Genomic DNA, 57,671 nt, shown 5'->3' on the forward strand with positions numbered 1-57,671 from the left:
TGTTTGAAACCGACATTACCCTGCGTGTGATGAAAGAGTTTAAGAAGCACAACATCAACCCACCGAAGATTTCAGTGGCAGCACATTAGGCTTGATGCTTTTGACGTTAGTTTCTTATAGCAAATGACTAACCATAAATAAAAACACCTCCGAACTTATCTCAAGTGCGGAGGTGTTTTTTATGGGCTTTTTATCTTCAGCTCAGTTGTATTTAGGCTAAACCTTAAAGTATTTCAATTGCTCAGTAAGGTGCTCTGTGGTGTTCACCATTTTCTGACTGTCTTCTGCGAGCGATTGTGAGGCTTGGAGTACCTCATTTGCAGCGAGTTGAGATTTGGTTTGCGATAGATTAGTAGTGCGGAATTTTCGTGCTTGGGCTAAAACGTTCGTGTAATAGCCCAAGCGCGTTAGAAATATTATCAGATGATAATATCAGTGAATGAGTTCTTAGAACTTATAGGTTTGATACAAGCAATTGAGGTGTCGCTTTCTGTTGAAGATAGATACTAAAGCAACTTCCCTTACCTACCTCAGATTCAACTCGGATCTCGCCGCCAGTTTGGCTCAAGATACTCTGAGATACTGACAACCCTAAGCCCGTGCCATCTCGTTTGGTGGTATAGAAAGGCGAGAAGATACGTTTCAGTTGTTCTTCCTTAATACCGCAGCCTTCATCTTGAACATGAACGATAGCGCCATGAGACACACCATTTTCAACCCAGTCTTCACTCGAAATGGTTAACGTGCCCTGACCGTCCATTGCATGAATCGCGTTCATTTGTAGGTTAACCAGAATCTGTAGCAATTGGTTTCGATTGACCTCGACTGAGGTTTTAGCGTTCAGCTGCGATACGTACACAATGCCTTTCTTCTTCGCACCTGTTTTTACGAGCGTAATACTTTCATCCACTATTGGGTTGATATGTTGCCACGTAATTTCGTCTTGTACGCCGCCGTGACGGCTGTATTGAAGCAGGCTTCGTGTGATATTTCGAATTCGGTCAATCTGCTCCATGATCGCGTGGACTTCCTCATCTACACGGCTCACTTCATCGCCCAGTTCAAACTTCATCAGTTCAACGTTGCCAAGAATCACGGCGGTTGGGTTATTGATCTCATGAGCAATACCTGCCGTTAATTCACCTAACGCGGCCAGTTTTTCATTGACCACCAGCTTATCTCTGGCTTGATTGAGAAGCTTGATGTGCAGTTCAAGTTCTTCAGTTTTCTCTTTCAAACTCGCGGTACGAGAATGCACTTTGCACTCTAGTTCAGACGCCGCTTGTTGAATCTCTTGATTGCGCTCGTGCAGTAGATCCAACATCTTGTCGAATTGTTTAGCGAGCAGTGTCAGTTCGTGTTGATCATCCAAACCTAGCGTACCAATTCGCTTATCTTGCCCCATCTGGACTAGCTTGACGACCTTATGAATGCGTTCGATTGGGTTGAAAAGATCACGTGCGCCACGGTGAACGATCAAACCGGATGCCAACAGAAGCAACACAATGGTAATGCTAATTTCGCCAAGGTTGGTTAAGTACGTTTCTATCAGCGGCCAAATCAAATAACCGGTGTAAAGCATACCAATCACATTATTAAACTGGTCATGGATTGGTTGGTAAGCTGTGATGTACCAAGCATCGTAAACATACGCTCGATCTAGCCACTCTTTACCTTCATTCAAGACTTTCGAGTGAACCTCGTGAGAAACACTTGTACCAATGGCGCGCCCTACACTGTCTTCACTGCTCAAAGGCACGTTGGTGCTAACACGAAGATCATCAAGGAAAACCGTGACCGTTCCTATATGACGATTAAAACCTTCTCGTTGTGGATAGATAAGGTTACTGATTTGGTCAACAAGTTGAGTACTGTTATTCAGTAAGATCCCACCATCCAGAAAACCAATCACATGATCATGTTCATCTTTGATGGATACAACGGTTCGGCTTACCAATCCGCGAGTCTCGACCTCTTGCCCGTTGAGCATCGGAACTTCCGCTTTTTTAGCGAGGTCACGATCGAGATAATTGAGTTCATTACGGCTTAAGACACTGAAAAATGAAGGCTTGTGAGTTAAGTTTAGATATTCGAGTTTCTTTTCCATGCTCTCGACACTGCGCCAGCGCAGAAAATCGAGCTCATAGCGAGATTTGTTCTCAGACACCCAGCGCGTTAGCTCTTCATGTGAAAGATCACTCGCAAGTTTGGTTCGAAAGTTATAAGACTCGGCAAATGCACGAACGTTGTATGCCTGCTGATTTTGGATCAGGTGAATACTGTTATCGGCAACATCCAAACGCTCATCGACATCAATCAGAGCGCCCTGCCACGTGTAATGGATTGACCAATACAGTGTGATAGCCACAAGCGCGCACAAGGTCAGAATGATCGGGGCAGATGTCAGGAATAATAAGCGGTAGCGAACCATTGTTTTGAATCGGAACGCCCACTTTGACCACCAACGACGTCTAATCGGCATATTCAGAGCCTTCCGTGTTCCAATCTTTGTATTTACGCTCTAGCGTTTTACGTGCGACGCCAAGATCTCTTGCAGCTGCCGATTTATTGCCATCATGAAAACTAACCAGCTGTTCTATATGAGATTTTTCTACTTCTTTGAGTGTCCAAGTGTTTGGATAACCCTCGGCAGCGTCTGCATTATTCAAGTTTGGCATTTCCGCACCATGTGACACCGTCACTGAAATGCTAGCGGGAACAGGATCACCATTAATCTCGCGCCAATAGTGTGCTGGTGGCTTGTCTAAAAGAATGCATCGTTCGACTAAGTTTTTAAGCTCACGAATATTTCCCGGCCATTCGTATTCGTTCAACGCCAAGATATCTTCATGTGCCCAATTTGGAACTGGCATGCCAAGCTCGCTCGATAAAAGACGAGTAAAGTATGGAACAAGTTCAATCAGGTCTGACGGGCGCTCTCTCAATGGCACCACATCAATCTTAAGTACATTGAGTCGGTAGAACAGATCGCGGCGGAAGTGCCCTTTATCGACCTCTTCTTGAAGATTTCGGTTGGTCGCCGCCACCACTCGTACGTCAACGGAAATTTCCTTCTCGCTACCGACTGGACGAATGGTTCTTTGCTCTAACACGCGTAACAATGCAGCTTGCATTGGCAGTGGCATTTCACCAATTTCATCAAGGAACAAGGTGCCACCACTTGCGACTCGGAAAAGACCTTCACGGTTTTTCTTCGCACCAGTAAATGCGCCTGAGGTATGTCCAAACAGTTCACTTTCTAGAAGCTCTGGAGCAATCGCACCACAGTTGATTGGCACAAATGGACCTGTGCGTTTACTGGCTTCATGTACACCACGAGCAACCAGCTCTTTGCCGGTACCCGACTCACCTTCTATTAAGACGGACGCTCGAGACGGTGCAAATTGACTGATCAGCAATTTAAGTTGTTTGGTCTTGTCTGAATTGCCAATCAGTTCAGTCTTGATATGACGACTCACATCACGCTTCAACGCGTACTGCATTCTTTGGTCGAGTCTCTTATCCATACAACGCAGAACCGCTTGTATCATCTGTTCGAGGTTGAACGGCTTAAGAATAAAATCTGAAGCACCAAGCTTAAGCGCGGATATGGTCATCTCTAGATCGGCATAACCCGTCATGAAAATCACATCGGCGCGTTTGTCGTTGTCGTTAAACGCCTCTTCCCACTCAATGCCAGAGCGGCCTGGTAGGTTGATATCAAGGACAATCAGATCAAAATGTTCGCTCGAACGCAGCGTTTCAGCCTCTTCAACCGATCCTGCGCTCGACACCTTGCCAAAGAACTTACCCAGTGCTTTCTTTAAGATAGCCTGCATACCCAATTCATCATCGACCACCAAGACGGAAAACGCCTGATACTGAGTCAATGTGTTCGGGTTGAGATTGGATGCAGATGAACTAGGTAAAGACATAATGATTAGCCGGTGAGAAAAGTTGGGACAGAGTGTACCAATTAACCTTTTCTCCAACAGGGACAATGTGCGACATTTTGTCCTAGCTCATGTTTTGATTCATTTTAACGGGGTAAAAGACGCAGTTTTGTCCGAAATAACAGCAATTTAATGAGATCTGATGCATGATTTATTGGCATTAAGATTGCTTATAAGGTGTAGATTTCTAATTACAACAATTAGCGTCTTATGCACATGCCCTTTTTTGAGCCCTTTAAAACTGAAGGCATGTCATTCATTTATAACAGAATGGACATAATAATAATGAAAGCAATTCCCCTAACTATTGCAGCTCTATCTATCGTCAGTTACACGGCTAGCAGCGCGGAAGACACCACCCATATCAAATTGGCGACAACCACAAGTACCTACCACTCAGGTCTACTTGACTACTTATTACCTGAGTTCGAAAAAGATTCTGGTATCAAAGTTGATGTTCTAGCGGCGGGTACAGGTAAATCACTTCGCATGGGCGAAAATGGTGATGTTGATTTGGTAATGACTCACGCACCAAAAGCTGAAGCGAATTTCGTAGAAAAAGGCTACGGCGTTTTACCTCGTAAGCTGATGTACAACGACTTTGTGATTGTGGGCCCTCAAAGTGACCCAGCAAAAATTGAATCTCAAAAAGCTGTAGCTGATGTATTCAAAGCAATCGCAACCAACAACGCGACGTTTGTGTCTCGTGGTGACGATTCAGGCACGCACAAGAAAGAGATGGGCATTTGGGCACAGACCAAAATGGAACCAAACTTTGGTGGCTACCGCAGTGTTGGTCAAGGCATGGGCCCTACTCTGAACATGGCGTCTGAAATGCAAGGCTACACCATGACAGACCGTGGCACATGGTTGGCTTACCAAAACAAACTGGATCTTAAAATCCTTTTCCAAGGTGACAAGAACCTATTCAACCCTTACCAAGTAATCCTTGTTAACCCAGAGCGCTACCCAAGTATTAACTACCAAGCAGCGAAAGTATTCAGTGATTGGTTGGTGAACCCTAAAGGTCAGAAACTGATTAACGACTTTAAACTGCATGGCAAACAGCTGTTTGTAGCGAGCGCAGAGTAGTTTTTCGTCAGCGTAGATTCGTTTATAACAAGCTGAGAATGGTTTGTTGTAAGTACTAATTCCAATTAGCACTACGCTTAACTAACCAGTTAACTGAAGCATTTAAAGAAACAATAGCTGGCCAATATAGGCTCAATAATATTGTGTCAGCTATGATTAACATCAGTCATTACCGATAAAGACCTATTATCGATTCACACGAGATACTTCATGACCCTATGGCAAACAACGATTGATGCAATGAACCTACTAGTGAGTTTTGACCACGAATTGTGGAAAATCGTCGCGGTATCTTTCAGCGTATCTTTGTCCGCCATCTCATTAGTGATTATTCCTGCAATCATCATGGCTTTCTTATTGGCTTATACCGAGTTCCCCGGGAAGTGGGCATTATTATCGGTGATCAACACCCTGCAAGCTATCCCAACCGTGGTTATCGGTTTGTTGATGTACATGATGCTCTCTCGCTCTGGCCCGTTAGGTGATTGGGAATTACTGTTCACCCAAAAGGCGATGATTCTAGGTCAGATGCTGATCTGTTTCCCAATCCTAGTCGCGATGATGCACGGCGCTCTGCAGGCCAGTGACCGCCGAGCGGTTGAAACGGCGCGCACGCTTGGCGTATCAACGACTCGTGTGGCGTGTACGTTAATTTGGGAAACGCGCTTCCCTCTTTTAGCTGCAACTATCGCTGCCTTCTCTCGTATCGTCACTGAGGTTGGTTGTTCAATGATGGTCGGTGGCAACATTATGGGGATGACAAGAAACATCCCAACAGCTATCGCTATGGAAAGCCACAAAGGCGCATTCGCTCAAGGCGTCGCCCTCGGTATGGTGTTATTAGCATTGGCATTAGCCCTTAACTTTTTCCTTTCCAGTGTGAGAGGAAAAGGCTATTTAAGAACTTAGGAACGCTGTCATGAGTATAAAAATAACAACGCAGCAAATTTCAATGCGCTACAAAGAGCGTGTTTTGTTCCATATTCCCGAATTGTCGATCGGCCCCAACGATGCCATTTATCTCAAAGGAGATAATGGTGTGGGTAAAACGACCCTACTTAAAATATTGTCTGGATTGATTCAGCCCAGCTCTGGCCGCATTCAGTCTCCGACACAAAGCTGGCAGCAGATCTTATTCCCTAGGCTCAAGTTCAAAGACATTATCTACCTGCATCAAACCCCCTATCTTTTTGATGGTTCGGTGTACCAAAATGTCGCTTATGGCATTCGCTTTAACAAAGAGAGCCAAAAAGATAAGCGAGCTCAAATAATTAATGCATTGAGAATGGTAGGTTTAGAAACCTTGGCAGATGAACACATTTCTGTGTTGTCTGGTGGTGAGCGTCAACGCGTTGCAATGGCACGAGCTTGGATTCTTAAGCCGTCAATCTTGCTAATGGATGAACCAAGTGCCTCTTTAGACAAAGAATCTATTGAAAGATTGGTGATAATGGCCGAAGATCTTCTTCAAAGAGGCGCGAGTTTAGTCATCACTAGTCACCAAACTAACGCGTTAACCGACTTATGTAAGAAGCAATGGTGGATCAAAGACAATACTTTGACCGAATCGCCGCTTCTGCAAGTTATTCAGAAAGATAAAGCACAAGAGAATATTTATGCTGCTTCCAACGCAAACTAGTTGGGTTATTTTGGCTGGCGGACAGGCCAGCCGCATGGGCGGAAAAGATAAAGGACTTGTTGAGCTCAACGGTTCTCCGCTTATTCAATACGTTATAAACAAGCTGTCACAGCAAGATGTCAGCATCACTATCAATGCCAACCGTAACTTAGACAGTTACCAAGCATTTGCTCCGGTTGTTTCCGATTCCTTCCCTGACTATCCAGGTCCATTGGGCGGCATTCATGCTGGCCTTAAAAACGCGAGTACAGACTGGGTCGGCTTTGTCCCTTGCGACAGCCCACAAATCAGTGACGACCTTGTTGAGCGTTTTTGTTCTGCAGTTAAAGAAGACAGCGACATTCTTGTCGCGCATGATGGCGAATTTAAGCAACCTGTATTCACCCTATTCCACAAACGTGTTCTGCCAAAGCTAGAAGCGTTTTTGGAGCGTGGTGATCGTAAAATCATCTTGTTATACAAAGAATGTGTCACGGAATATGTCGATTTTAGCGATTCTCCTAACTGCTTTGTTAATCTGAACACGCCAGAAGAACTCACCCAATTCGGAACGCTTAAATAATGAAAGATTCAAAACAACGCCCTAACCTTCCTCTATTGGGCTTTGCTGCTTATAGCGGTACAGGCAAAACGACCGTACTTGAAGCTCTGCTTCCGCTGTTGACTGATGCGGGTTTAAAAGTGGGTGTTCTTAAACATGCTCACCACGATTTTGATGTCGATAAGCCGGGTAAAGACAGTTACCGCTTACGTAAAGCGGGCGCGAATCAAATGTTGATCGCTTCTCGTAACCGTCACGTGATGATGACAGAAACGCCAGAAGCCGAAGCTGATTTTGATTACCTGCTGACTCGATTTGATACCAACACCCTTGATCTGATTTTGGTTGAAGGCTGCAAGAACATTGCTTTCCCTAAAATTGAATTGCACAGAGATGAAGTCGGTAAACCTTGGTTATACCCGAACGATGACAACATTATTGCCATTGCTGCAGACAGCCAAGTGGAATCCGAACTGCCACAAATGGCGATCAGTGACTTAGAAGCGATTCGTGATTTCATTATTGGATATGCTCAGTCGTTTGACGGTTCCTCGAAAATAAGCGAAACCGCTTCTTGTTTGTCTTCAAAAGACAACACGCCCGCAGTGTGTTGTGATTCGTTCTCTCCTGCTGGTTTAACCGTTACTCAAGGCCAACAAAAGATTGTTGATAGCATTGACGCGCTTGATCTCACAGAGAGTATTGAACTATTGCAGGGCTACGGTCGTGTTTTGGCTGAAGATATAATCTCGCCAATCAATGTGCCTCAAAACACCAACTCAGCAATGGACGGCTACGCAATTCGTAGTGAAGATTTAGAGCTGGATAGTTACCAACTGGTTGCTGAAGTTATGGCTGGTCACAGCTACGAGCAAACTGTTCAACAAGGTGAAGCAGTTAAGATCATGACGGGTGCACCAATGCCTGAAGGCGTTGATGTTGTTGTGATGCGCGAGCAAGCCGTCCAAGATGGCGATAAGGTTAGCTTCCCAGGTGCGAAAATCTCAATTGGACAAAATGTCCGTATGGCTGGTGAAGATTTAGAAATCGGCCAACCTGTCTTTACACGTGGTACACGCATCGAAGCACCTGAAATGGGCATGATGGCGTCGTTAGGTTTTGGTGCCTGCCCTGTTCTGCGTAAAGTTAAAGTGGGTGTGTTCTCTACGGGTGACGAAGTTCAAGCACCGGGTAGCGAGCAGAAGCCGAACTCTATCTACGACTCGAACCGTTTTACTATTATCGGCATGCTTCAAAAGCTCGGCTGTGACATCGTTGATTACGGCATCATTGAAGATGATGAACAGAAGATGATGGATATTCTGCATTCAGCGTCGCTTGAAACCGATATGGTTCTGACTTCTGGTGGCGTGTCTGTCGGTGATGCGGATTACATCAAGCTTGCGTTAGATAAGCTGGGTGAAATCAACTTCTGGCGTATCAATATGCGTCCGGGGCGCCCTCTTGCTTACGGCAAAATTGAAAACAAACCTTTCTTCGGTTTACCGGGTAACCCTGTTGCCGTAATGGTGTCGTTTATCAACTTTGTAGAGCCAGCGATCCGTAAGCTACAAGGTCAAACCAACTGGACACCAGTTAAAGCGAACGCGGTAGCGACCGAACGGTTGCGTTCACGCCAAGGTCGTACCGAGTTCAGCCGTGGTGTGTTCTCGATGAATGAATCGGGTGTGCTTGAAGTGAAAACGACGGGTAAGCAAGGTTCAGGTATCCTGCGTTCAATGAGCGAAGCAAACTGTTTAATCGAAATCTCACCAGCGGTTGATACCGTGAAAGTTGGTGAAACGGTAACGATCATTCCATTGCAAGGGCGTGTTTGATTCAAAGCTCAAACACCTAAATTGACTTAGCTGCTTTTTAATTGACTTAGAAGCTTTTTAAATGATTTGGAAGATCTTCGCCAAAGCATAAACGAAGCCCCTATATAGATTTTTCAATGTTAAGGGGCTTTTGTTTTTTTCGTTTCGTGAAAAAACAACCTGTTCGTTTCCTAAAAGACAAATAGCTTAAATTACGCTAAACGTTTAGAACGATAATCTTAAGATTTCTTACCATTACCTTGAGCCACGTACGCTTTTTATGTAGAGTGCGCGCAAAGTAATAATTCTATTGGAGAGCACCATGGCTCGTACCATTCTGTACACTTACAAAGACGAAGACAAAGAGTTACTGTTTTCAAAACAAGAACACCGCACGATCCAAGAAGCTGTTGCTGCAGCGGAAGGCATCGACATCTCTGAGTATCTAAAAACTGAGCAACAGCTTGAGTTGATTTCTGATACTAAAGCGGTTCGCAACTACCAAGACAACTACTTCCGCAAGCTTGGCTTTACTAAGCTTACGTTGAAGCAAAAAGACAATCTTGGTGTTGGTAAAAAGAAGAAGTAAGCCCTCTTGGCTCTTTTCTTGATATGTCGTTTCTAGCTTTTCGTTTGTAGTTAACAGCTAACAGCTAAAGAAACGAAAGCACCGAACAATAAAAAATGCCGCAACCTCTTTCGAGATTGCGGCATTTTTATTTGTACTTTTTAACTATCTAACCTTAGCTAGCTTAACTTAAGTCACGATTACTTAATGTTAAGGAATGCAGCACCACGAACGCCGCCTGAATCACCATGCTTCGCTTTGATGATCTTTGGACATTTCGCTACAGACAGTAGGTATTTAGGGATACGCTTTGGCATCTCTTCGTAGATAAGTTCGAAGTTTGAAAGACCGCCACCCAATGCAACTACGTGTGGATCAAGACCGGTAAACAGGTTCGCGAAACAGATAGCCAATAGCTCCATGAAACGATCAACGTGCTCAGCCGCTTTTGCTTCACCTTCGTTGTACGCTTGAATGATCTCGATTGCTTTCTTCTTCTCGCCGAAGTAGTGCTCGTAAATCAATTCAAAGCCACGACCTGATAGGTAGCTGTCTAAACAACCTTTCTTGCCACAACCACAGCCTAGTAACGGTGCGTTGTCACCAAGGTGGAACCATGCATCAATAGGAAGACGCATATGGCCGAGCTCGCCAGCAACGTGGTTACGTCCTGAAAATACTTTGCCATCAAAAACCAAACCACCACCAAAACCAGTACCTAGAATTAGGCCAGCTACTGATGGTTCATCTTTCAATTCATCATCCCACGCTTCAGACAGCGCAAAACAGTTCGCATCGTTCTCGATTTTAACACTACGACCAATCAGCGCTTCTAAGTCTTTGCGTAATGGCTTACCTGTTGAAGCCGGTACGTTAACAACAAGCATAGTGCCGTCGTCCGCATCTTCCATGCCTGGAAGACCAAGGCCAATTTTGCCTTCGCAAGAGAATTCGCTATCGTATTTTTTTACCAAACCGGCAATCGTATCAAGTAGCAGTTGATAATCTTCAGTAGGCGTTGGTACGCGTTCGGTTGCTACTCGCTCAAGTTTTTCATTGAACGCACCAAACTCAATTTTTGTGCCGCCAACATCAAAGCCGTAATACATGAAATCTCTCCAATTTTTCCCTAAATTCGGGCAAATAAAATTTTTAAATTAAACAACTAGGAAGCATTATCCATAACACTCCCCCTACAAACCGTGATAGATAACAAACTTATCTCGTGTTCGAATCTGTTTGAACAACAAGTCAGCACAAAGCGGTTAAAGGTTAGAGTGACGTCTCACTTTTAGTATGCTCTATGAAAGCATTCAGGCTTGGTTTGGTTGGATCGGACTTATAACGCGTCTTACTCAACATGTAGCTTTCACGAAATGCTTCAAACCATAGCTGTAAAGTCTTAGCGCCCTGTTCTTCACCGGCTTGTTTCAAAACTAAGCTCGCTACTTCGGCCGTTGATAGATGTTGTTCGTTGTCTGACTTACGCATCATGTATTGAGAAACCGATTCCGGCTCAATCGACAACACCGGTAAATCTTGCAGATACTCTGAGCGACGGAAGATACGTCGTGCTTCGCGCCAACTGCCATCAATGAAAATCAGCAATAGTGTTTTGTTTGGGTCACGCATTTGTGGCAGATCTTGAACTACGCGCGTTTTGTCGTCGGTATAGTCTTCAGGGAATACGATCACAGGTTGGTATTTGTCATCTTTGAGGACATCCAACATCTCTTGATTTGGCTCAGTACGATGCCAAAGGTAGGCGTAACTGTCTTTAACCGTATCAACAATCAAACGGCCGGTATTACTTGGCTTTAAGATTTCGTTGTCTGACAAGATCAACATAGTCGCGACGTTCGTATCAACGTTAGGTTGATGCTCACAGATACAGCTGTCTTGTTTGATTTTGCAGAATTCACATCGCACGACTTTACACCCGCGCGCATTAAACGGTTTGGTAGCAATGGATAAACGATGTTGATATAAACGGTGAAAAGCGTGGATTCTCATGGACAATAACGATAACTCTAGAAAAGTGGCACGATTGTACTTACAGTGTCCTTAGAATGATAGAAGGAATTCCCATGCAAGACCCATCACTGCTTCGCCTTGTTTGTTTTATTGTCGTTTTTGGATTGTGTGCGCTTTGGGAATACCGTTTTCCGCGTAAAACACTGACTCAAAACAAGTGGTTTCGTTGGGGAAACAACTTTGCGCTGGTCGCTTTGAACAGCTTTCTATTAGCCACTCTGATTCCTATTGCAGCATTCCAAGCGGCGGTCATTGCGCAAGAAAACCAATGGGGTCTGTTCAATACCCTGTCACTTCCGAAAGAACTCACCATTCTGGTCTGCGTATTACTGTTAGATTGCGCCATTTACCTGCAGCACTTGGTGTTTCACCGTGTTCCTTGGTTGTGGAAGCTACATCGAGTTCACCATGCGGACCTAGATATTGATGTCACAACCGGAACGCGCTTTCACCCTATTGAGATGATTCTTTCAATGCTCATCAAAGTGAGTTTGGTGATCGCACTTGGTGTGCCTGTCATTGCGGTCGTGATATTTGAAATTGTTCTTAATGCGAGTGCGATGTTTAACCACAGTAATGCACGTCTTCCGCTATGGTTCGATAAACGATTGAGAAAAGTGATTGTGACACCAGACATGCACCGCGTTCATCACTCAGTCATTGTTAAGGAAACGCACTCAAACTTTGGCTTCTTTTTATCAGTGTGGGACATCTGGTTTAAGACTTACCGCGCCCAACCCAAGCTTGGTCATGACAAGGTGCATATTGGTGTTCCCGAGATTCAAGATGGTAAAGAGCAACGGCTAGATTTAATGTTACGTCAGCCATTTGCACGATTCCCGACAACGAAAGATTAAGTTCGAATTCAGTTGAGTCTCAAGCTTATATTGAGACCAACCTTAGCTTAATACCAAAGTTATCTTAATCCGAAAACAAAACGCCCTTAGATTCTTGTGAGAACTTAAGGGCGCTTCTGTATCGATAGTCGTTATAAGCGTAGTTAATGATTAAGTACTGCTAGTGCTTAAACTCTTTCGCACACTAGCTTAACTATCACGCTCGTCTATTTCAGCACGTACTTATGAAGCATGGCTTGTTGGTGCCCTGCGATCTCTCCGACTTGCTCTGAACTCTCGATCATAGATTCAAGTTGCAGCTTAGTATTCTCGCCCTGCTCAGATACTCGAGTGATTGAATGGGTAACATCGACAGTTGCACGAGCTTGTTCTTCGGTAGCCACCATGATTTGCTCAACACGCCCTTTGATCTGGCTAACCGCAAATTCGATTTTCTCGAAGGCTTGTCTTACATCGCCACTGGTTTCCAGTGCATTGGCCATCTCACTTCTCGATTCCGTTACAGAAGCACGTGAGCGATCTGCTGCCGCTACTAGTTCGTTCATCATGCTACGAATATTGGTGGTTTGCTGGGATGTGCCGCTCGCCAATTTACGCACTTCGTCTGCAACTACCGCAAAACCTCGACCTTGTTCACCTGCTCGCGCCGCTTCTATCGCAGCGTTCAGTGCCAATAAGTTGGTGTTTTCAGCGATTCCGCTGATCATATCGACCATTTCACGAATCTGTTTCACTCGACCATCCAAGTCAGCCATCGACTCTTCACTCATGCTAAGAGATTGCTCAAGCGCTTGTAATCGTTGTTGGTTAAGGCCAACCACTTGGCTGCCACTCACTGACTCATCTTCTGCTATTTGAGCATCGTCGTTCGATGCGTTAGAGATACGAGCAATCTCACCAATCGATGCTTCCAGCTCCGTAATGGTGGTGATCATATTCTGAAGTGATTCGTTCTGCTCGTTCAAGCTCGAATTGGTTTGCTCTGCAGCGTCGTGGCTTACTTCTGCCGTTTGATAAAGCGTCTCACAGTTGCGCGTTACTAAACGAACCGAATCTGCGGTTGAATCAACGACCGTATTGAGTTTTGAAGTAATAACTTGAAGCTCCAGCGGCCCCAGTAATTCACTCTGTTTAGAGAAGTCATGATCTGCCAGTGAACTCAACTGTTGAGTTATGTTTTTAAGCCCTTTATTCATCCAACGGCGTAACACGAACCATGAAATCACAATGATTACGGCAATCACTAGCCCGCTGATAAACAACACACGATCAATATTGGTAATGGTTTGATTTACAACCAGTTCACTTTCATCAATCAGGTGGGAAGCGGTGGAAGACAGCTGATTCAATGTGCTAATGACGGTGTTCGCTAAGTTAATGACTTGCGTTAAGTTTTGCTCTTGCTGCTGAACCAGTTCGAGTTTCAAGAGGATCTGTTTGATCACGCCTTCTTCGGTAAAGCCTTCTTTCACCATCTCGTAAGGCGCCGTCAAGCTCGCGAACTCAACGATGTCTGGATGCCAATCGGCAAAATCGCTGTAAGCCAAGTTAAGGCCTGCGATTCGGTTTCTCAATTGACGGTATTCGTCTTGTGCTTTATCAATGTCAGGTTGCATCATCAACATCAAGAAGGTGTTCGCCATAGCAGACGCACTGGATGTGAATCGGTTCGCTGCATCGCTCGCTTCTGGGTTGTCTTCAACCAAGAATGAGCTGATTCGATTCATTTCTGGTCCGATAGACCCAACGCCATAACGGAACTCGCCCATTTTACTGTCGATCAGATTTTGCTTACTTTGAATCTCAATCTGCGCCAGCAGTACCGTGTTGGTCATAGCTTGCAGTTGCGCCATGTCATCGACAAGGATTTGTTGTTGCTCTAAAGAGATCGCATCAGGAAAAGATTGGGAAATAAAAAGAAGTTCCTCTAGCGTGGTATTGCTCTCTGTCGCGAGTTGGTCAATTGAGCCCCTTGTGGCATTCAGTGTATCTAAGTCGGTTGATTGGGTGCTGTAAGTGAGAAGTTTTACTTGTTCTAATACGCTTTGCGTTAATTCGGCGTTATGTAGAGCAAGGGGTAATGCTTGTTCCGAGAGTGCATCAAAATGTCCCCCGACCCGTTCAACGCCCCGAATGCTAACCATTGATAAAAAAGTAACAAGTAAAAGAATGGAAATAAATACAGCAGTGACGGTTTGAATGAGCGAGAATGTATAACGTGAGGGTTTTATTGATAAATTTGTGTCGGGCATGTGAAATCCAGTTTGACTACGAAAAGAGATATCCTTAAGTTAGGTCGTATACTAGAAGTCCTTGATGACGTTTTTATTTCAGTTTTTTGTCAGAAGAGTTACATATGAAAATCAGAAAAATGGCTGTAGTTACAATAACTTTAGCAACATTGGCTGCTTGTAGCTCGTCACCTTCGCCTTCTCAGCTTAGTCAAACCGCACAGAGACCCCTATCAAAGTCAGAACAATTGACTACAAACGCTTATATGAGCGTGTATGAACAGTGGAAAGGCGTGCCATACCATTTCGGTGGGACCTCATTTCGAGGTATAGATTGCTCTGCTTTTGTTCAAATCGCCGTGCAAAATGCGACTCAACAAGCTCTACCAAGAACCACAAAAGACCAGAGTAAAAAGGGAAAAGAAATTGCGTATGGGCAGGCAACAAGCGGTGACTTGGTGTTTTTCAAGACTTCGATGACGGTGCGACATGTAGGCGTTTATTTAGGAAACAACCAATTTCTACATGCCTCGACATCGAAAGGTGTCATTATTTCTAGGTTAGATAACCCTTACTGGGCATCCAAGTTTTGGCACTTTAGGCGTTTATAGCGGTTCGAAAGATAAACCGCTGAGCGAGGTAACTCTAGAAAGATACGACTTAAACGCCCGTTGTTATTATGCTGATTAATTACGACGATAAATGAGCAAACAAACCGTTAATCGTATTTAGCAACAGCAGTATCAAACAGGTTCTTCACTAACGCGATGTACTCATCGAGGAATACAATTTGTTCGTTAGTCGCTTTCTTAGCCCACACACCCGCTAATACTTCACCAAGATCCGCTACTACGGCATCTGCTTCTTTCAAAAGTTGAAAACGAACGCTCGAATGCAACTCTGGGTTTTGCTCGAAAATAGCCATGATGTTTGTTGAAATCATATCGGTAACAATGTCTTCGACACTTTCGTTTCCAGTATCACCATTACTATTGGTAAACACATCAAGGTTGAATGATAGGTGCTCGATTAAAGCCAAATAGCCATCGGTTTCTACAACCACAATAATTCTCCGTTTTAAGCTCTAGAGCAGATTAATACGTACTTGCCTAATACTATGTAAATGAAGCTATTTGTCATCACTTTATTGCCCAAAACTACATTTAAATGATCCTAGTTAGTATTTCAGCTTAAAATTAAATCGATATAGCTTTATGTGGTATACCTGCCTACTTACGACATAAGTAAATTCACGCTAAAGAAGTGTAAGACAAACTTTGAAGCAAAGTATTGCGCCAGTTAACAATAGCCCTTTCAACTTACTCTAAAAGCTCATTTGATTTAGTCGCTAGACAATAACAAGCTCAAACCTCTTTTCCAGTTTGTGGCGTTCAAAACCGTTTCGATTGTGAGACCAGTTCCAAACTATTTCATCACGTCAGGTTTTCAATTTATGTTTGTATTTCAAAGAGCTTGAATCAGTTCGAGTTCACAATTCGGCCAATTGATTCTACGTAAGATGAAGAAGAGCTAAGAACATTGACGAGTGCGTCTATAAATTGTTCAGATTTATCCTAAACTATTGCTATTAAACAAACAGTATTTCTAACCTTCAATCTTTTTAACTTTCAGTCTTTGAGGATTTCCTATGTGGCAGGCCATTTCTCAACAACTTTCAGATACTCTTCTATTTAACTTTCAGATTACTGAACGTACCAAGGTTTCTGGTGGCGACATTAACGATTGCTATATGATCAGCGATGGTAATGAGCGTTACTTTGTGAAAGTGAATCAGCGAGAATTTTTACCTAAGTTTGAAATTGAAGCTGAGAACTTACGCTTGTTAAGAGAAACCTCCACTGTTTACGTTCCTGAGTTGGTGCTTATTGGCAAAACCAAAGAGTGCTCGTTCATTATTCTGAATTACTTGCCGACCAAACCGCTCGAGACGGGCAACAATAGCTTCGATTTCGGCGTTCAGCTTGCGCGGCTTCATCAATGGGGCGAGCAAAAAGAGTTTGGTTGCGACCAAGACAACTATATCGGCAGCACACTTCAACCCAACCCTTGGCATAAGAAATGGGGTCGCTTTTTCTCTGAGCAACGCATTGGTTTCCAACTGCAACTGCTCAAAGAGAAAGGCATCGAGTTTGGTGATATCGATGACATCGTTGATATGGTGAATATGCGTCTTGCTGGCCACAACCCTCGCCCTTCTTTGCTTCATGGGGATCTTTGGAATGGCAATGTTGCTAACTCTGCGTTTGGCCCAATTTGCTACGACCCTGCTTGTTACTGGGGGGACCATGAATGCGATTTGGCGTTAACTGAATTGTTTGAAGGTTTCCCTAAAGAGTTTTATGAAGGTTACCAGAGCGTCAATCCACTCGACGTTGGCTATACTGATCGGAAAGACATTTACAACTTGTACCATCTTCTTAACCACTGCAATCAATTTGGCGGCGAATATTTAGCACACACTGAAGCATGCATTCAGAAGATACAGGCCGTTTAATACCAATTACAGCTGTTTATAACCGAATACGATTGGTATCAGTTACAGTGAGGAGAATTTGCCATGCATAAATACACAGAGAAACATGTCTCCTGCCCCCACTGTGGGCATGCCATCAGCATAACGCTTGATGCTTCTAGTGGGAGCCAAGATTTTTATGACGATTGCCCAGCATGTTGCAATGCCATTCACCTCGACATGCAGGTAGATGAGGTAAGAGACAGGATTAATCTCTCGATTGATGCAGACGACGAACAAGTCTTCTAACACCTACTCTCTTGTCGAGTTGGCTCTACACCTCGATTTTGAGGCTAGCCTAGAAAAACGCAGAGACACACAAATAGAAAAAGAGCACTCAATTTGCTCTTTTTTAATGTCTGCGACTCTTACTTAGTCAGCGTTTTTTAGGCAAATGCTGTTGATAAACCGCTACTACTATTTTTGGTTTGCTAGTACGCGTTCAACAGTATCAACAATCGCTTGTGTTTGAGGATCAAACTCAATGTTTACTTGGTCGCCTACTTCACGGCCGCCAAACAGAGTACGATTCAGTGTTTCTGGGATCAGGTGAACAGAGAAACGGTTCTCTTCCACTTCACCAATCGTCAATGAACAACCATCAACGCCGATGTAACCCTTACTCAGCACATACTTCATTGATTCTTGAGGCAGCTCAAACCAAAGCGTACGGTTGTTTTCTGTTTTAATCACATCGACTAGGTTAGCCATCAGAGTAATGTGGCCAGACATGCTATGCCCGCCAATTTCGTCACCAAACTTTGCTGCACGCTCAACATTCACTTTGTCACCAACATTCAGTTGGCCTAAGTTCGTCAATCGCAATGTCGCTTGCATTAAATCAAAAGCAATCTGGTTACCTGAAATTTCCGTTACCGTTAAGCAACAACCGTTATGAGCTACTGAAGCACCAATGGCTAATCCTTCAACCATTTCATCGCTTAGCTCAATGGTATGAGTTTGAAACGACTCTTTTTTGTTGATAGCAACCAGTGTTGCCATGCCTTGAACGATACCTGTAAACATAAGATTCCTATTTAGTATTCTAGGGCGTGTTGACCTTTCGCGGTTAAATTTTGTTCGGATGGGGACGCCTAGTCAAAAACGTTTTAATCGCGGCGAGGGGGAAGTAGCCTAGCATCCTAAGCAAATCTCCCTCAACAAAGAGTAAAACGCTTTTTGCGGGGGCGCCCAGCTCGAACCCTTCGGGCAGCGTTTGCTGGTCATTTTTACTACGTTATCGGCTTCTCATGTAGGCTAGCTACACATCAAAGCCTCTGCCTTGTAAAAAGGCCCAGCAACTCGCTGCAAAAATCAGCTCGAAAGATCAACACGCCCTAATAACAGTTTTTCATAGCAGTTATTGTGACATTTCTTTATGATTCGTCCAGTGGAAGCTTAAGATCATTGTCTCTGATTCCTTCAGAATGTCCTTTCCTACACTATTATTCTAATTTTCCCTCTTATTTGGAGTTGTTTGTGCATCGTTACAAAGAAGAATCCTCGAATCTAATCAAACTTGCGACCCCAGTATTGATCGCATCCGTTGCACAAACTGGAATGGGTTTTGTTGATACCGTAATGGCCGGTGGCGTAAGTGCTATCGATATGGCGGCGGTTTCTATTGCAGCAAGTATCTGGCTACCATCAATTTTATTTGGTGTCGGTCTATTGATGGCGTTGGTTCCTGTCGTTGCACAACTGAATGGTTCTGGTCGACAAGTCAAAATTCCATTTGAGATTCAACAAGGTGCGTTTTTAGCGCTCGTCATCTCCCTTCCAATCATTGGTGTGCTTTTTCAAACACAATTGATATTGGAGTGGATGGACATTGAACAACTCATGGCGGAAAAGACCATCGGCTATATGAATGCGGTGATGTTTGCTGTACCTGCATTTTTGTTGTTCCAAACATTGCGAAGCTTTACCGATGGTATGTCTTTAACCAAGCCTGCGATGGTGATTGGTTTTATTGGCTTGCTATTAAACATCCCGCTGAACTGGATGTTCGTATACGGAAAACTTGGTGCTCCTGCTCTGGGTGGTGTTGGCTGTGGCGTTGCAACGGCTATCGTATATTGGGTGATGTTTGCACTGCTATTCGCTTACGTTTTAACTTCAAAACGGTTATCGAAAATCAACATCTTCGGTACGTTCCATAAGCCGCAACTTAAAGCTCAAATTCGCCTGTTTAGACTTGGTTTCCCTGTCGCAGCCGCTATCTTCTTCGAGGTAACCTTGTTTGCGGTTGTTTCCTTGTTGGTTGCCCCACTTGGCTCGTTGATTGTTGCCGCGCACCAAGTCGCGATCAACTTCTCTTCGCTGGTCTTCATGATTCCAATGAGTATCGGTGCAGCCGTGAGTATTCGTGTTGGGCATAAGTTGGGCGAAAACAACACCGAAGGCGCTAAGATCGCGACACACGTAGGTATCATTGTTGGTTTAGTGACAGCCTTAATGACAGCGGCGTTAACTGTCCTGTTCAGAGAACAGGTTGCATTACTTTACACAGAGAACACTGCGGTAATTACCGTTGCAATGCAGTTGCTGTTGTTCGCGGCGGTTTATCAATGTACTGATGCCATCCAAGTTATCGCTGCAGGTGCTCTGCGTGGCTACAAAGACATGCGTTCAATCTTCAACATTACCTTCGTTGCTTACTGGTTGCTTGGCCTTCCTATCGGCTACATCTTAGGAATGAAAGATTGGATTGTTGAACCTATGGGCGCGCACGGCTTCTGGATTGGTTTCATTGTCGGTCTAACATCAGCAGCGATTATGCTAGGTATGCGCTTACACTGGATGCACAAGCAGGATGATGACGTACAGTTAGAATTTAGTTCTCGTTAGATTCGCACTCGCTTAGTCGGTCTATCTGATTTCGAACACAAAAAAGAGCTCTGATTTTCAGGGCTCTTTTTCGTTTAATGGTTAGGTAGATCGTATCTGCCTTAATATTCACTCTTCTCTCGTACAAAGCGGGCAAACTTGGGTTTTCCGTTTTGAGTAAAACCATTGTAGCGAAAGGTAATACGGCTGCCGATCTCTGGCGGTACAAGTCTCATTTGGTCACTGAACCCGCTACCTATATAAAATTCCACACCCTCTTCTGTGTGAACCAGAATTGACCCCATCATCCCTTTGTACTTCCCTGTCCCACCCCTATAGCCAATAACCGTGGCTTCGGCATCGTGATGCCTTTTAAGCTTTACCAAATCATTACTTCGGCCTGCTTGATAACGACTGGTGATTTTTCTAAGCATCAAACCTTCGCCATTACGCTCATCGACATTATCAAGTTGATGAAACAAAGCCTCTTCACTGTGAATTGGTACATGTTCTATGTAGCTGACATGAGATTCTCCAATCACGCTTACCCAATGCAAAATGTTGTAATAGCGCTTTTGATAATCTCCCGCAGCGCCGGGCATATCAAACAGCATGAAATCGATTTGGCGCCATGCTGTGTCACTCGGCGTATGATCGAGAACGGTAGATTGAACAAGGTGGAACTTGCCCCTTCCTGCCCACAACTCTCCTTCGAGATGGACCTTAGGCAAGTTTTCAGTAAACCACTTGGGTGAGTAAATGCGATTACCATTGCGTGTATAAAGATGTTGTCCGTCCCAAAGAGCCCGAATCCCATCAAGCTTTTCACTCTTCCAGTATTCAGAAACATCAATGCCTTGTTGGTATGTATTGGCCAGTACCAAATGGTCGGGAGGTAAATAGGATGAATGAGAAGAAAGCGAACACGCCCATAGAGTTGCTATCGCCAATTTAGTTAATCTCATCATCTGCTCCGTATTGATATCTGTAGTAGTCAACAAACGCCTTTAATCCTAAGCGTTCTGACACGTAGGTAGACAACCTTTGCTAGAAGATGCGATCCACTCATCAACCTTATCTAACCTTTTCATTTATTCATTAAATTAATGATCTATAACTCTCATATATTCCGCCTTTTTTAGTTCTCATATTGAGAAACGTCTTTTCTCAATTTGAGATAGGAATTCGTACTAAACATAACTTATTGAAAAATAACAACATAAAAGTTGGCACATTCAGTGCAGTTGTCCATACATACTTAAAAGGAGATATCGCTATGGAACTACGTAAGATTGATTTAAACACAACGACACTGATACTTTCTATTTTCGGTGATCTGGATGCAGCAGGCAGTCGTGATGCACAAACCGACATCGATGATGTGATTTCTAACGATGGCCACCCTGAAATCGAAGTTGATTTTAGCCAAGTTGAGTTTTTAGATTCATCTGGGGTTGGCGCAATTGTTTATATGTTCAAACGTCTGACTGAACGCGAGCGCAATATGCGACTTGAAAATGTGACGGGGCAACCGCTTGAAATTATGAGCTTGCTGCGTATTGGCCACGCTATCCCAGTAAATTCAAAAAATCCTGCAAATTCATGAAGACCCACTAAGCTAGAAGTAACAAAAAATAATAAGAAAAATTAGAAACATAGGACGTTGGCATGAAAATACTGAAAAACTACATAGCCCTTTCTCTGTCCGCTCTCGTTCTGGGTGGCTGTACTAGCTATCCTGAACAAGGCACAGGGGGTTTGGCTGAAAGTTACGATTCTATTAACTATCAAAACTCAGACTTCTCTCCTGTCATGCCAGACGAGCCTCTTGGTCCAGAACATGGATTACGCTTTGATTGGCAGCTCGCTAAATTGCACCTTGATGCTTTGATCCAAGAAGGTGCTCGTTGGTGTTTCCCCGCTGCTGTTGTTCAAGCAATCGAAAAGCAAAACCGTATTGCTCGTGAACTTCAAGGCGGTCTACTACTGGATGCAGCCAACGACTTAGTGATCCAAAGAAAACGCCTAAATGAACTTGAGGTCCAACTGGATTACGTAACTTCACAAGCCCGCTGTGAGCCACCAAAAAATGAAAATCAATTTAGAATGCAACTGTCGGTTATTGAACAGTTGTATGACCTGCTTAATGTTGACAACCAATTTGCGGAAAACTCGACTGAAGTAAATCCTAAATATATGGGAAGACTGGCCGAGGCGACCACTTTACTTAAAGAACACAAATCCCTAGACCTTGTTGTTACCGGCCATGCTGATGCAACGGGTGCCGAAGAATACAACGACAAGTTAGCACTTGGACGAGCGAAACAAGTCGAACGCTACCTGACTATTTTTGGACTAGGCGCTCAACGAATCAAAGCCGTCTCTGTTGGCGAAACCGTCCCTCTTTTTGAAGGTGAATCCGACGGCACGCGTTTAACGAACCGCCGAGTAAGTATTGAAATTGTCTCGCCTAAGAATGCCGAGAAAATGGGAGGTGGATTATGAAATCCTTGATCGCTTTTATCATCACCCTATCGTTATGCTTTGCGAATGTCGTCAATGCTAACGATGAGTTTTCAGACGCGGTTCAAGTCGGTGATCTAATCCAAGTTAACGTACCCGGTGAAAGTACCTTAAACACGGGGTTCCAAGTGGATAAGCGTGGCCGTATTACTCTTCCAGAAGTAGGCGCTGTGTTTGTTGCGGGTTACGACAGCGAACAGCTTAACAAAGTCGTTCTAGAGTCGCTGGCAACCGCTTACAAAGATCTTTCGAACGCTTCAGTGTATGTAAAAGAGCAGCAAATCATCATCTACGTGCAAGGTTATGTAGAACAGCCTGGCGAATACACGCTCTCATTAGGTTCTAGCATCCAAATGGCACTTTACGCTGCGGGTGGTTTACGCCCGGGCGCGCAACTGGATAAGCTGATTCTTAAGCGAGGCGCAGATAAGAAAGAGTTTAACTACAAACGATTCCTTGATTCAGGAGACGAGTCAGCATTACCTACTCTTCAATCACTGGATTCACTATTCGTTCCAGCTTCTCCATTAGTCGGTAACATCGAGCAAGAGTTTGACGCAGCAAAGCTTGCTAACTCAGGTGACAGTGCTGATTCTCGTAACTCCATCAAAGTGTTTGGTGAGGTGAACGCGCCGGGTTCGTTCACTTACAAAGAGAACACCGACCTTGTCGACGTACTTATGCGTTCGGGCGGCGTAACTCGTTATGCCAGTGTTGAGCAAATCCGAGTGATTTCGAACAACACCCCAACGCTATTCAACCTAAAACGTTACTTAGATTCTGGTGACGAAAGTCTGCTTCCAATTTTACGCCCGGGTGCGACCATTTTCGTTCCCAAGCAAGAAGAAGAGATCAAATCCGGCGCCAACATGGTTTACGTAATGGGCGAAGTCGCAGCCCCTGGTGCTTTTGAAGGCAAAAGAGACGCGACCTTTATGGATATCTTGGCGAATGCGGGCGGCCCAACTCGATTTGCAGAGTCACGACAAATCCGTGTTATCAAAGCAGATGGCAGAGTGCTTAAATTCGATTTAGCGGCTTACACTGAAGGCTTACCTAACTCTAACCCTCCTAGCATCAAAGCTGGTGACGCGATTTTCGTTCCCGAGAAAACCGACATGAACGAGAAGTCTTGGTTGAAAATCACGCCAGACAGAGCAGTTAACGTGATTGGTGAGGTGAATCGACCTGGTCGTATTGAATGGTCAGATGAAATGAATTTCATGGGATTATTGGCACACGTCGGTGGCCCTACGCTACGCGCTGACACATCGAAAATCGAAGTTGTTACTGGTAGAAAGCTAGTTGTGTTTAACCTTGATGATTTTATTCGAAATGGTGCGCCACGTGACCAAATGCCACAAATTCGAGCGGGCTCTATCGTGCGTGTTCACGACTTGCCACAAGATCCTTCAGACAATAAATCACAATGGGTTCGTCAAAGCTCTGATGCTTCGATCTACATCTTTGGACAAGTGAATGCACCCGGTCGTTACCGCTTCACCAAAGACATGCACTTCCTTGATATCTTGTCTGCGGCTGACGGTCCAACAAAGGATGCCGACATCCACAACGTTCGAGTAACGCATCGTGACAAAACCTATTCGCAAGTAAGCAAACTTAACTTATCACTGTACTTCGAAACCGGTGACGAATCGTTACTGCCAAACGTAACCACTGGCGACACGATTTACATCCCAGAGAAAGGCAAAAACTGGTTAGATACACCGAAAGAAGAAACCGTTCGTGTGCTTGGTGCGATTAACAATCCGGGGCGTTATGTGTTCAACGACAACATGACCATTCTAGATATTCTGGCAGAAGCAGCAGGACCTACCGACAATGCTTATGTAGAAAAAATTACCATCGTCAATATGTCTTGCTGCCAAGGTCAGGCTCGTACTTTTGACCTTGTTGAATTCAGCAAAACGGCGAACATTTACAACTTGCCGGTGCTACGCGCTGGTGACACGATTTACATCCCAGACCGTCGCGAAAGCTTTATTGAAAAAGCACGCGTCGGACTTGATGACATACTGCGTATCACCACCACCATCGTATTAATAGGAGCTTTATAATGACAATTTCAGCGACCCATGCCGAAGTCGAGCAACTGTATTTAGCTTCTGAACTTAACGGCCAAAAATCAATATGCGTCACCGCCTGCCATTCAGGTGACGGCGTAACATCTATTGCAACCGCATTAGCCGAGCGTTTTCTTCTTGCGGGTCATTCAACGCTTTATGTTGATCTCAACTTATTCAACCCTGCTTTCAAAGATTTGAATATGCTAGAAGATAATCAGCAAGGTCAACTGATAGAACATGTTGAATCTCAGCGTACGTTTATCGGTGTCCCTGCTCCACAAGTTGCTTCAACGCAATTGGCTTATAAAGATCCGACAACGTTACAAAAAGTGGTCAACAAATGGTTAGAGAAATACGACAGAGTCATCATTGATACCTCACCGCTTCTCAACATAAACAAAGGCAATATTCCGGCGCAGTCTGTCGCGAGCGCTTGTGGCAGTACACTAATTGTTGTCGCCTATGGAGAAACGTCGAGTCACCACCTAGAACAAGCGAAAAAGCTGCTTGATGCACAAAGTATCAATCTAATGGGCTGCGTGATGAACATGAAACAAAAGCCTAGCTTTGCACAAGAGTTGGTCAGACAAATCAATCGAATGAAATTTATCCCCGTTAAGCTTCGCGATAGCTTGGCAAACAAGCTGTATCAAAATGAGTTTTTGAACCTTCCTATGTAACTTTCTTTTGCTACTTTCTGGCTGTCATTAAAACCATGACAGCCGCCAATCGTATTAGACTTCAAGCTCCAACTGCTCTGAATGATTCAAAACCAAATTGGGTGCTTTTGGCGAAATTGTTATTAAAAATAAGATTTTAAAAACCATTCAACGCATTTCACACACTTCATTCATGGTCTTACCACCTTTAAATCCCTTCAAAAATAAACAGCCCCACACCTAACTTTAGCGGTAATGTGACACAGACGGTTAAAGTGCTATGTAAATCGCATCAAAGATGGAATTCGTACGATTATTCCCTAAGATTATAAATAGAGGTGGTTTTTGACGAATTTGTAATAGTTTGACAAAGTTATCCGATGGCTGTTGAAACACAGTGGATGAATTGGCAAATCACACTTCACTGACTTTGCACGTTTATCTATTCAAACTTCACCCATCCCTCCTTCTGCTCAAATGGTTCAAATACACGGAAAGGATCACCATCGAGCAATTTAGATAATCAATTTACCTTGGTTACCTTAGTTGTATTATTAAAGAGAAAGGAAACTCAATATGAAATACAAGTTAAGCTCCGTATTTTTGTTAGTAGCAGCAGCCAGCGGTAATGCTAACGCTGGAGAATGTGGCAGCGTAACAATCGCAGATATGAACTGGAACTCTGCAACACTGATCGCCAATATCGACCAATTCATCCTTGAACATGGTTATGGGTGTGATGCTGAACTTATCCCTGGCGACACTATGCCAACAGGCACGTCTATGATCGAAAAAGGCCAGCCTGATGTTGCACCTGAACTTTGGAGCAACAGCTTAAAAGACGCATTAGATAAAGGTGTTGAAGAAAAACGTCTTCGCTACGCAGGTAAAGCACTTGTGAACGGCGGCGAAGAAGGCTTTTGGGTTCCAGCTTACCTAGTAAAACAGTACCCTGAAATGGCAACCATCGAAGGCGTACGCAAAAACGCAAGCTTATTTAAACACCCAGAAGACCCAGATACATCTGCATTCTACAGCTGCCCTGCAGGCTGGAACTGTCAGATCAGCGCCGGAAACTTGTTTAATGCTCTTGAGCTAGAAAACAGCGGTTTCACGATTGTTGATCCAGGCTCGAGTGCCGGCTTATCTGGCTCTATCGCAAAAGCTTATGAACGTGAAGAAGCTTGGTTTGGTTACTACTGGGCACCGACCGCTGTTCTAGGTAAATACGACATGGTTAAAGTCGACTTTGGCAGTGGCGTTAATGAGGAAGAGTTCCTTAACTGTACCACCAAAGAAGATTGTGAATCGCCAAAAGCAACCATGTACCCGCCTTCACCTGTCCACACGATTACCACTGAAAGTTTTGCGTCACGTGCTCCTGAAGCGTACGACTACTTTACTAAACGTGGTTTCACAAACGACAAAATGAACTCGCTACTTGCTTGGATGGAAGACAACCAAGCTGATGGCGAAGAAGCGAGTCTGCATTTCTTAAGTGAATTCCCAGAAGTATGGCACCCATGGGTTTCTGAAGAAGTGGCTAAGAAAGTTGAAGCAGAGCTGTAAGAGCTTGATTTAATAACAAGTAATTACGCTTCAACAATAAAACAGAAATAACGTCGCTATACTTGATGTTATTCATGATTCGGAGCCCTTTTCATTAGCGATTTTCTTATCGCATGGACAAGTGGCTCCGAACTATAAGGATATAAAATGGCTGACAGCAATTGGTTATCAAGCTTTCCAGAGATGGAACGCGGTGATTTACGAACCATAAAAAAGACGCTAGATGGCGCATACCGTGAATTTTCCCGTGAATACGGCGAAATGATTGAATCTCTCTTTGACCCTCTTCTTTCATTCCTCGTTTGGTTTGAAAAACTCCTTATCTCAACACCTTGGATTATAGTCCTGGCTGTGTGTACCAGCCTTGTCTACGCAGCAAGCCGTTCTTGGAAACTGGCTCTAGGCTGTGTTGCTTCTCTACTTCTCATTGGTTACTTTGGAATGTGGGAAGACACCATGCGGACGCTCAGTATCATCACTGTATGTACCTTGGTTTCAATATTCTTGGGCATTCCGATTGGTATTGCGATGGCTCGTTCAAATCGAGCTCAGTCAATTGTTACGCCGATGCTCGATATCATGCAAACCATGCCTGCGTTCGTTTATTTGATTCCAGTGGTAATGCTACTGGGCATCGGTAAGATTCCAGGGCTAATCGCCGTGGTTATCTACGCGATTCCACCTGTAATTCGTCTAACTAACCTAGGCATACGCTTAGTTGATAAAGAAGTCCTTGAAGCCGCTACCGCTTTCGGTGCGAGCAAAAAGCAACGCTTATGGGGTGTTCAACTTCCTCTAGCAATGCCAACGATCATGGCGGGTATTAACCAAACCATCATGATGGCACTGTCTATGGTTGTTATCGCATCCATGATTGGTGTGAAAGGCCTAGGACAACCGGTTCTCAAATCGATTACTAACCAGTACTTCACATTAGGCTTGATGAATGGTTTCGCCATCGTTGCCCTCGCAATCCTTTTTGACCGCGCTTCTCAGGCGTACGCAAGAAGAACTAATGCGCATTTAGGAGGATTCAAGCATGACTAAACCATTGATTGAAATTAGTGGTCTGTACAAGGTGTTTGGACCGAAACCAATGTCTGTTATGAACCGAGTTCAAAACGGCGAACACAAAGATCAGATTCTTGCGGATACGGGTCATACCGTTGGTTTAAAAGAGATCAACCTTGAGATTAACCGTGGTGAAATCTTCGTTATCATGGGGCTTTCTGGCTCGGGTAAATCGACGCTGATCCGCCACTTCAACCGTTTGATTGACCCGACTCAAGGTAAAATCATGGTTGAAGGCATTGATGTGATGAGCCTCAACACTAAACAGCTAGAAGAGTTCCGTCGTCATAAAATGTCGATGGTATTCCAACGCTTTGGCTTAATGCCTCATCGCACTGTGGTTGAAAACGTTGCGTACGGGTTGGAAGTACAAGGCATCAAAAAAGAAGACCGTTTAGCAAAAGCCAACGAATGGTTAGAAACCGTGGGCTTGAAAGGTTACGGCAAGCAATACCCTGCGCAACTTTCAGGTGGTCAGCAACAACGTGTTGGCCTTTCGCGCGCTCTGTGTACTAACGCTGAAATCTTGTTAATGGATGAAGCCTTTTCGGCACTCGACCCTTTGATTCGAAGTGAAATGCAAGACCAGCTTATTGAACTTCAAGAGAAGCTTCATAAGACGATTGTTTTCATCACACATGATCTGGACGAAGCACTCCGCCTAGGCGATAGAATCGCAATTTTGAAAGACGGCGAGTTAGTACAACAAGGCACACCACATGAGATTCTGCTAAATCCAGCCGATGATTACGTGGAAGCGTTCGTGAAAGACGTAAACCGTGCTCGTGCACTGACCGTTGAAACCGTTATGCAGCCTCCTCTGTATCGAATCACTTCAGAAACGATTGAAGGTGCTCTGGCACAAATGAAGATGCTGAAAAACGATTACGCTTATCACGTAACGGACGAAGGCTATCAAGGTTTGGTGACTCAAGAGAGCTTACAAGACGCGGTTGAAGATGCCTCTGTCCATGACTTCAGCGATGAGATTTACGAAGAGGTTCCTGCTGTTTTACCAGATGCGGTAATTGAAGAAGTACTTCCAGACACTATGTCTTGTGACTACTCCCTTCCAGTTGTCGACGAAGAAGGTAATCTGAAGGGTGAATTAGAGAGAAGCGCCGTTGCTGATATCTTCTCTGAAAGTAGCGAGGAAGAAGTAGAAGCCGACCCAAAGCCAAAGATTGATAAAGCTTCGTAGTCCTACTTTTCGTGATTTAAAGCTCGGCTGTTTAAATTATCGCTATTTGCGTTATCGCTATTTGCGTTATCGCTATTTGCGTTATCGCTATTTGCGTTATCGCTATTTGCGTTATCGCTATTTGCGTTATCGCTATTTAGATTAGCCCAAACTGCTTATCCCGCTCTAAGACCACTGTTGTTATTTCACTGCAGTGGTCTTTTTTATTTGTATCGGGCTCGTTTTCTTCTAAGATTTACCCGCACCTTAGGCTTTATAGGCACCTAAGTTTATATTTCATAAGAGAAAACAAAATAAAATCAGTCCGTTAGGTTTGTCACAAACCCAATAGCAAGATGAGTGAGATGCCAATTAAATGCTCTATTTGTACGGCAACCAGTTGAAATTATTCTAGAAAATGACTAAAACTTAATAGTATTAACAGATATTAAGCTCAATAAAAGGACTTAGTTTGATGAATTCTACTTTAGCGTCAGACGCAGCTACAAATCTAAACTCACAACAAGTGAGCAAGCTTGTCGATGAAAGCGTTCTGGAGCAAATGATTCGCGATACAAGTGCGGACATTATCCCTATCTTGATCGACCATTATGTCGAAGAATCACAAACACGCTTGGTCGCTATAAAAGAGGCAGTCACGCAGAAAGACGCTCAAACACTTGAGTTCGAGGTCCACACTCTCGGCAGCACAGCGCTTTCGTTAGGTAATCGCCCTTTGGGTGAATTAGCTCGAGCTTTAGAAAAGCTATGTTTAGAACAGAGTCATGATGCGGCATTTCGACAAGTTGATGAATTACTAGAGCTCGCAGAGCGTTCAATAAAAGCCTTGCTTGAAAGGAAAGAGGCAGGCTTCAGCTAGCTTTGCATGTTCATTATCGGTATCAGATTAAAAACTCAAAACAGTCGTTATTAATATAGTCGCCATAAGATGGGCTCCATCATGAACAGCAATGCGAGAAGTTATACAGGCCGCTTCTTAAAAGATTGCATGTGGTAGATAACAAATACACAAGACTCGTATTGATGGTTGCATATCACTATGTTATTGATTGGTTAGGATAAAGTTTCAAAAGGAATACACAATGCGCCCTAAGGTATTGTTAGTTGAAGACTCCACCTCACTCGCCGTACTCTACAAGCAGTACGTAAAAGACGAGCCCTATGATATTTTCCACGTCGAAACCGGCGCGGAAGCTAAGACCTTCATTGAAAGGCACTCTCCACAGCTTGTGATTCTCGACCTTAAGCTTCCTGACATGCCAGGCGAAGAAGTCTTAGATTGGATTACTGCTAACGAAATACCGGCCGCTGTCATCATCGCGACAGCGCATGGTTCAGTAAACATCGCGGTAGACCTTATCCAACGCGGTGCAGAAGACTTCTTAGAGAAACCCATTCAAGCCGATCGACTCAAGACCTCTGTTAGCTTGCATCTAAAAAGAGCGAAACTCGAAAACCTCGTCGATAACATGCAAAGCAAATTCGATCGTGATCGTTTTCATAATTTCATTGGCTCTTGCCTACCCATGCAGGCGGTTTACAAGATCATTGATTCGGTAGCACCAACCACTGCCAGCGTGTTTATTAACGGCGAAAGTGGTACAGGTAAAGAAGTGTGTGCGGAAGCGATTCACCAAGAGAGTCAGCGTAATGGTAAACCCTTCGTGGCCATTAACTGCGGCGCTATCCCTCGAGACCTAATGGAGAGTGAAATCTTCGGTCACGTTAAAGGTGCGTTTACCGGTGCGACAACCGACCGTAAAGGTGCAGCAATGCAAGCGCATGGCGGTACCCTATTTCTCGATGAGCTTTGTGAAATGGAACTGGAGATGCAGAAGAAGCTCCTCAGATTTTTGCAAACTGGTACGTTTACTCCACTCGGTGGCAACCGCGAGATTAAAGTGGATGTCAGAATTATCTGTGCGACCAACCGCGATCCACTGGTTGAAGTAGAAGAAGGACGTTTTAGAGAAGACCTTTACTATCGTGTTCACGTTGTGCCTATCGAGATGCCACCGCTTCGCGAGCGAGGGAGTGACATTGTCACTCTTTGCAATCATTTCTTGAAGCTGTACGCGAAGCAAGACAAGAAGAAGTTCAAATCAATAGACAAAGAAACGCAGAATCTACTTAAACGTTATGCGTGGCCAGGCAATGTGCGTCAGTTGCAAAACATCATCCGTAACATCGTGGTGTTGAACAATGAAACGAGCGTGACTAAAGACATGTTACCGCCTCCGATTAATAAAGTAGATGCCGCTCCATCATCTAAACCAGTGACACCAATTCGAGTAACTGCGCCTCAACCTGCAGTTGTTGAAGCACCAGAAGCTAAGTTGCCACCGATTACTCCGGAAGAGTTGGAACAATCGTCAGTTGCTCAAGCTCACAATGAGCCGATGACGCCTGCATTTACCACAAGCGAAGGTGCTATTCGTCCAATGTGGCAAATAGAACGTGAAGCCATTCAACATGCCATCAATCATTGCGATGGGAATGTGTTAAACGCTGCTGTGCTGCTAGAACTTAGCCCTTCTACTGTTTATCGTAAGAAACAGGCTTGGGAATCGGAAGATGAGTACAATCAAGCCTAACCAAGGTGTACTCGACATAAACCTTCATGAGATTTGGCTGTTGATCGACAGCCAAACTTTTGGAGGCATAGAAACGCATGTTTTAGAATTAGCACAAGGCCTGATATCGGAAAGCGCTCAGTATTCAGAGGCTGTTCGTATCGTTCTTTTGACTAAGTTTAATCCTGAAGCGATCATCGTTGAAAAGTTGAATGCGCTGAACATCCCTTTTAGTTACCTCTCCGATTTAGCCTCATGTTCTGTAGATTCAAATGGCAATAGCGCGACACAGCTGAAACGTGCAATTCAACATTATCAACCAAGGCTTATCCATGCTCATGGTTACAAAGCCAGTTTGGTCAGCAAGTTAATCAAGCTTCCGCCTCGTTTCAACAACACAAAGCAAATCACCACTTATCACGCAGGTGAAACCCCAACAGGCAAAGTATGGCTTTATGATTGGCTCGACCGTTACAGCAGTTTTCTTTCTGATCAGTCGCTCGTGGTCAGTGAAAAGATTAAAGCGAAAGTGCCGAGTCAAACCCATCAATTGAATAACTTTGTTAAAATGCCAACCGGGTTAACAAGCTCCCCTTCATCAAGCCCATTCCATGTTGGTTTTGTGGGGCGATTGAGCCATGAAAAAGCGCCTGATCGATTTGTTGCATTAGCCAAACAGTTTCCTGATGTTCGGTTTGAGCTTTTTGGTGACGGGCCAGAAATGGACATCTTAGTTAAATCGCAGCCTGATAATGTGACCTTTCATGGGCATCAGACCAATATGGACGACGTCTGGAGCCAAATCGATCTGTTAATCATCCCTTCTCGCTTTGAAGGCTTACCTATGGCGGCATTAGAAGCCATGATTCGTGGCATTCCCGTTCTCGCCACCTCAGTTGGTAACTTGCCTCAACTCATCGAGCATCAAGTTAACGGCTACCTTGCAAATTCAGAAGCTGAGCTAGAACAGTTTTTATCTTTGTGGATGTCATTGACGAACGAGCAACGTAACTCTCTCAAGAGTCACGCGATAGAAACCGTGAAAAACCAATACTCTCCACAAGCCGTTGTTCCGCAGTTGTTGGAAATCTATCAACTCGACCGTTAATTCTAGCCTTAGTCGATAACTGGTTATTTGGGCTTGATGATTTAAGTACTTTAGTCAGTTTTATACTGATTCTCAAAATGACAAAACTCACCTCAAGGCTACGCCCTCACTTAATAATCCAACATTAAATCAGTAAGTTAAACAAAATGCATAACTGGCACTCACTTTGCAATCTTTAACATCAGGCGTAACTACGTCTTAAAAAGATTACGAGCCGAGTCCTAAAGAGTTTATTTGCCAATAGAGGTCACAATGGTCAACCCTGAAGCCAATAGATTGCCAGTCATCATCACGATCAGCACCTTGTGTGTTGGGCTTGGTGTTGTTTGGTACTTTGTGCCTCACCCTGCTGTCATTGTGGCGCTCGCTCTTGTGCCATTGGCCGGGTTATTCGTGTTAAACAAAACATTCTGGTTAGTTTTACTGTTCGTTGTCTTTTCATTTTTCCGAATTCACGAAGCTATACCTCAGCTCTATTCGCTAAAAATACCGCTGATGCTTTCATTAGGCGCTCTGTCGGCTCTTCTATGGCATGCATTAATCAGTAAAGAACTTAAAATCTTCTGGCACCCTTGTTTAAATTGGCTCGCCATATTTTGGGTATTGGTTTTCATTGGTATTATCTTCGCGTCCAACAGGCCAATAGCACTAGCAGAATTCAAGGGCGTTTATTGGAAAATTATAGTGATGACGCTTGCGATTACTTGGCTAGTAAACACCACGGAAAATCTCGCAAAAACCGCGATGACGATTATCTACGCTGGCGCTTTAGTCAGCTCTATTGCCGTGTACAACTCAGTAAATGGTATTGGGCTTGTCGAGGGCTCACGCGTGACTATTGGCCGCGATTTTGGCTCTATGTTAGGTGACCCGAACGACCTAGCACTGGTACTGATGTTCCCACTCGCCTTTACAATAAGCCAAGCCACCACGACTGGCATCTCACGATCCAAACGTTTAATCAGTGCCTTAGTTTGTCTGTTACTGCTCGCCGCCATTATTGCCACTCAAAGCCGTGGGGGATTACTGGGTTGTATTGCGGTGATTGGTATTTTTGCGTGGAAGCTAGTGCGCTCTAAAGTTCTCTTAATCTCAGTGGGAACTGTCGCGGCCGTGATGCTCTATTTAGTTGCTGGTATCTCAGACAGGTCTTCTGGTGGTGCAGCTGAACAAGGTATCGATGAATCTGCAATGGGGCGAATCTATGCTTGGGAAGCGGCAGTAAAAATGGCAGTTGAAAATCCACTGACTGGCGTAGGGTTGAACAACTTCTTCTCGAACTACTTCTTTTATAGTTCGCACTGGGACGGACTGAATCACGCCGTTCACAGTACTTGGTTTGGTGTGTTAGCAGAGACTGGCTTTATTGGTCTGATCATTTTTGTCTGCCTTATCGTTTCTTTGATCAAAACCTCTCGCTCTACGCTAACGAGATTAAAAAACTCGACCACAGAAATCTCCCCCGAGCTTAATGCGGTCGCCTATGCGATCTATGCAGGTCTGATTGGCACAATAGTGTCGGGGACATTTTTGACTCAAGGCTTCAACTGGCCGATTTATATCCTCGCAGCACTCACAGTTTGCGCCTCAAACGTATCTCAAACTGCCTGTCAAAATGAGAAAACCTAAAAGCCATATTTTAACTCATTGAAAATATTATATTTATTAAATGGCACAGTATATGAAAGTACTTCTATATAACAAAACAGAGGATTTTCATTATGACGTCAGTATCTATACATCAATTCAAACATTGGCTTAAGTTTCATCCTAATTCTCGAATTAGAAATGTGTTTTTCATTTTGAAAGACATCAGAAGCGCAGAGCTACCTACCCCTCAAGTACTTAATCGCTGCCTATATCAAGCGCACAAGCTAGTGGTGAATCTGGTTTCTGGCTTTACGCGATTCTTTTACTGGACTCCGGCTTTCAAAGGTCGTGTGGCTCAATGTGGCAAACGCCTGTATTTGTATGGTGGACTGCCTTTCGTCAGCGGTCCGGTGCAAATTACGATTGGCGACAACTGCCGTATCTCTGGCCACACGACATTCTCTGGTTGTACTCAACAACTTGAAGGCTTGGAACACCCACTATTGTCGATTGGCAATAACGTCGACATTGGTTGGCAGTCGACTATCGCTGTTGGAGGTAAAGTGGTTATCTCTGACAACGTACGAATCGCAGGCGGCGCTTTTCTATTTGGATACTCTGGACACCCGCTTGATGCAAAACGCCGAGCGCTAGGTGAAGGTGACGACCCTCAGCAAATCGGTGACATCATTCTTGAACCCGATGTTTGGTTGGGCACGAATGTGACGGTCAAAGGTGGCGTAACCATCGGCGAAGGTGCCGTAATAGCCGCAGGCAGCGTAGTAACAAAGAATATTCCTGCCTTCGCAATCGCAGGTGGCAACCCAGCTCGAGTTGTCGGTCACATCAAACCCGTTGAAGTGACAGAATCCGATATGTTCGATTCGTTAGAGACTCATGGAGGTGACCATGCGTGATTTAATCGTATTTGGTGAAGACTTTGGTGGCCTACCTTCATCGACTCAACATTTAGTTCGTCACCTTGCTAAGCAACACAAAGTCTTATGGGTCAACTCTATTGGCTTAAGACAACCGAAGCTGTCCGCTAAAGATGCCAGCCGAGCGTTCAACAAGTTGTTTGGTAAAACCAAAGCCGTTACTCAAAACATGCTCGACTCTGAGGGACACGACAACATTACTATCGTTAACTTAAAGACAATCCCTGCGCCTGCTTCTAAATTTTCTAGAAAGTTGGCTCAGCAAATGATGTTGCACCAACTAAAACCGATTATTGCGGAGCTTAATCTGAACGCGCCTATCCTATGGACTTCTCTTCCGACCGCTGTTGATTTGTGCGGACACTTAGGCGAGTCATCTGTGGTCTATTACTGCGGTGATGATTTTAGCGCGCTGGCTGGTGTTGATCATGACACCGTTGCACAGCACGAATCAGAGCTAATCGAAAAATCAACGCTTATATTCGCGGCTAGCAAAAAATTGATGGGTAAATTTCCAAAGCATAAAGCGCACTTGCTACCACATGGTGTCGACGTAGACCTATTTTCAACACCCGCACCAAGAGCAAAAGATTTACCAAGCAACCACCGCCCTATTGCTGGTTTTTATGGCAGCCTTTCTAAGTGGCTTGATTATGAAATGATTGATCATGTTGCGAATGCGATGCCGGAATGGGACTTTGTTTTCATAGGTCCAAACGAGCTTGATACGCTCATGCTGCCTAAGTTGAGTAACGTACATTACCTTGGCCCTCGTCCACACCACACGCTACCAAGCTATTCTCAACACTGGGATGTGAGCTTGTTGCCGTTTGTTGATAACGAGCAGATCCGAGCGTGTAGCCCACTCAAACTAATGGAATACCTTGCGGCGGGCACACCCATTATCACAACACCGTTCCCTGCTTTGGTTCCATATCAAGGGCACGTAACCACGGTTGGCAGTGCCAACCAAATGATTTGGGCGCTTGATCATGCACGCGAGCTAAGCAACTCACCTATCTCTGTCGTCGAACAAGAGAGCTGGCAGAACCGTGGTAACTTCGTACATTGGATGTTGGAGCTATTATGAATAATCTGAAATTGCGGTTATTAGTCATCATCAATGCGATGTGGCGCCAACGCTACGTTATCGTTCTGCCAATGCTTATTTTGCCCTTTGTAGGCTTTGGTGTGAGCAAGTTGGCTCCAACTAAATATGACGCGCATACCAGTATGTTGATTCAAGAAACGGCCAAGATGAATCCATTCTTGGAAGACATTGCCGTTTCGACGATGCTCAAAGATCGACTTAACGCATTGAGAACACTGCTTCACAGTCGACATGTGCTTTACTCGGTCGCTGATGAACTGCAATTAACCACGCCAGATATGCCTGAAATTGAGAAACAAGAGATCATTACTGACCTGTCTCAACGTCTAACGGTGACTCAGCTTGGAAAAGATTTTCTAAAGATAAGTCTAACGTCGAACACACCAAATGGAATGGAAGCGACGCTGCGCTCGGTAAGTGAACATTTCATTGAACAGTTACTCGCACCGGAACGTTCATCGATTGAAGATTCAAGTAACTTCTTGAAAATCCATATCGACAAACGTAGCGCAGAGCTTGCAGAAGCAGAAGAAGCGCTAGCTGCATACATGAATGAGAATGTTCATTCGACGCCTGAGGTACAGAGCCAAAGTTTGAATCGCCTAGCTTCACTCAAACAAACACTGGCAGAAAAAGAGGCCGAGTTATCGGGTGTCGAAAAAAGTTTAGGGTCAATCGACCAACAACTTTCAAGAACCAACCCTGTGATCGGTAAATTAGAAGACCAGATCATCGACATTCGTAGCGACCTTACCTTGTTACAAGCTAAATACACGGACAAGCACAGTGCTGTGCAAGCTAAAGTGCGTGAGCTAGACAGACTAGAGAATGAACGTAAGAGTTTGCTCGAGGTAACCCAGCCAACGATGAACAGCGACCAGCTTTGGGACATCGCAAGTAGTACGACACTGAACAAACTTTCTGATACCCAACCTCTTCTGGTCACTCAATTACACAGCCTACAGCTGGTTCGTGCTCGCTTTGAGTCTTTAACTGAAGAGACCAAAAGCCTTCGAACTATGATTTTCGAATTAGAACACAAGGCCAATAACTTCGGCGAAAATGCAAAAGAGATGTACCGCCTTAAACGTCAAGTTGAAATCAAACGTCAACTATATGATGAACTGACAGAGCGTTATGAAATGGCTCAACTAACGGGTTCGCTTGGTGTATTCGAGCAAAACAAACGTGTGAAGATTATCGATTTGCCTTTCACACCGAGTGTCAAATCTAACATGCCGACTTTTGTTTTTATTCTGGCTGGATTCGTTGCAGGTATCGGATTGGGTATTGGTTTAGCGGTATTGTTTGAACTGTTTGATTCTTCAATCAAACGCAAAGACGAAATCGAAGATATCTTGGGTGTCCCTGTGATAACGGTGATCCCGAAAATGAGCTAGTCAGCCTCAAAGCCATTTTTGACTTGCTCGCTTCACAGCTTTCTAGCTTCGTGCATCCTAGCTTTCTAGTTTCCAAGCTTCGTGCATCCTAGAGCAAAACGCCAACACTCGCTTGGCGTTTTGTTTGTTTAAAGCCCCAAGTTCTAATGCTACTTTCGATTTACCCAAGCCCTATGATTCAAATTGCCATTCAATCGTATTTTGTTTTGATTCCCATTTTGAGAAATGAAAACCACCCTGTAATTGAATAATCTAAATACCTGAAAAATAAAGGCTATTTAATTGGCACAACTCCTGCTATCTCCTTGTGTAGTTAAACGTTTTAAAGAATTTACTTCAAGAGAAACGTCAGAAAGGCGAAATAAGAATCACAAAGGCAGGGTCCAAATTATGAATACGCATTTAACGAAGCATGGCAAAAAGATCATACACGTTGTTCAGCACCTTGCACCGGGTGGATTAGAAACCCTAACTCTGGATTTGCTGCGCCTTGCTAAACCAACAGACCAAGTGTTGATTGTCAGTTTAGAAGGTACAAAACAAGAGTCGATCAACAACTGGCCGAAGCTAGAGCCATACAAAGAGCAAATCGTCTTTTTGGATAAAGCACCAGGCGTACAATTCAATATCATTATTAAGCTAATTAAAGCCTTCAACGCGATTCGCCCTGATGTGGTTCATACCCATCATATTGGCCCACTGTTATACGCTGGTTATGCCGCTCGCGTAACCGGGGTTCCAACTCGAATCCATACCGAACATGACGCTTGGCATCTGAACAACAACAAACGTCGTCGATTACAAGCGCTTGCTTTAAAAGCTGCTCAACCAACGTTAGTTGCCGACGCGACACGTGTTTATAACCAACTACGCACTGCTTTTTCTTATGAGAACATCATTACCATCAAAAATGGCGTTGATTGTGAGAAGTTTAAGCCAATGTCGAAAGAACACGCGAGAGCAAAACTAAACCTGCCGACAGACAAACACATCATCGGTTGTGCAGGTCGACTAGAACATGTCAAAGGCCAAGACCAACTTATTAAAGCACTGACTCTTTTACCTGCAAACATGGTTGTCGCATTGGCTGGCGGCGGTACTAAACGCAATCAACTAGAGCAACTGACTAGCCGCTTGAATCTGAGTGACCGAGTCATCTTTCTTGGCTTAGTTGAAGACATGACCACGTTTTACGGAGCGTTGGATACGTTCTGCCTACCTTCACGCCACGAAGGGCTGCCGCTTTCTACACTTGAAGCTCAAGCATGCAATATTCCAACCGTCGCAATGGACGTTGGTGCCGTCGATGAAACCTTGTGCCCTATCAGCGGAACACTCGTTAAAAAAGGCAGTATCACGGGATTAGCCAATGCCTTGTTAGAGAATCAAAATGAACGCTTTTTATCACCTCGACACTATGTTCTTAAGAACTTCGACATCATCAAAATGGTTTCGTCTTACAACGACATCTCAGAAGGAGCTTACGCATGATTGATTGGTTGCTTGCGGGACTTTGTTTGTTTTCAGGTGCGTTGATTGTCTATCATCACGCAGCCTACCCTTTGTTACTGCGTTGGTATGCGAAAAGCCACCCCGCACGCAAAGTTGAAGAGAGTCATCGTTGCTACAAAGAGGAACAGCAAGATTGTACGTTGCCGACCATCACCGTTCTTGTTCCTGCATTTAACGAAGAACAGTGGATCGCAGACAAGATTCGTAACCTTGCTTCACTCGATTACCCCAAAAAGAAGCTGCAAGTCATTGTCGCTTGCGATGGTTGCACCGATAATACAGTCGCCATTGCACAAATGACCATACAAGAAGCGATGTGCAGTGATGTCTATTTTGAGATACATGACCATCAAGTAAACCGAGGCAAAGTCGCGGTTGTTAATGAAGAAGTGACACGTATAACCAGTGATATCACGGCGATGAGTGATGTTTCTGCCCTTATTTCATTGGATGCTTTGCTTATAGCTGCCGCTCATTTTGAAAGTGACAAGGTTGGAGTGGTAAACGCAACGTATCAACTTTGTCCAACAGGCAATGAAGGCGAAAACACGTATTGGCAGTACCAAACCGCGGTTAAAGAGTCTGAGGCTTCGTTAGGTTCTAGCTTGGGTTCTCATGGCGCTTTCTACTTGTTTAGAACACACCTGTTTGAACTGCTTCCACTCAACACTATTAATGATGATTTCATCTTACCGATGCAAATCGTTAAACAAGGTTACATCGCAGAATACGAAACCCAAATGGTGGCATTAGAGCTAGAGGAATCGAACCTAGAAACGGACTTCAAAAGAAGACTTCGTATTTCAGCGGGTAACATGCAACAAGCGATTCGATTATTTGCCTTGTTCAGCCCGAAGTTCAAAGGCATCGCGTTTGCGTTCTTTTCAGGAAAAGGACTTCGCCTGCTCACTCCCTATTTAATGATTGTGTGCTTAGTGTGCTCAATCTTACTTAGCAACTACTTGGTATTTGAAGCGCTGTTATGGGCTCAAGTTGCCGTTTATACCATTGGCGTCCTTGGCTGCATCTTGCCAAAGCGTCTAGTAAACAAACCTATTTCATTAATCTCTTATTTGATAGTTGGACACTACGCCAACTTCATTGGTGGCATTCGTTACCTAATCGGACTAGAAAACTCACCTTGGACACGAGCAAATCATTAAGGACTTATTATGATGAACATCGAACAGCTATCTACCCAAAACCTATACCAATACAAAATCTCACGTGCTAAACGTACTTTCGATTTTGTAAGCTCACTGATTGCTTTGATTTTGCTAGCGCCCGTATTTCCGTTGATTGCGATGGCGATTGCACTCACTTCTCGTGGCCCTATTTTCTACCGTCAATTGCGCGTTGGTAAATCGACACCGGAGAAAATGGAAATCTTTGAGATCATGAAATTCCGTAGCATGTACGAGGATGCAGAAACTCGCTCTGGTGCAGTTTGGGCTACCGCGAATGACCCACGAATCACGCCTGTTGGCCGCTTTTTGAGAAAGACACGTCTTGATGAACTGCCACAACTGATCAATGTACTGAAAGGTGAAATGTCTCTAATTGGCCCGCGCCCTGAACGCCCTACTTTTTACACCAAACTAGAGAACGAAATTCCTTACTTTGCCGACCGCACATACGGTGTAATGCCTGGTATTACAGGGCTTGCACAAGTAAATCAAGGTTACGACACCTGTATTGATGATGTACGTCGTAAAGTAGGTTTTGACCACAGTTATGCACTAAGCCTATGTTCGGTTAAGTCTTGGATTGCCGCTGATCTCAGCATCATCTCTAAAACAATCATCGTAATGGTAGATGGTCGAGGTCGCTAAACCAGTATGGTCTAATGTGGATACAAAGCCTGTTTTCTATAAAGCCTTAGGGGGCGATTGGAAAGTCGCTAATGAAACACAGAGTGCCGAATTAGCCCACGTTAACTAGACTCGCTGCTCTCGGTTCTCAGTTGAATGGTGTCATAAGGTTTCTTCCCTATCAATTGACGTAAACATTGGCAATGAATGTATAACGCAGATGTGGCTTGAGTTAGGGATTAGAAATTAAGAGCTGAGAGCTCAGAGTTAAGAATTAAGAGTTAAGAGTTAAGACGAGAAAGCTTATATTCATAGAAAACCACAGCACTTTCGTCAGAGGCTTGCTCAACAAAACCTAGCTTTTTAAGTAAGTTGGCAGAGGCTATGTTTGAACGATTGACACCGCCAATCAGTGTTGACCATGACTCCATTTTAGCGACTTCTGTGATGAAACCCTTCAGTAGCTCACTCGCTAAACCCTTGCCCCAGAACTCTTCTGCAAGCAAGTAGCCAATATGAGCATCACTTTCGTCTTCTACATAAGCGAACAGAAAACCAATCAATTGATTATCGTTGGATTTCACTTGAAGTAAGCGGCTCCCCGACAACATTCGGTCGAGCCAAATTTCAGCCAGCTCACCTGACACAATACCATGAAAGTATGGTGGAAGGTTTTCAACGACTGACGGCATTAGAATGCCAGGTACTCGCTCAAGCAGAGCCGAACGTTCAGGAACAGTAAGTTCACCTGCGACTTCTTCTACTTTTAGTCTTTGAGTTTCAAACGAGATCGCCATGTGTCCTGCCCAATTTGATAAAAATGTGGATTATACACCTGAGTTCTCGTGTTGGCTTCGTTTCCAGGCTAAAGCAAACTAAAGAACTGCCACGCCTTCAACTTCAATCACTGAGTTAACATTTGCTCGCTCGATTATCTTGAGTAACGTAGTTTGAACTAATTCATTATCTCGGATTTCGGTTTCACAAGAAAAACGCTCTTCTTGAACACCATCGCCCTCACCCAGCATAAATTGAACCGCGACTTCCGTTGCGAGATCTTTGGTCGTCCCGTAATACGCTAACGTGATTTTTGGGTATCCGTGGTCGCCTTTTTTAACCTGCTTTGCGATACGTTTTTTGGCTTTATCTAAATTCATACAACTTCCTTTTAAGTTTGAAATACAAGGTGACTAGAACACCTTTTTAAACGGTAAGCAATACAATCAGCGTTGGTTATAGAGATTCCCTAGCCTCTTGATACTAATCAAGATGGTACAGTCTTAGCACTTTAAAGAGTGATAGCTAGAACACAGAAAACCTGTTTAAGAAATATAATGACAACATATAAGAACTACGCGCCAAGAAGTGGGAGATGTTTTCGTTGCTGATAAGTTAAGGCTAACTCCAAGCACTGCTTGATTGGTGCCTTGGTAAGTGGTTCAGTCAGTTTCAAGACGATTGCACGATTACCTTGAAATACCAATGTGCCATCGTGCAATTCTCTGAATGTGTCGATTAGCTTCGTTTGGCAGTTAAAGAACAAGTAATAGTTGTTTGGTGATTTCAATTTCCAGTCGATTCGAATTGGACTGCCCGTCTTAACGCTGTAACTCGGCTCGCCCCATTTCAGAGACTCTTCGACGTCACCTAAATCCAAATCAGAGCAAAGCTCAAAGATTAATGAACGCAACTCTTCAAGCCGAGCTCGAACATCATCGGGATACTCGTCGAAATGTGTTTTGATTGCTCTGTCCATTCAACCTCCGATTCATTTGTTGTGATATTAAAGTCCAGCTCACTTAAAGCATAGAACCTTAAACATTAGTCCAACTTGAAACGAAAAGTGCCAAGCCTCGTAAATCAATTTTGAGTTATCTGTTCGTTAGCGGTTTTCAAGGCCAGCTTTAAACCGTCCGTATCCTTACAACCAATGTAAACATGCTTTCCATTGCTTAGGCTTAACTTAAGCGCTGAACCTATCGATGCATTATACAACCAGCCATCGCTCAGCATTCGGATACCAATACCTTGATACCACTTGCTTTGATAGAACGATGTCTCGGTAATGTCTGACACTTCTACATTCTTACGCCAAAAGCCAAAGCCGAAATACCAACTTAGTACATTGTCTTTGACCTCAATGGTCATAGAGAAAAAGAGCAAAGCAATTAAACCATTGATGGCGTGAGCGATTAATGTCCCAGGGTTATTATCCGAGGTAACGACAATGAAAGCACTTATCGCAACAAGCATGAGCAGCAATCCCTTGTTGGATTCCTTACTATAAAACACAGTGGCAACTCCTATAGACAACGAACAATCAACTAACTAGCCAACAGTTATCTTACTGCAGCCGTTCTAAAAAATCGTAGCAAGTAATGCAGGCATACTCCCACAACCAAACCAAGTAGCATCGCCTTGATACTACCAACCCAAAGTATCAAACCAGAATAACCTTGTCCCGGACCTAAGCCTTGTTTATTAATCACATCGACAAACATAAAACCGTTCCACAGCACATGCAGTGAGGCTGTAAATCCATGCACACAAATTGCGATGGTTCCAAGTAACTTGTACTTGTTAATAACTGGTGCGCCACAAAAAATGACAACAAGCGCAAATGTAAAAATCAGAGGGCCAGACAGTACTAAAGTGAGTGTAATTACTTCAACGTGGCTCTCTATGCCATAACTGTATGTACAAAATACCATTGTCATTGAAAACAAAAGCGAAATGAGTGCGAACCATAGCGTTCTATTCATTGGGGTTCCCTGCCTTAATAGTGGGTTTAGGACAAATTCGATAATCGACAGGAAGAACTAATTACCAAAAATACGGCATGAGAAATGCCCTTGTTACTCTACTATTCGATGGACGACTCAGACTTTCATAAACCCAATGTAACGGAAGACTTAGAACACAAGCTAGATAACAAAAACACCTCTCACCTGCGCGCCTAACTACATACCTTTTTGAGCTTCCTGTTGAACCCAAACAACATTTTCGTTTGAAGTTGGAACCTCAAACCAAGACCAAAACAAATCTAACATTTCAGGTGTCATTTCATAAGACTTACCATTCAGTTCCGAGTTACGGCTGAATGCTCTCTCCTTACAAGTCTCAAACGGAACATCAAGATAGTGAACTTCGCTGTCCACACCTAGGTTTGATGCCCAGCTTGTAAAAGAATCCCAATCAGACTCACGCCAAAAACCAAAGTCAAAAATCACAGGGACACCCAAAGAAAAGAGCTGCATTGCAGAGTCCTTGAATAAACCTTGTAACGTAGCCAGCCGGCTATCAAAAACCTCACGCTCCATATGCTCGCCATACAAAGGAATCATCCACTCATCGATTGAGAAACGAAAGGCGCCATGCTTTTCTGCAAGCGCTTTCGAGTAAGTCGTCTTACCCGAACCGATAAAGCCACATACGAAATAGATTTTAGTCATGATTCCCCTTTAGCCTCCCTGTTACGCATGATTCTTTCTATTAGAAGTGTACCAATGCTGCTCACTACAAACGTAAAAGCAAACGCCACAATTGGCCGATAGAAATCAAACGTACCATCCGTCATAAAAAAGTACTGATGAATTGCGACACCAAAGCCAATCCCTAATGCCAGCTTCAAGTTCTTGAAAATTCCTTTTTTCATGTTCATTCCCTCGTAGAAAGCAAAACAATGTATAGGTGTGAGTGACGTTACGAACAGATCTTAAATCATTGCGACGTAAACACTGAAATTGAAGTAAGCCGAAAATAACGCCGTTGAGCATCCGTTTTCAGTGCTATGTCAGGCTAATTTTTCCTGACGTTCTTGAGTGCATGTTTGACCTTGTCGTAAATAAAACTAAGAAGTGCACCGACAAAGACAAATAAACCAAGGTCAATCAGAGCAAGTTTAAGACTGAACGGATCTGAAAACAGGTTATAGGTGAATCCCATTTGCAAACCAATAAATTTAGCTAAAAAAACTGTAGGTATGATCAGAAGTATATTCACGTATTACCTGAAAAATTGACTAGAAGTAGAGTTCTAAAGCACATACTACTTTTGCTCATTTCTCAGGCAAGGAAATAGGTCTCGATTTACCCTGAAATGGGGATGAAATATGAATTTCACCACGATGAGTGGTGCGCCCTGTTCAGGGCGGAGTAACGCAATGCCGAAGCAGCCGTATACTTCTTAAATGACTAATACAAAGACATAGTGAAAATGCCATGCGTTGAGAATCACTCTTGAGCAGCTCGGATGGATAATAAGCACTCCAATCTAGTAAGATGAGGTCCAGACTTGCTATGCGTTACTTCCAAGCTCAGAATTTGGCCCCAACTTATTGCTAAAAACGAACAGACAACTAACCAAAATGCCTATCTCGAAAAGCTGACATAGAAAAGATGCTGTCTTAAACACCAGACCAGATTCCATCCAGGGCATCGCTATTTCGATTAGCGCAGCGGCAAAAACCAAAGTATACCCAACCCATTGATGCCATTTACCTAACATTGGCGAGAAATGATAGAAAGCTAACAAATAGAGCACCGAAAAAAAAGGCATTATAAACCAAGTGAAATACTCAAGAATTTCAACTAACGAGCGACCACCTTCGCCCAAAGTCGCCATTAGAATCGGGATAATAAAATTGAGTATCATGTAAAGAAACGGATAGATAAGAATACCCAAGGTAAGATACCGAACTGACTTTTTAACTCTAGTTTCCACTTGTACTACCTTCTCAAGTTGGAGTAGCGCATGACGCTAAACGCTAAATTAACGTGCCAAAAACCATGGCACATACTTTCCACGAGGTGAAAATGCCAAGCGTTTTTGGTCATTGTTAAACGCCTTGTTATAACACTACTCTGACGATTTCGCTTTCTCTCCAAGGTGCTGGGTAAACCTTAATAAATAACCATCTAGATCTTGTATTAGAAACTCTCGTTCACCTGATAGCTTTTCACCAATGTCATACCATGTTTCTTTTAAATCACGGAAAAAACGTACGTTAGCTTTCTTCAGTCTTTCAACTAGCGGCTCTAAATCTGAAAGCTCTATTTGAAAGTTTACTCCACGTCCTAATGGAGTAACTAACTCACTAGTAATCCACCCTGAATCCGTGATTTGTTCGAGCATGATCTGAACCTGTTCTTGTTCAAGGTATACAAAGTCAGGGTTTTCTCGCTTAATACGTACAGAGAAGCCAAGCACATCGACGTAAAATGATAACGACGCTTCAAAATTACTAACTGATAATTCGGGAACCATCGGGTTCCAGTATTCTTCCATAATCTATCCTTGCTATATGCTATGATACTGCCTGTGTTATAACGAATGACATGGATTCCCCCTCCCGAGGATCTGCCACACTTATGTGGTACTTAAATGCATCGGAGGCACCATGTCTGATTATTCTTATTTCTGCGGTATCGACCTAGCTAAAAACCACATCAGTCTTCATGCCGTAGACCAAAATGGTAAGGTCATATTTATAAGACAGTAACCCCGTATTCAAAGCAACTTATGCTCGACTTGTAGCTGCCGGAAAGCCTAAGAAAGTCGCAATAATCGCGTGTGTTCGAAAGATGGTTGTGACTCTTAACTCTATGCTGAGAGATGGCGCCATGTGGGATGAAAACACAGCAAAAAACTAATCATTGACGCCATAGTCGTTTGTTATCGTTTTACTTGATAGATCATTGTATAAAAAAGCCGTTTTATACGTCTTTTTTATACTTACAAGCAGAAGTCAATGAATTAAGCTTCTTTTTTAGATCTCCGACCTCAAAAGATAATTCTTCACCTGCAAAGTGCAGAGAAATATGCTTACCATTACTAACGGTAATCTGTTTGCTGGGAATCAAAGCAGTTTTGGTTTCAGGTAGCATTATTGTGACTAAATTTGACTCAGCACTTGCACTAAGACTACACGAGCCTTCAAACAATGTCTTATTCCCTATTGTTGCACGACACTCAATAGAACTTTCTGAATCAGTCTCAATGTTATAAACAAAAGAAGTACCGAGAGTATAGTCTTGGCAATGGTTGATGGTTGTTCGAACAACCATTAACTGAGGTTGATTTTCAGGTACTTTAGTCAAAAAGTAATACCCATTCTCAGTATTTCGACTTGCATCCCAAGATGTCGCCGAAACAACTGAACTAATAAATGTAGACATAAGCAATATGCTTTTATTCCATTTCATCCTATAATTCGCCTTTTTATAAACCTATTTAAATATTCCCTCTCCTTAAAGAGGTGTTCATCTAATATTGTTCTTCGGAACCTGGGGATAAATAACAACTGACATGAATTCCCCCTTACTTAGGAGATGTGGCACTTAATTACATAGGTGGCACCATGCCTGATTATTTTTACTTCTGAGGTACCGACTTAGTTAAAAATCACTTCAGCATTCATTCTGTATATCAAAATGGTAAGGTCATAGTAACGCGCTCTAAACTGCTGACTACTAGACGCAAATATGCAGCTCATTCGCATCGTCGTTGAAGTTCTTGCTGAAGCATATTATTAAGTAAGAAAACTTCAATAAACTGTCTCACGATGCCAAATCATGAGCGTTGATTACGTAGTTCCAATATAGAGGCGACTACCTAGTTAAAAACTTATCTATAAACTCTAATGACATCTTCCCGCTGTTTTATCTCTTATGAATTCTAACTTCCTTTTAACTCAGAAATGCCAAAGCGCCACGCTATCTTTAGCTTTGAAGTGTGCGTGTGCCATGTTTGAGGGTTAGGCACACGTTCACAAATCAGATTTGAAAGCTCCGTTATAACGCTTGAGCTTTGTGCCTAATACCTACTTCTTTCTTTTGAACCATACAACCATTTCCCGCAGAAGATAATAACCATTTAGCGCTACCATCATTGAAGCCAGTCACGTGTTTGTTAATTTCCGTCTCGTATTCTGCACTTTTCATATCAGATTTAGAAAAAGCCATGCAGCTCTTGTCAGAATAAAATGTTCTGGTATATGTATATGAACATTGGTTGTCTTTTGTTGGCGCAACTGTCAAATCTATTAAATGGTGTCCCTCTGAAAAGGTAATTTCTAATGTTGAATTGAAAATTTGATCATCCGCGCTTTCGGTAGCCCAAAGCGACCAGGAGCCATAGTTTTGACCTTCGGTAAAAAAGGTTTCTAGATCCCCAATAGTTGACAAGCAGCTTTTTATATTTACACCTTTGGCTTGGTTTACTAACTGGTCCCCCGCGAAAGCATTTGTACAACAAAGAAGAGACATAACCAGTACTGCTTTTGTTTTGTTCATTTTTACTCCCAATTTGATTAAAGAACTACATTAAATAAAAACGTTACAACAGTTCCTAGACAACAAAATTCTGCATTTAAATAAAGAATTACCCTATCTAGTTTCATATGGGTAAAACTCTACCACAATTAATTTCATAATTTCAGTGACTTAAAGCACAGATAAGCACGCCAAATATTAGGTAACAAGATATTCGCGTGCCGTATAACCCTGACAAAGCCCCTCCTAAACTGGATATAACCACAGTCACCTACACATACCCCAAACACAAAAAAGCCTGCCATTTATGCGAACATAAATGGCAGGCTTTATACGTTAGTTAAGCTTGTGAGTGGCTAGCTTACGCCGCTTCGAATGCGAGGGCCTTCTTCTCTACTTGACGGAAGATCAGCGTTAGTATGCCGTTTACTGCTAAGTAGAATGCGCCAGCAATACCGAACACAGTGAGTGTGTCGTAGGTTTGGCCGTTGATACGCTGAGCGTAGCCCATCAAGTCCATGATGGTGATGGTGCTTGCCAGTGACGTGCCTTTGAAGACTAGAATCACTTCGTTCGAGTAAGCTGGAACAGCGCGGCGTAGTGCGTATGGCAGTAACACTTTAAGCGTTGCTACTTTGTCCATGCCTAGTGCACGACATGCTTCCCACTGCCCTGCTGGAATTGCGTTGAATGCGCCTCTGAACAGTAGCGTGCTGTATGCAGCGGTGTTCAAAGCTAATGCTAACATTGCACAGAACCAAGGTTGGCTTAACCATGTCCACATGAAGCTTTCACGAATCCAATCGAACTGACCTGGGCCGTAATACACCAAGAAGATTTGAACCAACAATGGTGTGCCGGTGAACAGCGTAATGATGCCACGTGTTAACCAGTGAATCGCCGGTATTCTTAAGATTAGCGTTACCGTCATCAGCAGTGACAAGATACAACCAACCAGCAGTGAAGCGCCTGTGAGTTGCAGACTGGTCGCTAAGCCCTCAAGCATTTGAGAGAGGTATTGTTGATTCATGCCATTGCCCCTTTGTTACCCAAACCTTGAATAGAGAACTTACCATCAATCGCTTTTACCAATCTTTGTGTGATTAAAGTGATGACCAAGTAGATTGCTGCTGCTGTCGCGTACCAAGTAAATGCTTCGTGCGTTGCAGCGGATGTTAGTTGTGCTTGTTTCAGCAAATCTGTTACGCCAATCAGCGATACTAATGCGGTGTCTTTCAGTAATACTAACCATTGGTTGGTTAACCCTGGTAGTGCGTGTCTTACCGCTTGAGGTAACACGATACGAAAGAATGCACGAGACTGAGAAATACCAAGCGCGCTTGCTGCTTCTCTCTGCCCTTTGCTTACTGCTTTTAATGCACCACGCAAGGTTTGCGAAGCGTAAGAAGCAAAGATAAGTGACAGTGCAACAACACCAGATAAGAACGGGCTCACTTCTATGAAATCGCCAGTGATCATGAACAGAACTTGTGTCGAACCAAAGTAGATAAACAGTACGACCAGAATTTCTGGTAAACCACGAACAATCGTCACAAATGCAGTCGTTGGCCATTTGATTGCAATACGACGAGACATCTCACCACTTGCAAACAAAACTGCTAGAACCAATCCAACCAATAGGCTTACGAATGCAAGCTGAACTGTCATCCAGCTTGCTTCGACGAGCCCTAAAGAGTAACCCGTTAATTCCATAAATTACTTACCGAAGTACTTGTTGAAGATCTTGTCGTATTCGCCGTTCGCTTTCACTACTGCAAGTGCAACGTTGAGCTGGTCTACAAGTTCTTGATTGCTCTTGTTTACTGCGATACCAAAGCCGTTACCGAAGTACTCTTGGTTTGTTACTTGGTCGCCAACGTACGTTAGGTTGTCTTCTTTCTTGAACCATTCTGCTACAACAGCTGTGTCACCGAATACAGAATCGATACGACCGTTTTTCATGTCGATGAACGCATCTTGGTAGCTTGAGTAAGGTACCGCTGTTACGCCAGTCATTTGCTCAAGTAGGAAGCTCTGGTGAGTAGAACCGTTTTGAACACCCACACGCTTACCTTCTAGTGCTGCTTGGTCTGCGACTTTGCCTTCGAAAGAGATGAATGCTGCAGAGTTGTCGTAGTATGCGTTAGAGAAGTTCACTTGTTTAAGACGCGCTTCTGTGATGTCCATTGCCGAGATAGCCGCGTCGTAACGTTTGAATTTAAGTGCAGGGATCAAGCTATCGAATGCTTGGTTGTGGAAAGTACATGTTGCTTTCAACTCTTCACATAGTGCGTTTGCTAAGTCTACGTCAAAACCTTGAATTTGGTTGTTCTCATCCATGTATTCGAATGGTGCGTACGTTGCTTCCATCGCGAATTTGATTTCTTCTTTAGCCGCTGCGTTGAAAGAAGCAAGGCCGATAAGTGAAGCTAGTAGAATCTTTTTCATTTTGTTACTCCGAATACTGTTTGATAGCGGCCTGTGGCCATTCTTATAATTTGATTGTTTTGATCGATGTTGTTTTTAGCTAAATCTAGTGAGTCAACTTTCTTTTAATAAATGACTTACTTAATGAGTCAAATATTCAGCAAACTCAGGTGTCTGCGGATTAACGAATGAATCACTGGTGCCGTGTTCAACGATGTACCCTTTCTCTAGGTACAGAACGTGGCTAGCAATCTTCTTCGCGAAGTCGACCTCGTGCGTCACGACCACTTGGGTAATGCCCGTTCCGCTCAATTCTTTAATAATGCTCACGACTTGGTTGGTGATCTCAGGATCAAGCGCCGCTGTTGGCTCATCAAACAACAACACATCCGGTTTCATCATCAGCGCACGTGCAATCGCAACACGCTGTTGTTGACCGCCAGACAGTTGAAGTGGCCAAGCGTCTGCTTTGTCGGCAAGTTGAAGTATCTTTAGGACTTCTTGCGCTTGCTTAATCGCTTCTTGCTTATCCAAACCCGCCACTTTGGTTGGTGCTTCAATCAAGTTTTCCATCACCGTCATGTGTGGCCATAAGTTGTATTGCTGGAACACCATGCCGACTTTACGACGAAGTTTAAGCCCCTGCTTCTCTTGGATTTGGCTTGAAAAATCGAATTGCTCATTCGCAATGTCTAATTCGCCGTTGTCCGCGATTTCAAGCAGGTTCAATACACGCAGTAATGAACTCTTGCCCGCGCCGCTTGGGCCAAGCAATACCAAGGTTTCGCCACTCTCACAGTCGAAACTGATGTCGTGAAGAACTTGGGTATCACCGTATGATTTGTTGATGCTCTTTACTTGAATACTCATGCCAAAATACTGCATTAATTGTCATTTATTGGTTATTCTATTCAATCCGAGGTTTTATGCAAGAAAAATGTATAAAAAACTACTTTGTTGAATTTTTGTAACAAATATTCCACAAAAAACAGTCGCTATAACTGGTCTTACAACCAAAACTTACAAGTCATTGATAAAGCTAATATCGAGATAAATAGCAAACGTTTTGCTATCAATTTATAAATCATCGCACGGTTGCTTGTTTATGTGTGCACTCTCCTGTCAACGCTAATTTACTTGCATAAAAATTAGGGTTAAATAGCTTGGTTTTCTATCCAACTGACTGGATCAAAATGCTTAGTTTTCCTTTAAGGTCGTTTCGAATTATTCACTTAGTGTTGATGAAATATTGGAAATTGAGTTTCCTAGGGAGCGTCACAGCGCAATAAATGCTTTAATGGGTTCGATTCTCAACAACAATTACTGCCCAGCGAACAACGCGCAGTACAGGCAATAAGTCATAAAGCAACAAGCAACAAGCCATCTATTTTTAAAGCGACAACACATTAAGGCAGTCATATGCAAAACGATGTCTCTTCTACGCTCGACTCGAACCAGCGACAGACTCAGCGATCGACTCAACAAGCGCCAGAACCCAAACCTGAGAAAAAAAGCCTCAGTATTTTGTTTGAGCTGAGTAAATTCATTCAGCCTTATAAAGGTCGTGTTATTGCGGCGTTGATCGCGTTGATCTTCACAGCGAGCTTAACCCTCTCAGTCGGACACGGTATTCGTCTTCTCATCGACCAAGGTTTTAGCCAACAATCACTCTCAGATTTAGGCAGCGCGATTCAATTCATCATGGTGGTGGTCGTGCTGATCTCGATTGGCACCTTCTTCCGCTTCTATTTGGTCTCTTCTGTTGGTGAGCGAGTAAGTGCGGATATACGCCTGTCGGTTTTCAATCATGTCGTGACGCTGCATCCAAGTTACTTCGAGACCAATGGCAGTGGCGACATCATGTCGCGCATTACTACGGATACCACTCTGCTTCAAAGCATTATAGGTTCATCGTTCTCTATGGCGATGCGCAGCGCGTTGATGTGTATTGGTGCGATCATCATGCTGTTTGCAACCAATATTAAGCTGACGTTGATTGTATTGGCCTCGGTGCCGTTTATCTTGATTCCGATTCTTGTGTACGGGCGTCGTGTGAGAGCCCTATCTCGCCAAAGCCAAGATTCGATGTCTGATGTGGGGTCTTATGCAGGTGAAGCGATTGAGCACATTAAAACGGTGCAAAGCTACAGCCGAGAAGAGCAAGAGAAAGCGTCATTCGCGGTTGAAGTTGAAAAGGCATATGAGATTGGTCGCCAGCGTGTAAAACAGCGCGCGATTCTTATTTCTGGCGTGATCGTGATTGTATTTAGTGCTATTGCAGGCATGCTTTGGGTAGGCGGCAGTGATGTTATCAACGGCACTATGTCGGCTGGTGACTTAGCCGCGTTTGTGTTCTACGCAATTATGGTTGCTTCATCGTTAGGTACGATTTCTGAAGTGATGGGTGAACTGCAACGCGCGGCAGGTGCGACCGAGCGATTAATCGAGATCCTACAAGTTGAAAGCCATATTGTTGCGCCAGTTGCGAATCCAACTTCGCTTGCTAACGTAACGCCAGAAGTTGCATTTGATGATGTGACCTTCTGTTATCCATCAAGACCGGACCAACCCGCAACAAGCAACCTCACGCTTACTGCCCATGAAGGCAAAGTGTTGGCACTGGTTGGCCCGTCTGGCGCAGGTAAAACTACCCTGTTCGAACTGCTGCAACGTTTCTACGACCCACAAGTGGGTAAGGTCACCTTAGGCGGTGTTGAACTGAATCAGTTTGATCCTAACGAGCTAAGAAAGCAGATGGCATTGGTACCGCAACAACCTGCTCTGTTCAGTAACGATGTGTTCCATAACATTCGCTACGGCAACCCGCAGGCAACAGACGAGCAAGTGATCGAAGCGGCGAAGAAAGCGCACGCACACGAGTTCATTCAAAACCTACCTGATGGCTACAACAGCTTTCTTGGTGAACGTGGTGTAAGGCTTTCTGGTGGGCAGAGACAACGTATTGCTATCGCACGTGCCATCTTGAAAGATCCAAATATTCTATTGTTGGATGAAGCAACCAGCGCACTAGACAGTGAAAGTGAGCATCACGTACAACAAGCGTTAGAAGAGTTAATGCGTGGCAGAACGACGATCATTATCGCCCATCGATTATCAACAATTAAACACGCCGACCAAATTGCGGTGCTCGATAAAGGACAACTAGTAGACATCGGCGACCACCAGTCTCTCATCAATAGCTGCGAATTGTACCAACGCTTGGTTGAGCTGCAATTCAAACACCTTAGTGCCTAACTATTGAGTGGATGTGCAACTAAGTCACTGACATTGTGTGGTTTCAAGCTTCAAAAACTTAAATCACGCGTGTTGCAGTTTTGTTAATTTAGCGGTAGGGTTTTTATTCCAATAACAACTTATCCCTACATAACAATAAGAGAGTTCGCATGGAAGCACTATTATCTGACTACCCGGTAGTAACAGAAATCCCTGTCGCTTGGGGAGAAATGGACGCACTCAATCACGTTAACAACGCTGTATATTTTCGCTATTTCGAAACCGCTCGCTTAGATTTTTTCAAGCACGTCGAGCTGATGGAAGAGATGGCGATTACCAAAGTTGGTCCTGTTCTTGGTGACACTTACTGTAAGTATTTCCGCCCAGTCACGTATCCAGATACCTTGATGGTCGGCTCACGTGTTACCGATATTCAAGATGACCGATTCACCATGGAATACGCGATTGTCAGTAAGGCTCAACAGAAACTGACGACCGTTGGCACTGCGACTATCGTGATGTTTGATTTTGCTTCGAACCAGAAAGCCCTGCTCTCGCTGCGCTTAACCAATGAAATCGAAAAGATGAACACGTTGAAGAGCCCATGCTTCAAACAAGAAACAGTGACGGAATAACGTATTCGCTGATTGAGAAAGACTCAGAAAGTTTCAGACATTAAAAAGGCCACTCGATTGAGTTAATGCCGATCGTTTAAGAAGACTTGAACGATCCTGCAGTTAGCAGATAATCCCCATCAACAACGTTGATGGGGATTTTTTTATGCTTGAACAAGAATTAGCAATGGCGCACGAGACTATTGAGGATGCGGATAATTACGAATCTGTCGTCAACGCCATTCAACTAGAATGGATAGAACAAGCTCTTCTTGAAACAAATAAAGCGAGCATAAGACGACGTCGACTTCCCGCTCAGCAAGCTGTCTGGCTAGTTATTTGGATGGGGTTGCAACGCAACATGTCTATCAAAGAGGTATGCAGTTCATTAGACATTGCCCTTCAACCAAAACCTGAGGATAGTTGGTCTCGTGTTGCGCCTAGTGTCCTCACCGATTCACGTCGACGTCTAGACGAGAGTCCATTAGCGGCTCTTTTTCACACAACAGTCAAGGCTTGGCGCGAAGATATCATTCAACAAGACAGAGACTTAGGGCTTAACGTTCTTGCTGTGGATGGAACAACATTTAGGTGCCAAGATTCACCAGAGAACGCCGAAGAATTTGGGTTCATCTCTAAAAAACTGAAACCTTATCCTCAACTTCGTTTAGTTGCTTTGATGTCAACGGAAACTCGAATGATTATGGGGGCAGCTTTTGATGGTTGTCATGTCGGTGAAACGATCTTAGCTAAACGTTTATTCAATGATATCCCAGCGCACTCATTGACTTTATTTGATCGTTGTTATTTCTCCGCAGACCTTTTGTTGTCATGGCAAGAGAGTGCGGAAAATGCTCATTGGTTAATGCCTGCAAAACGTAAACTACGCTATGAAGTATTGGAGAAATATGCAGAAAATGACATGCTTATCTCAATGCCCATCTCTCCTCAGGCCCAGCGGCAGAATCCTAATTTACCCGAGCGTTGGGAAGCTAGATTAGTCCTATATCAAGAACCAAAAGGTGAGATAAAAGGTTTTATTACTTCACTTACAGACCCTAGCAAATACTCACTAGAAAGCCTGCTGCGTATTTATTGGCAACGTTGGGAGATAGAAGAAGGTTATGGTGAAATTAAACAGACTCAACTGCAAAGTCACGTCACTTTACGAAGTCGTTTTTCTGTCGGTGTGAGGCAAGAGCTTTGGGGTGTCTTACTTGCTTATAACCTAGTGCGATTAGAGATGGTTAAGATAGCTTCAGAAGCAGGGGTTCGAGCGACTAGGGTCAGTTTTACGGCCGCGATTAACCTTATTGATGCGCAGTTACGTTGGCTAGCTTTATGTCCAGACGGAACTCTACCAGTAAAACTTAAAAGAATGAGGGAAAGTATCAGTCACTTCATTCTCCCAGATAAAAGAAAGGACCGAACGTTTCCACGTTCAATCCTCTTTGTTCCAGCTAAATATCCGTTTAGATTCAAACAGTAATGCTTATCCGAACGGCATTGACTCGATTGAGTGGCCTTTTGTTTATTGGTGCTGAGTGCTTATAAGCGGTTGAGCGTTATAAACCTTGAACGCTCTTTGCGTTAGAAGCTATAAGCCTTACAGCCCATAGACATTGAACCCTATAAACCTTGTACGCTATAGACCTTGCACGTACTGAGCATTAGTTCGAACTTCAACCATCTGCTCTAGGTTCTGTTGTGAACCTTCAACGCCGTTCAGTAGCGCTTCGAAATGCTTGATAAGCTCAACTTTGTCTTTCACTTCTTTAGAACCTGCACCGATGTTGGTTAGGTCAATGAAGAACTCGTCGAACAGACCAGAGAAGTCAGTTACTGCGTCGTGGTTCAAGAACTGCTCGTGGTTGTAAATGCTTGGGTAGCCACCCTTCTGTTTATCAACCGCAAAAGAGATGCCTTTCACGTTGGTAATCGTGGTCGCTTTCTCACACTTCAACATACAACCTGCTTCGATGCTTGGCTTGTTACAACCCACGGTTCTTTGGAAGAAACACTGACGGCTGGTCATCATCAAGATTGGGTGGTAAATGCTGTAGAACAGTTTGAAGTTCTCTGGGCGACGAATATGACGAATCTGACCTTTGTTGATCTCGTTCGAAATGAATGCGCCTGCACAGTTCAGCTCTTCTTTCAGAGTAACCAGTGCGTGAGAGTTGGTCGTGTTCATGAACGGGCCTGCAACCCACTCAATACCCATCTCGTAAGCTTTGTAAGCAATACCCGTGTTGTTGGTTACGATGCGAGCTGGCTTGATCTCTTCAAGAATACGAACCGCTTCGTCGTAATCTTTACCGATCAATACCGCTGGGAACCAAGGAATCAAACGTGGGTTTGCTGCCAAGATGTCGATGTACTTGTTACAACGCTTCTTGAAGCTTTCTGGAAGTTTGAAGTAAACATCCGCGTCAGTCACGTCACACAGGTGTAAGTCTTCTACATCGGCGATAAGCATCGACATAGTCGGCTTCTCGTTCACTTTAGGGTGCTGAGGCAGTGCTGGCACTTCAACGTGCTTAATCACTTCCACAGAGCCGTTCAGAATGAAGTCGATCTCGTCTTTTAGGTCTGAAACTTCTTTTAGAGGAATCAACAAGCCTGCATCCACTTCACTGAAGTCGTGGCTTTCTAGCGTGTGAACTGCACTCTTCACGTTTTTGAATCGCTTCTCAAGTAGCTCTTGAGTAATCGCCTTCTCTTCAACCGCTTTCAATAGCGATTTAGATTGAAGAGTAAAGTTCTCTTTTGGCGTGTTCACAGTCACCGTAAATGGTTGACCCACTTTTGCGCTGAACGACAGTGCTACTGGTGTCTTGCGAATATCAAGGAACTCGATCTTGTCACGCATTTCGTT

At 43.8% G+C, this 57,671-nt stretch carries 56 protein-coding genes and 1 pseudogene (2 of these 57 running past the window's edge); 33 read left to right on the forward strand and 24 right to left on the reverse strand.

Annotated features, from left to right (window positions below; translation table 11 throughout):
• On the forward strand, positions 1 to 89 hold the end of the coding sequence (locus tag LMH68_RS00430) for a mechanosensitive ion channel family protein (protein WP_017063876.1). The gene continues 799 nt to the left of window position 1, outside the view; only the last 89 of its 888 coding nucleotides appear in the window; its start codon lies off the left edge, out of view; it ends in the stop codon at positions 87 to 89.
• Between the two features lie 365 nt (positions 90 to 454).
• Here the strand turns inward: LMH68_RS00430 and LMH68_RS00435 are convergent, their stop codons facing one another.
• A complete protein-coding gene (locus LMH68_RS00435) occupies positions 455 to 2,482 on the reverse strand; it encodes a cache domain-containing protein (RefSeq protein ID WP_229647974.1) in 2,028 nt (675 codons plus the stop codon).
• Positions 2,472 to 3,935 carry a sigma-54-dependent transcriptional regulator gene (locus LMH68_RS00440; protein ID WP_029235435.1) on the reverse strand — a complete coding sequence of 488 codons (1,464 nt, stop codon included), beginning with the start codon at positions 3,933 to 3,935 and terminating at the stop codon, positions 2,472 to 2,474. The genes LMH68_RS00435 and LMH68_RS00440 overlap by 11 nt, the downstream gene beginning before the upstream one ends.
• Positions 3,936 to 4,238: 303 nt before the next feature.
• On the opposite strand from LMH68_RS00440, the gene LMH68_RS00445 reads away from it, so the two are divergent.
• The 6 genes from LMH68_RS00445 (at position 4,239) to LMH68_RS00470 (ending at position 9,631) form a co-directional block, all read left to right on the forward strand.
• A complete protein-coding gene (locus LMH68_RS00445; protein ID WP_017068185.1) occupies positions 4,239 to 5,045 on the forward strand; it encodes a substrate-binding domain-containing protein in 807 nt (268 codons plus the stop codon).
• A 210-nt stretch (positions 5,046 to 5,255) separates the two neighbouring features.
• Positions 5,256 to 5,954 (forward strand): ABC transporter permease, encoded by a 699-nt coding sequence (locus LMH68_RS00450; protein WP_017059610.1) that lies wholly within the window; start codon positions 5,256 to 5,258, stop codon positions 5,952 to 5,954.
• 10 nt (positions 5,955 to 5,964) lie between these two features.
• Complete coding sequence (locus LMH68_RS00455) at positions 5,965 to 6,684, forward strand: energy-coupling factor ABC transporter ATP-binding protein (protein ID WP_004733775.1); 720 nt, start codon at positions 5,965 to 5,967, stop codon at positions 6,682 to 6,684.
• Complete coding sequence (gene mobA / locus LMH68_RS00460) at positions 6,662 to 7,246, forward strand: molybdenum cofactor guanylyltransferase MobA (protein WP_229647973.1); 585 nt, start codon at positions 6,662 to 6,664, stop codon at positions 7,244 to 7,246. The genes LMH68_RS00455 and mobA overlap by 23 nt, the downstream gene beginning before the upstream one ends.
• Positions 7,246 to 9,063 carry a bifunctional molybdopterin-guanine dinucleotide biosynthesis adaptor protein MobB/molybdopterin molybdotransferase MoeA gene (locus LMH68_RS00465; RefSeq protein ID WP_229647972.1) on the forward strand — a complete coding sequence of 606 codons (1,818 nt, stop codon included), beginning with the start codon at positions 7,246 to 7,248 and terminating at the stop codon, positions 9,061 to 9,063. The genes mobA and LMH68_RS00465 overlap by 1 nt, the downstream gene beginning before the upstream one ends.
• Before the next feature lie 301 nt (positions 9,064 to 9,364).
• Positions 9,365 to 9,631, forward strand: a complete 267-nt coding sequence (locus tag LMH68_RS00470) for a DUF2960 family protein (RefSeq protein WP_017063882.1) — start codon at positions 9,365 to 9,367, stop codon at positions 9,629 to 9,631.
• Positions 9,632 to 9,810: 179 nt separating this feature from the next.
• On the opposite strand, the gene nagK is transcribed toward LMH68_RS00470, so the two are convergent.
• Positions 9,811 to 10,719 carry an N-acetylglucosamine kinase gene (nagK, locus tag LMH68_RS00475; protein ID WP_229647971.1) on the reverse strand — a complete coding sequence of 303 codons (909 nt, stop codon included), beginning with the start codon at positions 10,717 to 10,719 and terminating at the stop codon, positions 9,811 to 9,813.
• Between the two features lie 163 nt (positions 10,720 to 10,882).
• Complete coding sequence (locus LMH68_RS00480) at positions 10,883 to 11,629, reverse strand: tRNA-uridine aminocarboxypropyltransferase (RefSeq protein WP_017080483.1); 747 nt, start codon at positions 11,627 to 11,629, stop codon at positions 10,883 to 10,885.
• A gap of 68 nt (positions 11,630 to 11,697) precedes the next feature.
• On the opposite strand from LMH68_RS00480, the gene LMH68_RS00485 reads away from it, so the two are divergent.
• A complete protein-coding gene (locus LMH68_RS00485) occupies positions 11,698 to 12,501 on the forward strand; it encodes a sterol desaturase family protein (protein WP_065584420.1) in 804 nt (267 codons plus the stop codon).
• 206 nt (positions 12,502 to 12,707) lie between these two features.
• Here LMH68_RS00485 and LMH68_RS00490 read toward each other — a convergent pair whose 3' ends face one another.
• Positions 12,708 to 14,753, reverse strand: a complete 2,046-nt coding sequence (locus LMH68_RS00490; RefSeq protein ID WP_229647970.1) for a methyl-accepting chemotaxis protein — start codon at positions 14,751 to 14,753, stop codon at positions 12,708 to 12,710.
• Between the two features lie 104 nt (positions 14,754 to 14,857).
• Between LMH68_RS00490 and LMH68_RS00495 the strand changes: the two genes are divergently transcribed.
• Complete coding sequence (locus tag LMH68_RS00495; protein WP_065584422.1) at positions 14,858 to 15,343, forward strand: C40 family peptidase; 486 nt, start codon at positions 14,858 to 14,860, stop codon at positions 15,341 to 15,343.
• Between the two features lie 107 nt (positions 15,344 to 15,450).
• Here the strand turns inward: LMH68_RS00495 and LMH68_RS00500 are convergent, their stop codons facing one another.
• Positions 15,451 to 15,795 (reverse strand): DUF3802 family protein, encoded by a 345-nt coding sequence (locus LMH68_RS00500; protein ID WP_010440912.1) that lies wholly within the window; start codon positions 15,793 to 15,795, stop codon positions 15,451 to 15,453.
• 585 nt (positions 15,796 to 16,380) lie between these two features.
• Here LMH68_RS00500 and LMH68_RS00505 point away from each other — a divergent pair.
• Together LMH68_RS00505 and LMH68_RS00510 are read left to right on the forward strand one after the other, a co-directional pair.
• The gene (locus LMH68_RS00505) at positions 16,381 to 17,247 is read left to right on the forward strand and encodes a fructosamine kinase family protein (protein WP_229647969.1); all 867 of its coding nucleotides are present in this window, start codon (positions 16,381 to 16,383) and stop codon (positions 17,245 to 17,247) included.
• Positions 17,248 to 17,310: 63 nt separating this feature from the next.
• On the forward strand, positions 17,311 to 17,514 hold the full coding sequence (locus tag LMH68_RS00510) for a CPXCG motif-containing cysteine-rich protein (RefSeq protein ID WP_229647968.1): 204 nt from the start codon (positions 17,311 to 17,313) through the stop codon (positions 17,512 to 17,514).
• 168 nt (positions 17,515 to 17,682) lie between these two features.
• Here the strand turns inward: LMH68_RS00510 and LMH68_RS00515 are convergent, their stop codons facing one another.
• A complete protein-coding gene (locus LMH68_RS00515; protein ID WP_017065861.1) occupies positions 17,683 to 18,291 on the reverse strand; it encodes a riboflavin synthase in 609 nt (202 codons plus the stop codon).
• Positions 18,292 to 18,744: 453 nt separating this feature from the next.
• On the opposite strand from LMH68_RS00515, the gene LMH68_RS00520 reads away from it, so the two are divergent.
• Positions 18,745 to 20,115 (forward strand): MATE family efflux transporter, encoded by a 1,371-nt coding sequence (locus LMH68_RS00520; RefSeq protein ID WP_017070849.1) that lies wholly within the window; start codon positions 18,745 to 18,747, stop codon positions 20,113 to 20,115.
• Between the two features lie 101 nt (positions 20,116 to 20,216).
• On the opposite strand, the gene LMH68_RS00525 is transcribed toward LMH68_RS00520, so the two are convergent.
• Positions 20,217 to 21,059, reverse strand: a complete 843-nt coding sequence (locus LMH68_RS00525; protein WP_229647996.1) for a DNA ligase — start codon at positions 21,057 to 21,059, stop codon at positions 20,217 to 20,219.
• Between the two features lie 311 nt (positions 21,060 to 21,370).
• On the opposite strand from LMH68_RS00525, the gene LMH68_RS00530 reads away from it, so the two are divergent.
• The 17 genes from LMH68_RS00530 to LMH68_RS00610 all read left to right on the forward strand — a co-directional run bounded on the left by LMH68_RS00530 (position 21,371) and on the right by LMH68_RS00610 (position 41,268).
• Positions 21,371 to 21,700: an STAS domain-containing protein gene (locus tag LMH68_RS00530; RefSeq protein ID WP_102333326.1), complete on the forward strand. Its 330-nt coding sequence runs from the start codon at positions 21,371 to 21,373 to the stop codon at positions 21,698 to 21,700.
• Between the two features lie 62 nt (positions 21,701 to 21,762).
• Positions 21,763 to 22,599: an OmpA family protein gene (locus tag LMH68_RS00535; RefSeq protein ID WP_017067078.1), complete on the forward strand. Its 837-nt coding sequence runs from the start codon at positions 21,763 to 21,765 to the stop codon at positions 22,597 to 22,599.
• Positions 22,596 to 24,695 carry an SLBB domain-containing protein gene (locus LMH68_RS00540; protein ID WP_017067079.1) on the forward strand — a complete coding sequence of 700 codons (2,100 nt, stop codon included), beginning with the start codon at positions 22,596 to 22,598 and terminating at the stop codon, positions 24,693 to 24,695. Before LMH68_RS00535 ends, LMH68_RS00540 begins: the two co-directional genes overlap by 4 nt.
• Positions 24,695 to 25,384 carry a tyrosine-protein kinase family protein gene (locus tag LMH68_RS00545; protein ID WP_017063892.1) on the forward strand — a complete coding sequence of 230 codons (690 nt, stop codon included), beginning with the start codon at positions 24,695 to 24,697 and terminating at the stop codon, positions 25,382 to 25,384. The genes LMH68_RS00540 and LMH68_RS00545 overlap by 1 nt, the downstream gene beginning before the upstream one ends.
• A 555-nt stretch (positions 25,385 to 25,939) precedes the next feature.
• Entirely contained in the window at positions 25,940 to 26,932 is a 993-nt protein-coding gene (locus LMH68_RS00550; protein WP_017063893.1) for an ABC transporter substrate-binding protein, read from the forward strand.
• A gap of 147 nt (positions 26,933 to 27,079) precedes the next feature.
• Positions 27,080 to 27,979, forward strand: coding sequence for an ABC transporter permease (locus LMH68_RS00555; protein ID WP_017059591.1), 900 nt, complete (start codon positions 27,080 to 27,082; stop codon positions 27,977 to 27,979).
• Positions 27,972 to 29,204 carry a quaternary amine ABC transporter ATP-binding protein gene (locus tag LMH68_RS00560; protein WP_004733799.1) on the forward strand — a complete coding sequence of 411 codons (1,233 nt, stop codon included), beginning with the start codon at positions 27,972 to 27,974 and terminating at the stop codon, positions 29,202 to 29,204. The genes LMH68_RS00555 and LMH68_RS00560 overlap by 8 nt, the downstream gene beginning before the upstream one ends.
• Before the next feature lie 454 nt (positions 29,205 to 29,658).
• A complete protein-coding gene (locus tag LMH68_RS00565) occupies positions 29,659 to 30,063 on the forward strand; it encodes an Hpt domain-containing protein (RefSeq protein ID WP_017066737.1) in 405 nt (134 codons plus the stop codon).
• 223 nt (positions 30,064 to 30,286) lie between these two features.
• Positions 30,287 to 31,798 carry a sigma-54-dependent transcriptional regulator gene (locus LMH68_RS00570; RefSeq protein WP_229647967.1) on the forward strand — a complete coding sequence of 504 codons (1,512 nt, stop codon included), beginning with the start codon at positions 30,287 to 30,289 and terminating at the stop codon, positions 31,796 to 31,798.
• Positions 31,779 to 32,885, forward strand: coding sequence for a glycosyltransferase family 4 protein (locus LMH68_RS00575; protein ID WP_017066739.1), 1,107 nt, complete (start codon positions 31,779 to 31,781; stop codon positions 32,883 to 32,885). The genes LMH68_RS00570 and LMH68_RS00575 overlap by 20 nt, the downstream gene beginning before the upstream one ends.
• 252 nt (positions 32,886 to 33,137) lie before the next feature.
• The gene (locus tag LMH68_RS00580) at positions 33,138 to 34,514 is read left to right on the forward strand and encodes an O-antigen ligase family protein (protein WP_102333320.1); all 1,377 of its coding nucleotides are present in this window, start codon (positions 33,138 to 33,140) and stop codon (positions 34,512 to 34,514) included.
• Between the two features lie 92 nt (positions 34,515 to 34,606).
• Positions 34,607 to 35,392, forward strand: coding sequence for an acyltransferase (locus LMH68_RS00585; protein ID WP_017063898.1), 786 nt, complete (start codon positions 34,607 to 34,609; stop codon positions 35,390 to 35,392).
• Complete coding sequence (locus LMH68_RS00590) at positions 35,385 to 36,503, forward strand: glycosyltransferase (RefSeq protein WP_136978473.1); 1,119 nt, start codon at positions 35,385 to 35,387, stop codon at positions 36,501 to 36,503. The genes LMH68_RS00585 and LMH68_RS00590 overlap by 8 nt, the downstream gene beginning before the upstream one ends.
• A complete protein-coding gene (locus LMH68_RS00595) occupies positions 36,500 to 37,924 on the forward strand; it encodes a GumC family protein (RefSeq protein WP_017063900.1) in 1,425 nt (474 codons plus the stop codon). Before LMH68_RS00590 ends, LMH68_RS00595 begins: the two co-directional genes overlap by 4 nt.
• A gap of 390 nt (positions 37,925 to 38,314) precedes the next feature.
• Positions 38,315 to 39,415: a glycosyltransferase gene (locus LMH68_RS00600; protein ID WP_229647966.1), complete on the forward strand. Its 1,101-nt coding sequence runs from the start codon at positions 38,315 to 38,317 to the stop codon at positions 39,413 to 39,415.
• Complete coding sequence (locus LMH68_RS00605) at positions 39,412 to 40,599, forward strand: glycosyltransferase family 2 protein (RefSeq protein WP_229647965.1); 1,188 nt, start codon at positions 39,412 to 39,414, stop codon at positions 40,597 to 40,599. The genes LMH68_RS00600 and LMH68_RS00605 overlap by 4 nt, the downstream gene beginning before the upstream one ends.
• Positions 40,600 to 40,608: 9 nt before the next feature.
• Entirely contained in the window at positions 40,609 to 41,268 is a 660-nt protein-coding gene (locus LMH68_RS00610; RefSeq protein WP_017063903.1) for a sugar transferase, read from the forward strand.
• 260 nt (positions 41,269 to 41,528) lie between these two features.
• Here the strand turns inward: LMH68_RS00610 and LMH68_RS00615 are convergent, their stop codons facing one another.
• From LMH68_RS00615 to LMH68_RS00655, 9 genes are all read right to left on the reverse strand, one after another.
• Positions 41,529 to 42,044, reverse strand: a complete 516-nt coding sequence (locus tag LMH68_RS00615) for a GNAT family N-acetyltransferase (protein ID WP_413755354.1) — start codon at positions 42,042 to 42,044, stop codon at positions 41,529 to 41,531.
• 78 nt (positions 42,045 to 42,122) lie between these two features.
• Entirely contained in the window at positions 42,123 to 42,404 is a 282-nt protein-coding gene (locus tag LMH68_RS00620) for a hypothetical protein (protein WP_017059577.1), read from the reverse strand.
• Positions 42,405 to 42,598: 194 nt separating this feature from the next.
• The gene (locus tag LMH68_RS00625) at positions 42,599 to 43,003 is read right to left on the reverse strand and encodes a DUF1801 domain-containing protein (RefSeq protein ID WP_229647963.1); all 405 of its coding nucleotides are present in this window, start codon (positions 43,001 to 43,003) and stop codon (positions 42,599 to 42,601) included.
• 104 nt (positions 43,004 to 43,107) lie between these two features.
• Positions 43,108 to 43,560 (reverse strand): hypothetical protein, encoded by a 453-nt coding sequence (locus LMH68_RS00630; protein ID WP_229647962.1) that lies wholly within the window; start codon positions 43,558 to 43,560, stop codon positions 43,108 to 43,110.
• A gap of 26 nt (positions 43,561 to 43,586) precedes the next feature.
• Positions 43,587 to 44,009: a hypothetical protein gene (locus LMH68_RS00635; RefSeq protein WP_229647961.1), complete on the reverse strand. Its 423-nt coding sequence runs from the start codon at positions 44,007 to 44,009 to the stop codon at positions 43,587 to 43,589.
• Between the two features lie 198 nt (positions 44,010 to 44,207).
• Entirely contained in the window at positions 44,208 to 44,699 is a 492-nt protein-coding gene (locus LMH68_RS00640; RefSeq protein ID WP_413755357.1) for an AAA family ATPase, read from the reverse strand.
• A complete protein-coding gene (locus LMH68_RS00645) occupies positions 44,696 to 44,902 on the reverse strand; it encodes a hypothetical protein (RefSeq protein ID WP_102333313.1) in 207 nt (68 codons plus the stop codon). The genes LMH68_RS00640 and LMH68_RS00645 overlap by 4 nt, the downstream gene beginning before the upstream one ends.
• 641 nt (positions 44,903 to 45,543) lie before the next feature.
• Positions 45,544 to 45,969, reverse strand: a complete 426-nt coding sequence (locus tag LMH68_RS00650) for a hypothetical protein (protein WP_229647959.1) — start codon at positions 45,967 to 45,969, stop codon at positions 45,544 to 45,546.
• A 135-nt stretch (positions 45,970 to 46,104) separates the two neighbouring features.
• The gene (locus LMH68_RS00655) at positions 46,105 to 46,533 is read right to left on the reverse strand and encodes a bleomycin resistance protein (RefSeq protein ID WP_229647958.1); all 429 of its coding nucleotides are present in this window, start codon (positions 46,531 to 46,533) and stop codon (positions 46,105 to 46,107) included.
• Positions 46,534 to 46,742: 209 nt separating this feature from the next.
• On the opposite strand from LMH68_RS00655, the pseudogene LMH68_RS00660 reads away from it, so the two are divergent.
• Positions 46,743 to 46,898 (forward strand): annotated as a pseudogene (locus tag LMH68_RS00660) (IS110 family transposase); the annotation flags it as partial.
• A 63-nt stretch (positions 46,899 to 46,961) separates the two neighbouring features.
• On the opposite strand, the gene LMH68_RS00665 reads toward LMH68_RS00660, so the two are convergent.
• The 6 genes from LMH68_RS00665 to artP all read right to left on the reverse strand — a co-directional run bounded on the left by LMH68_RS00665 (position 46,962) and on the right by artP (position 51,815).
• Entirely contained in the window at positions 46,962 to 47,450 is a 489-nt protein-coding gene (locus LMH68_RS00665; RefSeq protein ID WP_065583654.1) for a hypothetical protein, read from the reverse strand.
• 588 nt (positions 47,451 to 48,038) lie between these two features.
• On the reverse strand, positions 48,039 to 48,539 hold the full coding sequence (locus LMH68_RS00670) for a hypothetical protein (protein ID WP_065583653.1): 501 nt from the start codon (positions 48,537 to 48,539) through the stop codon (positions 48,039 to 48,041).
• A 340-nt stretch (positions 48,540 to 48,879) separates the two neighbouring features.
• The gene (gene artM / locus LMH68_RS00675; RefSeq protein WP_017087151.1) at positions 48,880 to 49,548 is read right to left on the reverse strand and encodes an arginine ABC transporter permease ArtM; all 669 of its coding nucleotides are present in this window, start codon (positions 49,546 to 49,548) and stop codon (positions 48,880 to 48,882) included.
• Positions 49,545 to 50,231, reverse strand: a complete 687-nt coding sequence (gene artQ, locus LMH68_RS00680; RefSeq protein ID WP_229647957.1) for an arginine ABC transporter permease ArtQ — start codon at positions 50,229 to 50,231, stop codon at positions 49,545 to 49,547. The genes artM and artQ overlap by 4 nt, the downstream gene beginning before the upstream one ends.
• A 3-nt stretch (positions 50,232 to 50,234) precedes the next feature.
• A complete protein-coding gene (locus tag LMH68_RS00685) occupies positions 50,235 to 50,966 on the reverse strand; it encodes a lysine/arginine/ornithine ABC transporter substrate-binding protein (RefSeq protein ID WP_229647956.1) in 732 nt (243 codons plus the stop codon).
• Positions 50,967 to 51,086: 120 nt separating this feature from the next.
• Positions 51,087 to 51,815: an arginine ABC transporter ATP-binding protein ArtP gene (gene artP, locus LMH68_RS00690; RefSeq protein ID WP_324295269.1), complete on the reverse strand. Its 729-nt coding sequence runs from the start codon at positions 51,813 to 51,815 to the stop codon at positions 51,087 to 51,089.
• 549 nt (positions 51,816 to 52,364) lie between these two features.
• On the opposite strand from artP, the gene LMH68_RS00695 reads away from it, so the two are divergent.
• From LMH68_RS00695 to LMH68_RS00705, 3 genes are all read left to right on the forward strand, one after another.
• Positions 52,365 to 54,200 (forward strand): ABC transporter ATP-binding protein/permease, encoded by a 1,836-nt coding sequence (locus LMH68_RS00695; RefSeq protein WP_017061820.1) that lies wholly within the window; start codon positions 52,365 to 52,367, stop codon positions 54,198 to 54,200.
• Between the two features lie 149 nt (positions 54,201 to 54,349).
• Positions 54,350 to 54,814, forward strand: coding sequence for an acyl-CoA thioesterase (locus tag LMH68_RS00700; RefSeq protein WP_017063915.1), 465 nt, complete (start codon positions 54,350 to 54,352; stop codon positions 54,812 to 54,814).
• Positions 54,815 to 54,959: 145 nt separating this feature from the next.
• Positions 54,960 to 56,282, forward strand: coding sequence for an IS4 family transposase (locus LMH68_RS00705; RefSeq protein ID WP_413755362.1), 1,323 nt, complete (start codon positions 54,960 to 54,962; stop codon positions 56,280 to 56,282).
• A gap of 156 nt (positions 56,283 to 56,438) precedes the next feature.
• On the opposite strand, the gene LMH68_RS00710 is transcribed toward LMH68_RS00705, so the two are convergent.
• A protein-coding gene (locus LMH68_RS00710) for a peptidase U32 family protein (protein WP_017063916.1) crosses the window boundary here: on the reverse strand, positions 56,439 to 57,671 show its 3' portion. Its footprint extends 1,023 nt past the window's final position; only the last 1,233 of its 2,256 coding nucleotides appear in the window; the start codon falls outside the window, past its right edge; the stop codon is at positions 56,439 to 56,441.

The organism is Vibrio sp. F13 (genome assembly GCF_020806305.2).
Lineage (GTDB): Bacteria > Pseudomonadota > Gammaproteobacteria > Enterobacterales > Vibrionaceae > Vibrio > Vibrio crassostreae_C.

Coding starts and splice junctions, on each gene's coding strand:
- LMH68_RS00435 (WP_229647974.1), bottom strand. CDS start 2,482: ATGCCGATTAGACGTCGTTGGTGGTCAAAGTGGGCGTTCCGATTCAAA.
- LMH68_RS00440 (WP_029235435.1), bottom strand. CDS start 3,935: ATGTCTTTACCTAGTTCATCTGCATCCAATCTCAACCCGAACACATTG.
- LMH68_RS00445 (WP_017068185.1), top strand. CDS start 4,239: ATGAAAGCAATTCCCCTAACTATTGCAGCTCTATCTATCGTCAGTTAC.
- LMH68_RS00450 (WP_017059610.1), top strand. CDS start 5,256: ATGACCCTATGGCAAACAACGATTGATGCAATGAACCTACTAGTGAGT.
- LMH68_RS00455 (WP_004733775.1), top strand. CDS start 5,965: ATGAGTATAAAAATAACAACGCAGCAAATTTCAATGCGCTACAAAGAG.
- mobA (WP_229647973.1), top strand. CDS start 6,662: ATGCTGCTTCCAACGCAAACTAGTTGGGTTATTTTGGCTGGCGGACAG.
- LMH68_RS00465 (WP_229647972.1), top strand. CDS start 7,246: ATGAAAGATTCAAAACAACGCCCTAACCTTCCTCTATTGGGCTTTGCT.
- LMH68_RS00470 (WP_017063882.1), top strand. CDS start 9,365: ATGGCTCGTACCATTCTGTACACTTACAAAGACGAAGACAAAGAGTTA.
- nagK (WP_229647971.1), bottom strand. CDS start 10,719: ATGTATTACGGCTTTGATGTTGGCGGCACAAAAATTGAGTTTGGTGCG.
- LMH68_RS00485 (WP_065584420.1), top strand. CDS start 11,698: ATGCAAGACCCATCACTGCTTCGCCTTGTTTGTTTTATTGTCGTTTTT.
- LMH68_RS00490 (WP_229647970.1), bottom strand. CDS start 14,753: ATGCCCGACACAAATTTATCAATAAAACCCTCACGTTATACATTCTCG.
- LMH68_RS00495 (WP_065584422.1), top strand. CDS start 14,858: ATGAAAATCAGAAAAATGGCTGTAGTTACAATAACTTTAGCAACATTG.
- LMH68_RS00505 (WP_229647969.1), top strand. CDS start 16,381: ATGTGGCAGGCCATTTCTCAACAACTTTCAGATACTCTTCTATTTAAC.
- LMH68_RS00510 (WP_229647968.1), top strand. CDS start 17,311: ATGCATAAATACACAGAGAAACATGTCTCCTGCCCCCACTGTGGGCAT.
- LMH68_RS00515 (WP_017065861.1), bottom strand. CDS start 18,291: ATGTTTACAGGTATCGTTCAAGGCATGGCAACACTGGTTGCTATCAAC.
- LMH68_RS00525 (WP_229647996.1), bottom strand. CDS start 21,059: ATGAGATTAACTAAATTGGCGATAGCAACTCTATGGGCGTGTTCGCTT.
- LMH68_RS00530 (WP_102333326.1), top strand. CDS start 21,371: ATGGAACTACGTAAGATTGATTTAAACACAACGACACTGATACTTTCT.
- LMH68_RS00535 (WP_017067078.1), top strand. CDS start 21,763: ATGAAAATACTGAAAAACTACATAGCCCTTTCTCTGTCCGCTCTCGTT.
- LMH68_RS00540 (WP_017067079.1), top strand. CDS start 22,596: ATGAAATCCTTGATCGCTTTTATCATCACCCTATCGTTATGCTTTGCG.
- LMH68_RS00545 (WP_017063892.1), top strand. CDS start 24,695: ATGACAATTTCAGCGACCCATGCCGAAGTCGAGCAACTGTATTTAGCT.
- LMH68_RS00550 (WP_017063893.1), top strand. CDS start 25,940: ATGAAATACAAGTTAAGCTCCGTATTTTTGTTAGTAGCAGCAGCCAGC.
- LMH68_RS00555 (WP_017059591.1), top strand. CDS start 27,080: ATGGCTGACAGCAATTGGTTATCAAGCTTTCCAGAGATGGAACGCGGT.
- LMH68_RS00560 (WP_004733799.1), top strand. CDS start 27,972: ATGACTAAACCATTGATTGAAATTAGTGGTCTGTACAAGGTGTTTGGA.
- LMH68_RS00565 (WP_017066737.1), top strand. CDS start 29,659: ATGAATTCTACTTTAGCGTCAGACGCAGCTACAAATCTAAACTCACAA.
- LMH68_RS00570 (WP_229647967.1), top strand. CDS start 30,287: ATGCGCCCTAAGGTATTGTTAGTTGAAGACTCCACCTCACTCGCCGTA.
- LMH68_RS00575 (WP_017066739.1), top strand. CDS start 31,779: ATGAGTACAATCAAGCCTAACCAAGGTGTACTCGACATAAACCTTCAT.
- LMH68_RS00580 (WP_102333320.1), top strand. CDS start 33,138: ATGGTCAACCCTGAAGCCAATAGATTGCCAGTCATCATCACGATCAGC.
- LMH68_RS00585 (WP_017063898.1), top strand. CDS start 34,607: ATGACGTCAGTATCTATACATCAATTCAAACATTGGCTTAAGTTTCAT.
- LMH68_RS00590 (WP_136978473.1), top strand. CDS start 35,385: ATGCGTGATTTAATCGTATTTGGTGAAGACTTTGGTGGCCTACCTTCA.
- LMH68_RS00595 (WP_017063900.1), top strand. CDS start 36,500: ATGAATAATCTGAAATTGCGGTTATTAGTCATCATCAATGCGATGTGG.
- LMH68_RS00600 (WP_229647966.1), top strand. CDS start 38,315: ATGAATACGCATTTAACGAAGCATGGCAAAAAGATCATACACGTTGTT.
- LMH68_RS00605 (WP_229647965.1), top strand. CDS start 39,412: ATGATTGATTGGTTGCTTGCGGGACTTTGTTTGTTTTCAGGTGCGTTG.
- LMH68_RS00610 (WP_017063903.1), top strand. CDS start 40,609: ATGATGAACATCGAACAGCTATCTACCCAAAACCTATACCAATACAAA.
- LMH68_RS00615 (WP_413755354.1), bottom strand. CDS start 42,044: ATGGCGATCTCGTTTGAAACTCAAAGACTAAAAGTAGAAGAAGTCGCA.
- LMH68_RS00620 (WP_017059577.1), bottom strand. CDS start 42,404: ATGAATTTAGATAAAGCCAAAAAACGTATCGCAAAGCAGGTTAAAAAA.
- LMH68_RS00625 (WP_229647963.1), bottom strand. CDS start 43,003: ATGGACAGAGCAATCAAAACACATTTCGACGAGTATCCCGATGATGTT.
- LMH68_RS00635 (WP_229647961.1), bottom strand. CDS start 44,009: ATGAATAGAACGCTATGGTTCGCACTCATTTCGCTTTTGTTTTCAATG.
- LMH68_RS00640 (WP_413755357.1), bottom strand. CDS start 44,699: ATGACTAAAATCTATTTCGTATGTGGCTTTATCGGTTCGGGTAAGACG.
- LMH68_RS00645 (WP_102333313.1), bottom strand. CDS start 44,902: ATGAAAAAAGGAATTTTCAAGAACTTGAAGCTGGCATTAGGGATTGGC.
- LMH68_RS00655 (WP_229647958.1), bottom strand. CDS start 46,533: ATGGAAGAATACTGGAACCCGATGGTTCCCGAATTATCAGTTAGTAAT.
- LMH68_RS00665 (WP_065583654.1), bottom strand. CDS start 47,450: ATGAAATGGAATAAAAGCATATTGCTTATGTCTACATTTATTAGTTCA.
- LMH68_RS00670 (WP_065583653.1), bottom strand. CDS start 48,539: ATGAACAAAACAAAAGCAGTACTGGTTATGTCTCTTCTTTGTTGTACA.
- artM (WP_017087151.1), bottom strand. CDS start 49,548: ATGAATCAACAATACCTCTCTCAAATGCTTGAGGGCTTAGCGACCAGT.
- artQ (WP_229647957.1), bottom strand. CDS start 50,231: ATGGAATTAACGGGTTACTCTTTAGGGCTCGTCGAAGCAAGCTGGATG.
- LMH68_RS00685 (WP_229647956.1), bottom strand. CDS start 50,966: ATGAAAAAGATTCTACTAGCTTCACTTATCGGCCTTGCTTCTTTCAAC.
- artP (WP_324295269.1), bottom strand. CDS start 51,815: ATGAGTATTCAAGTAAAGAGCATCAACAAATCATACGGTGATACCCAA.
- LMH68_RS00695 (WP_017061820.1), top strand. CDS start 52,365: ATGCAAAACGATGTCTCTTCTACGCTCGACTCGAACCAGCGACAGACT.
- LMH68_RS00700 (WP_017063915.1), top strand. CDS start 54,350: ATGGAAGCACTATTATCTGACTACCCGGTAGTAACAGAAATCCCTGTC.
- LMH68_RS00705 (WP_413755362.1), top strand. CDS start 54,960: ATGCTTGAACAAGAATTAGCAATGGCGCACGAGACTATTGAGGATGCG.